General features: G+C 38.3%; 52 protein-coding genes, 1 tRNA gene and 1 riboswitch (1 of these 54 cut by a window edge). Of the genes, 38 read left to right on the forward strand and 15 right to left on the reverse strand.

Annotated elements, in window-relative coordinates:
- Positions 1–874 precede the first annotated feature (874 nt).
- From E4O04_RS04960 to E4O04_RS04990, 7 genes are all read left to right on the forward strand, one after another.
- The gene (locus tag E4O04_RS04960; RefSeq protein WP_253685057.1) at positions 875–1,249 is read left to right on the forward strand and encodes a hypothetical protein; all 375 of its coding nucleotides are present in this window, start codon (positions 875–877) and stop codon (positions 1,247–1,249) included.
- Positions 1,250–1,253: 4 nt separating this feature from the next.
- The gene (locus tag E4O04_RS04965) at positions 1,254–1,856 is read left to right on the forward strand and encodes a hypothetical protein (protein WP_253710343.1); all 603 of its coding nucleotides are present in this window, start codon (positions 1,254–1,256) and stop codon (positions 1,854–1,856) included.
- Between the two features lie 106 nt (positions 1,857–1,962).
- A complete protein-coding gene (locus E4O04_RS04970; RefSeq protein WP_253710345.1) occupies positions 1,963–2,628 on the forward strand; it encodes a hypothetical protein in 666 nt (221 codons plus the stop codon).
- A 604-nt stretch (positions 2,629–3,232) separates the two neighbouring features.
- Positions 3,233–4,270, forward strand: a complete 1,038-nt coding sequence (locus E4O04_RS04975; protein WP_253710347.1) for a BMP family ABC transporter substrate-binding protein — start codon at positions 3,233–3,235, stop codon at positions 4,268–4,270.
- Between the two features lie 24 nt (positions 4,271–4,294).
- Positions 4,295–5,833, forward strand: coding sequence for an ATP-binding cassette domain-containing protein (locus E4O04_RS04980; RefSeq protein ID WP_253685054.1), 1,539 nt, complete (start codon positions 4,295–4,297; stop codon positions 5,831–5,833).
- On the forward strand, positions 5,830–6,894 hold the full coding sequence (locus tag E4O04_RS04985) for an ABC transporter permease (RefSeq protein WP_253685053.1): 1,065 nt from the start codon (positions 5,830–5,832) through the stop codon (positions 6,892–6,894). Before E4O04_RS04980 ends, E4O04_RS04985 begins: the two co-directional genes overlap by 4 nt.
- Positions 6,891–7,727, forward strand: coding sequence for an ABC transporter permease (locus E4O04_RS04990; RefSeq protein WP_253685052.1), 837 nt, complete (start codon positions 6,891–6,893; stop codon positions 7,725–7,727). Before E4O04_RS04985 ends, E4O04_RS04990 begins: the two co-directional genes overlap by 4 nt.
- Positions 7,728–7,760: 33 nt before the next feature.
- Here the strand turns inward: E4O04_RS04990 and E4O04_RS04995 are convergent, their stop codons facing one another.
- Positions 7,761–8,444, reverse strand: coding sequence for an NYN domain-containing protein (locus tag E4O04_RS04995; RefSeq protein WP_253685051.1), 684 nt, complete (start codon positions 8,442–8,444; stop codon positions 7,761–7,763).
- 249 nt (positions 8,445–8,693) lie between these two features.
- Between E4O04_RS04995 and E4O04_RS05000 the strand changes: the two genes are divergently transcribed.
- From E4O04_RS05000 to E4O04_RS05045, 10 genes are read left to right on the forward strand one after another with little or no spacing between them, the layout of a single operon-like run.
- Positions 8,694–9,302: a LemA family protein gene (locus E4O04_RS05000; protein ID WP_253685050.1), complete on the forward strand. Its 609-nt coding sequence runs from the start codon at positions 8,694–8,696 to the stop codon at positions 9,300–9,302.
- A gap of 18 nt (positions 9,303–9,320) precedes the next feature.
- The gene (locus tag E4O04_RS05005; RefSeq protein ID WP_253685049.1) at positions 9,321–10,070 is read left to right on the forward strand and encodes a glycerophosphodiester phosphodiesterase; all 750 of its coding nucleotides are present in this window, start codon (positions 9,321–9,323) and stop codon (positions 10,068–10,070) included.
- A 36-nt stretch (positions 10,071–10,106) separates the two neighbouring features.
- Positions 10,107–11,018 (forward strand): patatin-like phospholipase family protein, encoded by a 912-nt coding sequence (locus E4O04_RS05010; RefSeq protein ID WP_253685048.1) that lies wholly within the window; start codon positions 10,107–10,109, stop codon positions 11,016–11,018.
- The gene (locus tag E4O04_RS05015) at positions 11,002–11,352 is read left to right on the forward strand and encodes a NusG domain II-containing protein (protein ID WP_253685047.1); all 351 of its coding nucleotides are present in this window, start codon (positions 11,002–11,004) and stop codon (positions 11,350–11,352) included. The genes E4O04_RS05010 and E4O04_RS05015 overlap by 17 nt, the downstream gene beginning before the upstream one ends.
- Before the next feature lie 48 nt (positions 11,353–11,400).
- A complete protein-coding gene (locus tag E4O04_RS05020; protein WP_253710349.1) occupies positions 11,401–12,633 on the forward strand; it encodes an EAL domain-containing protein in 1,233 nt (410 codons plus the stop codon).
- Between the two features lie 55 nt (positions 12,634–12,688).
- Entirely contained in the window at positions 12,689–13,828 is a 1,140-nt protein-coding gene (locus E4O04_RS05025) for an N-acetylneuraminate synthase family protein (RefSeq protein ID WP_253710351.1), read from the forward strand.
- Between the two features lie 3 nt (positions 13,829–13,831).
- Positions 13,832–14,245: a J domain-containing protein gene (locus E4O04_RS05030; protein ID WP_253710353.1), complete on the forward strand. Its 414-nt coding sequence runs from the start codon at positions 13,832–13,834 to the stop codon at positions 14,243–14,245.
- A gap of 11 nt (positions 14,246–14,256) precedes the next feature.
- Positions 14,257–16,206, forward strand: coding sequence for a hypothetical protein (locus E4O04_RS05035; protein ID WP_253710354.1), 1,950 nt, complete (start codon positions 14,257–14,259; stop codon positions 16,204–16,206).
- 1 nt (position 16,207) lies between these two features.
- Entirely contained in the window at positions 16,208–17,395 is a 1,188-nt protein-coding gene (gene dinB, locus E4O04_RS05040) for a DNA polymerase IV (RefSeq protein WP_253710356.1), read from the forward strand.
- Complete coding sequence (locus tag E4O04_RS05045) at positions 17,392–20,811, forward strand: hypothetical protein (protein ID WP_253710359.1); 3,420 nt, start codon at positions 17,392–17,394, stop codon at positions 20,809–20,811. The genes dinB and E4O04_RS05045 overlap by 4 nt, the downstream gene beginning before the upstream one ends.
- Before the next feature lie 34 nt (positions 20,812–20,845).
- Here E4O04_RS05045 and E4O04_RS05050 read toward each other — a convergent pair whose 3' ends face one another.
- A complete protein-coding gene (locus tag E4O04_RS05050) occupies positions 20,846–21,643 on the reverse strand; it encodes a TIGR00282 family metallophosphoesterase (protein WP_253685040.1) in 798 nt (265 codons plus the stop codon).
- A 32-nt stretch (positions 21,644–21,675) separates the two neighbouring features.
- The gene (locus tag E4O04_RS05055) at positions 21,676–22,524 is read right to left on the reverse strand and encodes a TatD family hydrolase (protein WP_253710361.1); all 849 of its coding nucleotides are present in this window, start codon (positions 22,522–22,524) and stop codon (positions 21,676–21,678) included.
- A 56-nt stretch (positions 22,525–22,580) separates the two neighbouring features.
- Here E4O04_RS05055 and E4O04_RS05060 point away from each other — a divergent pair, with 56 nt between their 5' ends.
- Positions 22,581–22,793: a hypothetical protein gene (locus E4O04_RS05060; RefSeq protein ID WP_253685038.1), complete on the forward strand. Its 213-nt coding sequence runs from the start codon at positions 22,581–22,583 to the stop codon at positions 22,791–22,793.
- Positions 22,794–22,856: 63 nt separating this feature from the next.
- Here the strand turns inward: E4O04_RS05060 and efp are convergent, their stop codons facing one another.
- The gene (efp, locus tag E4O04_RS05065) at positions 22,857–23,420 is read right to left on the reverse strand and encodes an elongation factor P (protein WP_253678269.1); all 564 of its coding nucleotides are present in this window, start codon (positions 23,418–23,420) and stop codon (positions 22,857–22,859) included.
- Positions 23,421–23,525: 105 nt separating this feature from the next.
- On the opposite strand from efp, the gene argS reads away from it, so the two are divergent.
- Entirely contained in the window at positions 23,526–25,298 is a 1,773-nt protein-coding gene (gene argS / locus E4O04_RS05070; RefSeq protein ID WP_253710363.1) for an arginine--tRNA ligase, read from the forward strand.
- A 110-nt stretch (positions 25,299–25,408) separates the two neighbouring features.
- Positions 25,409–26,275: a ComFC family protein gene (locus E4O04_RS05075; RefSeq protein WP_253685036.1), complete on the forward strand. Its 867-nt coding sequence runs from the start codon at positions 25,409–25,411 to the stop codon at positions 26,273–26,275.
- 3 nt (positions 26,276–26,278) lie between these two features.
- On the opposite strand, the gene radC is transcribed toward E4O04_RS05075, so the two are convergent.
- From radC to asnS, 3 genes are read right to left on the reverse strand one after another with little or no spacing between them, the layout of a single operon-like run.
- On the reverse strand, positions 26,279–26,956 hold the full coding sequence (gene radC / locus E4O04_RS05080) for a RadC family protein (protein ID WP_253685035.1): 678 nt from the start codon (positions 26,954–26,956) through the stop codon (positions 26,279–26,281).
- 50 nt (positions 26,957–27,006) lie between these two features.
- On the reverse strand, positions 27,007–28,440 hold the full coding sequence (locus tag E4O04_RS05085; protein ID WP_253710365.1) for a D-alanyl-D-alanine carboxypeptidase family protein: 1,434 nt from the start codon (positions 28,438–28,440) through the stop codon (positions 27,007–27,009).
- 27 nt (positions 28,441–28,467) lie between these two features.
- On the reverse strand, positions 28,468–29,889 hold the full coding sequence (gene asnS, locus E4O04_RS05090) for an asparagine--tRNA ligase (protein WP_253710366.1): 1,422 nt from the start codon (positions 29,887–29,889) through the stop codon (positions 28,468–28,470).
- Positions 29,890–30,025: 136 nt separating this feature from the next.
- Between asnS and E4O04_RS05095 the strand changes: the two genes are divergently transcribed.
- From E4O04_RS05095 to E4O04_RS05140, 10 genes are all read left to right on the forward strand, one after another.
- A complete protein-coding gene (locus tag E4O04_RS05095) occupies positions 30,026–30,997 on the forward strand; it encodes a hypothetical protein (RefSeq protein WP_253685032.1) in 972 nt (323 codons plus the stop codon).
- Between the two features lie 35 nt (positions 30,998–31,032).
- On the forward strand, positions 31,033–32,808 hold the full coding sequence (locus E4O04_RS05100) for a tRNA-dihydrouridine synthase (protein WP_253710368.1): 1,776 nt from the start codon (positions 31,033–31,035) through the stop codon (positions 32,806–32,808).
- A gap of 180 nt (positions 32,809–32,988) precedes the next feature.
- Complete coding sequence (locus E4O04_RS05105) at positions 32,989–34,011, forward strand: ABC transporter permease subunit (RefSeq protein ID WP_253685030.1); 1,023 nt, start codon at positions 32,989–32,991, stop codon at positions 34,009–34,011.
- 3 nt (positions 34,012–34,014) lie between these two features.
- On the forward strand, positions 34,015–35,514 hold the full coding sequence (locus E4O04_RS05110; RefSeq protein ID WP_253710370.1) for an ABC transporter permease subunit: 1,500 nt from the start codon (positions 34,015–34,017) through the stop codon (positions 35,512–35,514).
- Positions 35,515–35,577: 63 nt separating this feature from the next.
- Positions 35,578–37,515 (forward strand): extracellular solute-binding protein, encoded by a 1,938-nt coding sequence (locus E4O04_RS05115; protein ID WP_253685028.1) that lies wholly within the window; start codon positions 35,578–35,580, stop codon positions 37,513–37,515.
- A gap of 87 nt (positions 37,516–37,602) precedes the next feature.
- Positions 37,603–38,583 carry an ABC transporter ATP-binding protein gene (locus E4O04_RS05120; RefSeq protein ID WP_253710372.1) on the forward strand — a complete coding sequence of 327 codons (981 nt, stop codon included), beginning with the start codon at positions 37,603–37,605 and terminating at the stop codon, positions 38,581–38,583.
- On the forward strand, positions 38,583–39,539 hold the full coding sequence (locus tag E4O04_RS05125) for an ABC transporter ATP-binding protein (RefSeq protein WP_253710374.1): 957 nt from the start codon (positions 38,583–38,585) through the stop codon (positions 39,537–39,539). The genes E4O04_RS05120 and E4O04_RS05125 overlap by 1 nt, the downstream gene beginning before the upstream one ends.
- A gap of 81 nt (positions 39,540–39,620) precedes the next feature.
- Positions 39,621–41,564, forward strand: a complete 1,944-nt coding sequence (locus E4O04_RS05130; protein ID WP_253710375.1) for an ABC transporter substrate-binding protein — start codon at positions 39,621–39,623, stop codon at positions 41,562–41,564.
- Positions 41,565–41,645: 81 nt separating this feature from the next.
- The gene (locus E4O04_RS05135; protein ID WP_253710377.1) at positions 41,646–41,900 is read left to right on the forward strand and encodes a type II toxin-antitoxin system HicA family toxin; all 255 of its coding nucleotides are present in this window, start codon (positions 41,646–41,648) and stop codon (positions 41,898–41,900) included.
- A 2-nt stretch (positions 41,901–41,902) separates the two neighbouring features.
- Complete coding sequence (locus E4O04_RS05140; RefSeq protein WP_253710379.1) at positions 41,903–42,280, forward strand: type II toxin-antitoxin system HicB family antitoxin; 378 nt, start codon at positions 41,903–41,905, stop codon at positions 42,278–42,280.
- 76 nt (positions 42,281–42,356) lie between these two features.
- On the opposite strand, the gene rpmB is transcribed toward E4O04_RS05140, so the two are convergent.
- The 4 genes from rpmB to E4O04_RS05160 form a co-directional block, all read right to left on the reverse strand.
- The gene (rpmB, locus tag E4O04_RS05145; protein ID WP_002670427.1) at positions 42,357–42,548 is read right to left on the reverse strand and encodes a 50S ribosomal protein L28; all 192 of its coding nucleotides are present in this window, start codon (positions 42,546–42,548) and stop codon (positions 42,357–42,359) included.
- A 59-nt stretch (positions 42,549–42,607) separates the two neighbouring features.
- A tRNA-Asn gene (locus E4O04_RS05150) sits at positions 42,608–42,680 on the reverse strand.
- 80 nt (positions 42,681–42,760) lie between these two features.
- Positions 42,761–43,405 (reverse strand): 5-formyltetrahydrofolate cyclo-ligase, encoded by a 645-nt coding sequence (locus tag E4O04_RS05155; protein ID WP_253710381.1) that lies wholly within the window; start codon positions 43,403–43,405, stop codon positions 42,761–42,763.
- Positions 43,406–43,412: 7 nt separating this feature from the next.
- Complete coding sequence (locus E4O04_RS05160; RefSeq protein WP_253685024.1) at positions 43,413–44,936, reverse strand: tetratricopeptide repeat protein; 1,524 nt, start codon at positions 44,934–44,936, stop codon at positions 43,413–43,415.
- A gap of 55 nt (positions 44,937–44,991) precedes the next feature.
- Between E4O04_RS05160 and E4O04_RS05165 the strand changes: the two genes are divergently transcribed.
- A complete protein-coding gene (locus E4O04_RS05165; RefSeq protein WP_253710383.1) occupies positions 44,992–46,941 on the forward strand; it encodes a hypothetical protein in 1,950 nt (649 codons plus the stop codon).
- Between the two features lie 117 nt (positions 46,942–47,058).
- Positions 47,059–48,492: an MGH1-like glycoside hydrolase domain-containing protein gene (locus E4O04_RS05170; RefSeq protein ID WP_253685022.1), complete on the forward strand. Its 1,434-nt coding sequence runs from the start codon at positions 47,059–47,061 to the stop codon at positions 48,490–48,492.
- Here the strand turns inward: E4O04_RS05170 and E4O04_RS05175 are convergent.
- A complete protein-coding gene (locus tag E4O04_RS05175; protein ID WP_253685021.1) occupies positions 48,489–49,730 on the reverse strand; it encodes a Glu/Leu/Phe/Val family dehydrogenase in 1,242 nt (413 codons plus the stop codon). The two genes, E4O04_RS05170 and E4O04_RS05175, sit on opposite strands and share 4 nt — an antisense overlap.
- A gap of 310 nt (positions 49,731–50,040) precedes the next feature.
- Positions 50,041–50,230: riboswitch (cobalamin riboswitch) on the reverse strand.
- A 109-nt stretch (positions 50,231–50,339) separates the two neighbouring features.
- On the opposite strand from E4O04_RS05175, the gene E4O04_RS05180 reads away from it, so the two are divergent.
- Genes E4O04_RS05180 through E4O04_RS05190 form a run of 3 tightly spaced genes read left to right on the forward strand, consistent with a single transcriptional unit; the run spans position 50,340 to position 52,795 of the window.
- Complete coding sequence (locus E4O04_RS05180; RefSeq protein ID WP_253710385.1) at positions 50,340–51,176, forward strand: formate/nitrite transporter family protein; 837 nt, start codon at positions 50,340–50,342, stop codon at positions 51,174–51,176.
- 24 nt (positions 51,177–51,200) lie between these two features.
- Positions 51,201–52,079 carry an NAD(P)-dependent oxidoreductase gene (locus E4O04_RS05185; RefSeq protein ID WP_253685019.1) on the forward strand — a complete coding sequence of 293 codons (879 nt, stop codon included), beginning with the start codon at positions 51,201–51,203 and terminating at the stop codon, positions 52,077–52,079.
- A gap of 11 nt (positions 52,080–52,090) precedes the next feature.
- Positions 52,091–52,795, forward strand: coding sequence for an orotate phosphoribosyltransferase (locus E4O04_RS05190; protein ID WP_253685018.1), 705 nt, complete (start codon positions 52,091–52,093; stop codon positions 52,793–52,795).
- A gap of 57 nt (positions 52,796–52,852) precedes the next feature.
- Here the strand turns inward: E4O04_RS05190 and E4O04_RS05195 are convergent, their stop codons facing one another.
- Both E4O04_RS05195 and E4O04_RS05200 read right to left on the reverse strand, forming a co-directional pair.
- The gene (locus tag E4O04_RS05195) at positions 52,853–53,539 is read right to left on the reverse strand and encodes a TVP38/TMEM64 family protein (RefSeq protein ID WP_253685017.1); all 687 of its coding nucleotides are present in this window, start codon (positions 53,537–53,539) and stop codon (positions 52,853–52,855) included.
- A 122-nt stretch (positions 53,540–53,661) separates the two neighbouring features.
- Positions 53,662–54,522: a flagellin N-terminal helical domain-containing protein gene (locus E4O04_RS05200; RefSeq protein WP_253688130.1), complete on the reverse strand. Its 861-nt coding sequence runs from the start codon at positions 54,520–54,522 to the stop codon at positions 53,662–53,664.
- Between the two features lie 425 nt (positions 54,523–54,947).
- On the opposite strand from E4O04_RS05200, the gene flgF reads away from it, so the two are divergent.
- From flgF to E4O04_RS05215, 3 genes are read left to right on the forward strand one after another with little or no spacing between them, the layout of a single operon-like run.
- Positions 54,948–55,760 (forward strand): flagellar basal-body rod protein FlgF, encoded by an 813-nt coding sequence (flgF, locus tag E4O04_RS05205; protein WP_253685016.1) that lies wholly within the window; start codon positions 54,948–54,950, stop codon positions 55,758–55,760.
- A 14-nt stretch (positions 55,761–55,774) separates the two neighbouring features.
- Complete coding sequence (gene flgG, locus E4O04_RS05210) at positions 55,775–56,569, forward strand: flagellar basal-body rod protein FlgG (RefSeq protein WP_253685015.1); 795 nt, start codon at positions 55,775–55,777, stop codon at positions 56,567–56,569.
- A 46-nt stretch (positions 56,570–56,615) separates the two neighbouring features.
- The gene (locus E4O04_RS05215) at positions 56,616–57,209 is read left to right on the forward strand and encodes a rod-binding protein (protein WP_253685014.1); all 594 of its coding nucleotides are present in this window, start codon (positions 56,616–56,618) and stop codon (positions 57,207–57,209) included.
- Between the two features lie 18 nt (positions 57,210–57,227).
- On the opposite strand, the gene E4O04_RS05220 is transcribed toward E4O04_RS05215, so the two are convergent.
- Positions 57,228–57,671, reverse strand: the final stretch of a protein-coding gene (locus tag E4O04_RS05220) for a methyl-accepting chemotaxis protein (RefSeq protein WP_253685013.1). Its footprint extends 1,650 nt past the window's final position; the window shows 444 of its 2,094 coding nt (coding positions 1,651–2,094); the start codon falls outside the window, past its right edge; its stop codon occupies positions 57,228–57,230.

A 57,671-nucleotide genomic window follows, 5' to 3' on the forward strand; every position in this document is an offset into this window, starting at 1 on the left:
ACTATTGATGAGCCTTTCATTCAAATAAATATAACTAATACAGAAACTGATGCATATAAGTATACTTCTACCATAAGTTATACAAGTTATATGGACAATGGAAAAATTTTTGAGCAGTATTCTATAAATTATTCTTTTTTGATTAAGGATACTGAAACTGGTAATAAATTAGCAGAAGATATGAATTTTGGTGCTGATATAGGTTATGCGATAACATCTGGACTAATATTTAAAAGCATATTAGGTTGTATAGGTGGTCCAATATTAACTGGAGCTATAAAGAGTGCTTTAACTATTGCCAGTCTTTATATAGGTAGTAAAGAAATTTTACGATATGAATCAGGAATGAAAATAGAAATAAATACAGAGTTAGAAGTTGTAAGTGATAGTTCAGGTATAAAAAATTCCGGAAGTAGAACTACCAACATCTATAAACTTGAAAGAGAGGATAGTGATGGTAAGCCGATTCTTACACATACGGAAAATTTAAACTATTAGTGAGGTGTTTCTTATGCATATAGTATTAGTACTAGTAATTATATTTTCACTATCATATACCTTTATTTCTTTTGGAGTATGGCTTGGTGAGTTATTTAATAGAAAATTTTTATATATCTATGATCCTGATACGAAGTTAAAAAAATTTATATATATACTAAAACAGATTTGTGAATTTATTTTGATTCTGGTAGGAGCTATTTTAATATTTCCCAGAAGGAATAATAGTGAGTTTTTTGTATATATTTATACCATAGCCGTTAGTATTATTTATGGATTGTTTATGGAAAAAGATAGAAAATCAAAATTTTGAAGCCTTAAATAAGAGAGAAAAAATATGTCCGAAAAAAATGAAGCAAAAGAAAAGTAATAAGCAATGAAAACAAAACTTTGCATTTATCCAAAGCCTAACTATCTCATTCGGACAGCAATTTCTGCGGAAAGATACCGAAGCGAAAGCAAAGCCATGAAAAGCGCTATACCGATACTTGTTTACTTTTATGTTTTATGCAATAATAAAAGCTATAAGAAAGGTTCGGGATTCTTAATGGCAAGGAAAGGAAGAGTCTTTTATATGATTGATTCTGATATTTACTTTTCGTCCGATGTGAAGTATATTGATTTAGGTACGCTCTTATATCCAGTCGGAATTATTGCTCATGAATTAACACATGCTTATGATACTGTGGTGAAATTATTCCTATACGATCAAAAGATGCTACTAAAAGAAGAATGGAAATGTGGAGAATAATGCGATGAAAAAATATTATTCATTAATTATTATTATGTTTATACTATGTTTTGACGTATTACATGGGTTTGATCTTCCTTATTTAATTGCTAATGATGATAAAGCAAATGTCTTTTTTAAATCTTATTTTAATAGTAATGATATATGGGAATTTTATGAAATAGGTGTTCCTGCAAGAATCAGTGAAAATAATAATAAATTTTATTGGCACCTTGTTTTTGTTGCTTCAAAAAACTATGAAAAGTGTATTGTTTTTTTTAATTCAAACTCTCAACATAATTTAATAGGTAAATTGACCTCAGATGAATTTCATATTATTAGTAAACAAATCAATCTAAGGTTAATATCGAATAATAATCATAAAAAATATTCTGATATACGAGGAATGAATCAACCATTTTATTTGCGTATATGTAATAAAAAATATGCTAATATTGTGTATGGAAATACTGCTAATCCCGAGACTTATATGTGGGCTAAGCAATTATATTACTATTTTAATCAATTTGTTCCACAAAAGGATCGGCTTTTATATCAAATAGGAGAAGAAAAAACATTTGAAGAAAATATGTTTGAAATATGTGGAATTAAATTCACTAGATTATAAAAAAATATAGGATAATATTTAAATGAAAATACCTAGCATATTATTCGGATCATATAACGAAGTTATAAAAAGATTAAGGCCGTTAAAAAATCATAATATAGTTTTTATGAAGAATTTTATAAAAAAAATACAAGCTCCGGATAAAATGATGGAAGTTACGGAAGATACGCCAATCGTAATGGTTGATGGATATCCTACACGTGCAGTACCGAATGCGTTTTTTCCGTCAGTTTTAAGTGATTATATTTTATATGATGAAGTTTATACATCTGATGTTGTGTCATGGTATATGAAAAAAGCTGTGGAAAATTCATGGCTGATGCTTACAGCCTTGGTAGCAGATAGTTCTGTAAGCCTTTTATATCGACATTTTCATAATAAATTTCAAATACGGTTATTAAATGGTCTTGAAAAACATTGGGACGAACTTGTAAGTGTAGGATATTGCTATTATAATGATACATTGGGTTTTTGCAATAATAAAAAACGGTTATTTTTTGAAAAAAGTTATCCATTGTTACAAATATCAAGTATGGTTATGCATGTTCGTGATGTGGAGCACATAATAGAAAATTGGAAGAAATTTAAAAGAAATAAACCGGTCATTCCGTTTACTGAAAGTTCGCCTTTAGAAGAAGAACAAAAAAAAATAATGATTCGAATAATTAACTCAGGGGTATTAAAAAAAATGTCGAAAGAGCAGTTAGATGCTTTTAAAAAACTATACATAAATTATTTTAAAACATCGTTGTCGGATGATTTGCTTACATGAGAAAAATATTATGAAAATAAAGCCTTATTTGTATTCACAACCTAACTATCTCATTTTTCGGACAGCGATTGACCGGCCTTTAAGCAGTCGTTTTGAAGATAGGAATATTTTATAAACTGCGAGGAGTAAAATATTGTAAATATTTTGACTAATCAATTTTAATAATGGAGAAAAGGTATGAAAAAATTTGGAATATGCATTGTAATATTGACATATGATCATATGTTTGATGAAAGCTGATTTTTGTTCGTTGTTAAAATAAATGGTTTTGGTTATGAAAACAAAACTATTTATTACTAATTAATATCATGAATTTTCTTTTGGACTAATTATTATATTTTTATAGGAAGAAAAAGAGACAATTTGGAAAATTAAAAATAGGATTGGAGATATTTAGTAGTGAATTTTATACGTAGTAAAACGGCTTTTATGCTTGTTCTAATGATTTTTTATATTATCACCTCGGTTGGGAATAATAAATATTTTTTGCAACTTGTATTTGTTCCGAAGATGATACCAAGATGAAGATTCGACTTAGAATTCTAACTATAAAAATACTCTTCCTATCTTGCACTATCTTCTCTTTTTTGTTATATTGTCAACCATGAGAAAGATTTTTAATTTTATTTTATTTGCTTCTTTTCTTTTAAGCCTTTTTTCATGTGCAAAAACTGAAAATATGCAAAAAGAAAAAGAAATCGGTATTGCGGTTTTTGTTCCCGGTGTCAGGGCTGAAAGTCCGGTTTACGATATGTTGGCTGCAGGTGTAGAAGAAGCTGTTGCTTCTGCAATCGGAACCGGTAAAAAGGTAAACTTGAAGATTTTGGAAGCCGGAACCAATCAGGCAGAATGGGGAACGAAGCTTACTTCCCTAGCTGTGGACGGAAAATATGATTTGATTGTTTCTTCCAATCCTGCCATGCCGGGCATCATCGCTCCTATTTCAAAGCAATTTCCCAATCAAAAGTTTTTGCTTTTGGATGCCTATGCCGAAGGTAAACCCATGATTACTACCTTTAGATACAATCAAAGAGAACAGGCTTATATAGCAGGCTATATTTCTGCCTTGGTAAGTTTAAGCAAGATGGAGTTTGCAAATCCCGAAAAAAAAATAGGGCTTATAGCGGGGCAAGAATATCCTGCAATGATGAATATAATTTTGCCTGCCTTCCTTGAAGGTGCCAAAGCTGCCGATCCCGAATTTACCGTTGATTTTAAAATCGTAGGAAACTGGTATGATGCGGCGAAGGGTGCCGAACTTGCCCGTGCAATGTATAAAAACGGAGCTGATGTAATAATGCCTATTTCAGGTGGTGCAAATCAGGGAGTTCTTGCCGCTGCAAAAGAATTGGGCTTCTATGTTTCTTGGTTCGATAATAACGGCTATGCAAAAGCAAAGGGCTATGTAATTTCAAGTTCCGAAATGAAGCAAAAAAAGCTTGCCTATGAGCAGATTTTAAACTTCATCGACGGGAAGCTAAAAGAAGGAGTCCCTTCTACCTTGGGCATCAAAGAAGGTTATGTAAATTTTATTTCTGATGATGAAATTTATATGCAAACCGTCCCAGAAGAAATCAGAAAAAAACAAGATGAAATGCTAAAGAAAATAACTGACGGTTCTTTGGACTTGTCTATAAAATAAATTTTTAAAATTGGGTTTTGTGAAGTGAAAAAGACGACGGCCGAGTTAAGCGGTATTTATAAGATCTATGAAACGGAAAACAAACAAACCGGCGAGGTCTATAAAAATGCCGCTTTGAGTAATGTGAATATAGAATTTTACACTTCCGAAATTCACGCCCTGCTCGGAGAAAACGGGGCCGGAAAATCTACATTGGTAAATATTTTTTCGGGTCTTCTTTCTCCGACGAGTGGTTCCATCAAGATAGCGAATAAGGTTTTTAATTTTAACTCCCCTAACGATGCTTTAAATGCAGGAGTCGCAATTGTTCATCAGCATCCTCGTCTTGCCGCAAATGCAAGTGTTTTTGAAAATATAATGATTGGCACAAAACAGAAGAGCTTTTTATCCCTTATAAACCTCCGTGCCGAAAAACAAAAAATAGAAAGTTTAAAGTCAAAATGGAATGTTGACTTGGACTTAAATGCAAAGATAAAAAATCTTTCTGCAGATAAAAGATTTTACACTGCAATGTTTTCTGCCCTTTATACTAATCCTCAGTTTTTAATTTTAGATGAACCGGCTTCCGTTTTTACCGATAAGGAGCGGAAGGATTTTTTTTCGGTATTAAAAAAAACATGTATCGAAGAAAAAATAGGTACTGTGCTTATTACTCATAAGGTTGAAGAAGCTTTAAATTTTGCCGATAGAATTTCGGTTTTAAAAAACGGAAAAATGCAAGGCTCTTTTTTAACGGAAGATTTAGGGAATAATGATGAGGCTGAACTTTTTATAAAAAAGCAAATATTTTCAGGCGATAAATTTTTAAAATCTGAAGAAGAAATACAAAAACTTCATGAGAAAAATATTGAAGAAAAAAAGTGCGGTTTCGGTTTTTGTATTTCTTTTAATTCCGGTTTCGGTTACGAAATAAAAAATTTTCAAGTTAAAGCAGGATGCGGAAGTATTACCGGAATTGTAGGCTTCCCTAACAGTGGTATCGAATACTTGGAAGATATTCTTTCGGGAATGTCTGACGCCAAGAATACCGATATAAATAAAAGGCATCATACAGGCAATATTGTAATTGAAAATCCAGGAAATGAAAAAAAAGTTTTTAACTGCGAAAAAATTACTCCCTCCCTTCTTCTAAAAAATAAAATAGGTTTTATTCCATCTGATAGAAATTTACGCGGCGCTGATGCAAATCTTACAGTTGAAGAAGTTTTAAATTGTTACCGTTTTAAAAATAATTTTTTTGATAAAAAGAATTCCGATGAATTTATTTTATCCTTATTGAAAGCTGAAAATATAAGTGCCGATAAAAACCGTTTGGCCGGTTCCCTGTCGGGAGGACAGCTCCAGCGTTTGATATTGGCTCGCTGTCTTTCAGAAAATCCTGAAATTATAATAGCTGCAGAACCTGCATGGGGCTTGGATCTTTTGAGCACGGAGCTTCTTATGAATAAGTTTAGGGCTCTTGCAGAGCAAGGCCGAACCATTGTAATATTGACAAAAGAATTCGATACGGCTTCTTATAAAAATGCTTTTGATGCCGTTTATTTTTTAGGAAAAGAAAATTGAGAAGGTATAAATTTTTAAGTTCGGGAGCTGCATTTTTTTTCGGTACCTTGGTAATAATTATCTTTATTTCTCTGGGCTCGCAAAATCCTAAAGAAGCATTGTCGGAATTTTTTTTAAAACCCTTTTCTTCCGTTTGGTATTTTGGAAACATGCTGAACAAAACATCCCTTTTGTTGTTTGCGGCCTCCGGTTCCTTATTTGCTTTTAAATGCGGCTGTTTTAATTTGGGCGGCGAGGGGCAAATATATTTTGCGGGTCTTTTGACCGGAATTCTTTTACAGCATACTTTGGCAGAGCCGATCGTGCAGCTTGTTCTTACAGGCTTTATCGTTTTTTTTGCTTGCAGCTTAATCGGTCTTTTTTCGGGATTTTTAAAAATTAAATTTAATGCGGATGAGCTTTTAACTTCTTTTTTAATTTCTGCGGCTATCCTGCCTGTTGTAAATTATCTTATCGGTAATCCTTTGCGGGATACATCGGGTAATTTACTGGCCCTGCCTCCAATAAAAGAAGCCTTTCAGCTTAAAACTTTTTTGCCGCCTTCTTCATTGAATATTTCTTTTGTGTTTTCTATTATTTTGGTTTTGTTTTTTATTATTTTTTTTGCTAAAACAAAGTGGGGCTACCGTTTGCGGCTTTCAGGAACGGCGTCTGAGTTTTCCAAGTTTGCAGGTTTTTCCGTTTATGCTCCGCCTCTTGCAGGAATGGGAATTTCTGCCGGTCTTCACGGTTTAACCGGTTTTTTTGCAATTACGGGAACTTGGTATATCTGTCACTTATCTTTTTCTTCCGGAATGGGATGGTCGGCCCTTGCCGTTGCCCTCGTAGCAAAGAATAGTTTCTTTGCCCTTATCCCGGCAGCCTTTTTATACTCTTGGATACAAAGCGCTTCCGATGCTGCCGTAATGTCAGGTTCTTTGGTTTTTGATACGGCCGTATTTTTACAGGCTGTAGTTTTTCTTTTTATTTCTGCAAACTTGTTAAGCCTGCGCTTGACTTCAAGATTGAGTAAAAATATTTCACGCATTAAGATGCTTCTTTTAAAAAGGAAGGGAATATGATTGAAGCCGTCTTGGTTATCTTAAAAATCTCGGCACCTCTTTTGTTTTTAAGTTTAGGAGCCCTTCTTACCGAATATGCTGGCTCTCTTGCCGTTTTTATGGAAGGCGCCGTTATTCTCTCGGCATTTTTTTGCGCTCTTATAACCATAATAAGCGGTAATCCATTTTTAGGTTTTATAGCTTCTATTCTTTTGACCTCTCTTATTCTTTATTTGCTTGCCTTGTTTACCGTTAAAACAAGGGCCAATTCTTTTTTGACCGGGCTTTCTTTAAACCTCTTTGCAGCAGGCTTTGTTCCTTGGGCTTCCGAGCTTTTTTTAAAAAAAGGCGGAGCGCTTTCCTTTGAAGACTTTGAAATTTCTTCCCATCTTAATCCCGTAAATAATCTTAATCCGTTTTTTGCAGGTTTAATTTTAGCTGTTGTAATCTTTTTATTTTTAAAATACAGCTCCAAGGGAATAAATTTAAAATTTTCAGGAGAAGCTCCGAATGTTTTAATTGCCCGCGGAATAAATCCCGATAAATATAAAATATTTTCATGGACGCTTGCCGGTTTTTTTGCAGCTTGCGCCGGATCAACCCTTGTGTTCCGTCTTGCCGCCTACACGCCCAATATAAGTGCGGGAAGAGGTTGGACAGCCTTGGCTGCAATCTTTTTGGGAAATAAAAATCCTCTTTTATGCACTTTAGCTGTCTTACTTTTTTCTGCGGCTGAATATGCCGTGAACATAATGCAGGGTGCCGTAAAAATTCCGTCCGGTATTTTATTATCCTTTCCTTATCTTGTAGCTCTTATCTTTTTTATTGCAGCACCTTCCGTTAGAAAAAAATAAATAAATTCAGTATATGCCAAAATAAAGATATTATCAGGGCTTGGTTTGCTTTGATTTCCACTCTTTTGGAATTTCATATTTTTTTGAATCTTTATTTATACAATCATTCATAATGGAATTTTCAAATCGTTTGTAGCTTTTTTTCATCAAAACAGGTTTTTTATTCCATGCTGCAAGCAGATGTGCAATATCATTACTATAATTTGATGGAGGAAATAGCACTTTTATTTTCATAGACGGAAAATTTTCTTTGATTAATTCAAGCGGAGGGATTAAATCACTATCAGCACTTACCAAGACTAATGAATCTGTGCTTTTATTTATACAATCGTTGATCATGCGTATAGATATATTTACATCCGTTTTCTTTTCTTCAGGTTTTGATATATCACTGTTACAATAAGGGCATTGTATATGTTTTTCAAGATATTTACCTCGAACAATTTCGAATTGATCACCATTTAACATTTTATTTGCATTTAAAAATGCACTTTGCCTGCTGCTTTTTTGTGAATTCAATGGAGTCGCGGTAAAATAAATAACTTTTTCAATAACTTCGTCATTTGATATGAAGCCTTGAAATAACTTTACGATATTGATCCAATATGCATTTCCCCATTTTTTATCGGCTGTTTCAGATCTTCTTAATCCATAGTAAAAATTGAAACCATCAACATAAAAAGTCACACGTTTTTTGACACACATTTTTTCTCCCATAAAAAAAGACCGCTACATGAGCGGTCCGTTACCCTTCAAGAAAGAAAGGGTGTTGCGTTAAGCTATTATCATATTACTACAGTATTGTCATTTTGTCAAGGAAATTTATATAAAAAACTGAAATTATATAGTGCAAAAATAAAATTGTTTTTGTCTATTTACTCTAATATATCAATATTAAACTAGCTTGTCTTTTTGTCTATAATTTGTTAAATTATTATATCTTATTTTTATATTTATGGAGGTGTTATGAGTAAGGGTTTAAAAACCGGATTGATTATTTTGGCTGTTGTTTTTGTTTTAGGTTTCGGCTTATATAGGTTTTTTATAGGAACATATAATTCCATTATCCTTGCAGAAGAGAATGTAAAGTCTGCGTGGAGTCAGGTAGAAAATGTTTATCAAAGACGTTTTGATTTAATTCCCAACTTGGTGAATACCGTAAAAGGCTATGCTGCACATGAGTCTAAGGTTTTTACCGATATTGCAGAAGCAAGATCAAAGGCCGGCGGTGTTATGAATGTTTCCGATGAGGTTTTAAATAATCCCGAATCCTTTGCAAAATTTCAACAAGCTCAAAGCGAGCTTGGAGCCGCCTTACAGCGCTTGTTGGTTATTACCGAAAACTATCCTGAGCTTAAAGCAAACCAAAATTTTATGGACTTACAAACCCAGCTTGAAGGAACCGAAAACCGTATTGCAGTTGAACGCAAAAGATATAACGAAGCCGTCCAATCATACAATGTTTATATAAGACAATTCCCGCGTTCCATTATTGCAAACATGTACGGATTTAGGGAGAAGGCTTATTTTAAGGCTGATGATCAGGCATCAACTGCTCCCAAGGTTAACTTCTAAATTTGTTAGGCCGTTATTATGAGTAAGACTCTTAATTTTGCCCACAGAGGTTTTCGCAGTCAATATCCCGAAAACACGATGCTTGCTTTTTCTAAAGCAGCGGACTTAGGTGTTGACGGAATAGAGTTTGATGTTCATCTCTCTTATGACGGCGTGCCCGTTATAATCCATGATGAGACCTTGGATAGAACATGTAACGCTTCAGGCCTTGTAAAGGATTTTTCTTTTGTCGACTTAAAAAAAATAAATGCCGCAGCAAATTTTAAAAGCTCAATGTCATTGGATTCGGCTGAACTCTTGGATGAAAAGATTCCTTCACTTGAAGAGTATTTTGATTTTATAAAGAATAAAAATATTATTTCCAACATTGAATTAAAGACAGGTGTCTTTGAATATCCGGGGATAGAGGAAAAAGTATATGCTCTTTTAAAAAAATATAATCTTCAAGAAAAGTGTATTATTTCTTCCTTTAATCATGAAAGTCTTTTGAGGATGAAAAAGTTGGATCCTTCCATTGTGTGCGGTTTTTTGGTTGATTCGTGGGATCTGCATCCTGCCGCTTATTTAAAAAAATACGGCGTAGAATGTTATCATCCGCCTGCATATAGGCTTACGAAAGAATTTGTAGATGAGCTTCATAATGAAGGCCTTAGGGTAAATGCATGGTTCGGGTCAATCCAAACGGACTATGCCCAAGTTTTAAGCACAGGTTTGGATGCAATTATAACGGATTATCCTGACAAGATTTCACATTTACTTAAAAAATAGCTGGAATAAATTTAAAAATAGATATATAATTATAGTATGAAATGGGCATTGGTTTTATCGGGCGGAGGCGCAAAGGGCCTTGCCTACATAGGAATGTTTAAGGCTCTTGAAGAATTGGAATATCCGCTTCCTGGTTGTATTGTCGGTTGTTCTATGGGTGCAATTATCGGCGGGCTTTATGCCTCGGGCATGACTGTAGATGAGATGGTTTCTTTCTTTTCTAAAGATTTTGAATTAACCGACTATCTGGATGTATCTCATTTAGGTTTCGGCCTTACGAAGCTCACAAAGTTTTTGCAAATCGGAGCAGGTTTAAATAATTTAATTTCTCATCAAGGTGCCGATTCCGGCGAAAAAAGTTTAACCCTCTTTAAAAAGCTTTCATGTTATCAAACATTTGATCAGCTTAAAATTCCTTTCTATTGTAATGCAACGGATTTATCCGACGGGAATGAAACGGTTTTTGATAAGGGGTTTTTGGCCGATGCGATGAGGGCTTCATACTCCTATCCCGGTTTTTTTGCCCCTTTTAATCATAACGGAAAAATTTTTGTGGACGGCTGTGTAAAAAATAATACGCCTGTTTGGATTGCCAAGGAAAAGGGTTTTAAAAATATCTTGGCTGTTACTCTTGGAACTTTTAAGGTTATAAAGAACGATGATATAGATTCTTCTATTGCAGTTCTGACAAGATGTCTCGAGGTAGCTTCGATAAGATCCGATTATAGTGTACGCAATACTCCAACCCATATTCTTGATATTGATACGGGTATGGCTCCCCATGATTTTTCGGATCCTCTTTATCAAATTCAAATGGGATACTCCATAACCATGAATAATAAAAAAGAGCTCCTTGAATTTTTTCAAAAAGGACTTCCAGGCTTTTTGAACCGCAGACGTATGGCTAAAAAAACTGCTAAAAGGTTGAAAAGTGAAAAAGTTTTTTAATAAGATTAGAGTCTTGGATGTTGCAATACTTGCCGTAATTGCTGCATTTATAATTTCGATTGCTCTTTTTATATATTCTGCAGATAATTCTACCCTCTATCTATTGGTACGGACACCAAAAGGCGACTGGATATATCCTATGAATACGGATATATCTTTTGCTGTTGAGGGTGAAACAGGGCCTGTAAGTATCAGAATCGAAAAAAATGAAGCCTTTGTTGTCGGTTCAACGTGTTCAAATAAAACCTGTATAGCGGCTCCAAAATTAAAAAAACACGGCGACTGGAATGCCTGCCTTCCGAATAAGGTCTTTTTATCTGTCGAAAAAAAATAAACTCATATAATACTTGAATAAAAACTATATAAGTATTATCTTATAGCAATGAGTCATTTCTTTGATGTTGAAAAAATTATTTCTGAAGAAAAAATCGAAACCGTTTTTCAACCAATCATAAACATCGAAAAAGGATATGTATTTGCCGAAGAAGCTCTATCACGGGGCCTTACTATAGACGGCTGTATCATCGAGCCTGAAACTCTTTTTAAAGCAGCTGTTGAGGCAGATCTTATTTATGAGCTTGATATACTTTGCTGTAAAAAGGCTGTTGAAATTTTTGCAAAGACATGTTCTAACACAAAATCAATTCTCTTCATAAATGTAAACGCCCAAACCGCTACGGAAGATAGTTTCTATGACGCTCTTTTGAATATATTGGATAAAAATAAGGTTCAGCCTAGAGAAGTTGGAATAGAATTTCTTGAAACCAGGGTTTTATCTATGGCCCTGCTTACAGAGGCCGTAAATAAATACCGTGAACAAGGTTTTGTTATTGCAGTGGATGATTTCGGTTCTAAAGAATCAAATATAGACAGGCTGCTTAATGTTCATCCTGATATTATAAAAATCGACCGCAGTCTGATTCAAAATATTCACGATGACCTTTATAAAAAATCGATTGTAACTGCTCTTAATGTGTATGCAAATATGACCGGAGCAGTTTGTTTAGCCGAAGGAATAGAAACGGCTGAAGAGATTCAATGTTGCTGCGATATAGGCTTAGTATTATTTCAAGGATTCGGAATAAGCCGGCCTCTGAGCGACTTTAAGTTTTTTGAAGATCAAGCAAAAGATAAAACTTACGAAATTCTTTCAAAAGTCGAAAGATATAAGCTTGAGGCTTCCACAAAAAAAAGGTCTATAGGTTCAAATATGGAATTAATGTCTAATTTTCTCATAAATAGCCTTGTTTATGATGATTTAGACCGCATGAAAAATAGTTTAGAAGATTTTATTGAGCTTTATCCTGAGATTGAGTCTTTGTCTGTGGTTGATTTTGCAGGTAAACAAGTAACAAAAAAAATATTAAAAGCCCAATTTATTAATTCAAACCGCCATCCGCTCTTTTCGTTAAAAGAAGATTGCTTAAATATTATCGAAAATAGGTATATAACAAGGTTTATTGCATCGGAAAAAAACTATTTATTATCAGATGCTTATATTTCCATTGTATCAAGACTACCTGTACGTACCTTTACTGTAAATTTAAAAAATATTCCGAATCGAAAATATATATTATGTATATGCTTTTATGAATCAGGCTTAAAATCCGAATAAAAATATAAGGCTCTCTTGTTTTTTTTTAAGATTTGATGTAAGATTTTTACGTATTATGTGCACAAAACATGGAGTCTTTAAACTCGGCTCGGAAATTTTTTCAGTAAAAAATCCTCTCACGATTGCCGAAATAGGAACTAGTCATAACGGCTCTATTGAAAGGGCTTTAAAATTGATAGATGCGGCTGCTGAAGCAGGAGCAAGGGCCGTAAAATTTCAAATTGTTTATGCCGATGAAATTCTTCACCCGAATACGGGTTATGTGGACTTACCTACAGGCAGGATTCCTCTCTATGAACGTTTTAAAAGTTTGGAAGTTCCTATAAGCTTTTATAAAGAGCTTGCAGAATATAGCCGGGCAAAAAAGCTTTTGTTTTCGGCCAGCCCCTTCGGGCTTAGGTCTGCTGCAGAGCTTGCCGAATTAAAACCCGATTTTATAAAGATAGCTTCACCTGAGCTTAATTATGTACAGCTTTTAAAATACTGTGCTAAGGTTAACTTCCCTATGATTTTATCGAGCGGGGTTTCTCTTCTAAAAGATATTGAAAAAGCCTTAAATGTTTTACGCTCTGAAAATAAAAACTTGAGTCTGGCTCTCCTTCACTGTATTACATCTTATCCTGCTCCCGAAAAAGAATATAATGTTTCCGTAATCAAAAATTTAAGCCGTATTTTCGATATTGCATGCGGAGTAAGTGATCACTCTTTAGACCCTGTTTTAGTTCCGGCCCTAACTCTCGCATCGGGAGGCTTTATAATAGAAAAACATATCTGTCTTTCCCGTAAGGAAAGTGGTTTGGATGATCCTGTTGCTTTAGAACCTGAAATGTTCAAAAAAATGTGCAGCACTTTGAAGGCTTTGTCTAAAAAAACTGATGGTGGGATTATAGAACACTTAAAAAACTTAAACTATTCTTTAGAGCTTATAAATGAAGTTATCGGTTCGGGAGAAAAAAGATTGAGTCAGGCTGAAAGTAAAAACTACGGACGCACAAACAGGTCCATTCATTATATGCACGATTTAAAAAAGGGAGATGTAATAAGCGGTGAGGATATTGCTATTTTGAGAACGGAAAAAATCTTATCACCAGGGGAGACTCCTGATATGTTCGATGATTTTATCGGAGCCGTTTTACAAAGAGCTGTTAAGTCCGGAGAAGGCCTTTTGATGGAAGATTTTCTTATAAGGAAATAAGATATGAGTAAAAACTATTATAACGATATGGGAAATATTTTACGGGATGCTCTTACCTCCGATGAAGATCCATTTGAAGCTGCTGCTCAAAGATCAAGCGGACGTTATCGCACAATGGGCGGCCGTATGGAAAGACGGCCTCCGCCTAAGATAGATAAAGAATTAGACCGTGTTCCTGTTCCGCCTGAACTTGTAGAAGATTTTGCCGTCTTAAATGTTTTATCGGGAGTGCCGCTTGATGAATGTAAAAGATCATGGAAACGCCTAATAAAAAAGTATCATCCTGATTTTCAAGATTCACCTGCAAAACAGGCCGAAGCCAATAAGATAATAAGGCGTATAAATAATTCTTATCGTAAAATAGAAACTTGGTTTAAGACAGGCAATATTTTATCGGAAAAAGACTTAAACTCATAAGGAATTATAAATTGAAAAGGATTCTTTTTTTTATTTTATTATTTTTTTTCTTACAGGATGCCTATTCCGAAAACACCGTTTATGAGCTGGGCCCTAAAAGCGAAAACATTATTGTGTTTACCGCTTCAAGGAATCAAAATAATGAGTCAACTTTTTCTACAGATCTTTTAGAAAATTTTGCAAAAGAATTAAAAGATGTGCTTTTTCAGACACGCGTTATAATTGCAATCACCGATAATGATTTTCCCGAACTGCCTGAAAGTATTGATATAATAGAATCTCAAAATACAAAAAAACTTATTTCAAAAATAAATGAAAGTAAATCAAGTCTTGTATTTGTTTTATCGGATGGTCCTTCCGATAGAGCAGTATTAAGTGCCGGGGCTGTAAAAAAGACCTCGCCTTCATGGATGTTAGAAGATTTACAGGAAATTTTACAAAAACAAAATATTCCTGTTGATTTTAAATATAATAATATTATTCTGTATCGTCTTGGCATTATCGGTGATAATATGCTGACAGAGTATTTAAAGGAAGATATTCCTGCAATAAGGATATCTTATGGAGCCGATATACGCCCTGTTTTGCTCTCTTTAATAAATACTTACACACAAGGTATTTCATCGGAATGGGATAAACATTATAATGTAAAAAAAATTTGGGGTCTTAGAATTATAAGTGAAAGGACATTGGTCCTTTTAGTAATAGGAGTAACCTTATTCGCTCTTTTTTATATTTTTATATTCAGTTTCTTATTCGGCAGAAGGAGAGAAAAAAATATAAGAGACCTTCTTCTTTTGTGGCGGGTTCCTATTTTCTTTTTTATAATTAATTTATTTGCTCTATACATAGGAGAGTATCTGACAACTCTTATGTTTTCATTTAAATTCGGTTTTCAAGATTCCATTAAATTTCTGCCTGTTACGGCTATTTTATTAAAATTATTATTTGCTGCAATAATAATTTCTTTATTTGCCTATGTAAACAGATATTTAAAATTGCCTAATAATATATTTATATACGGATACTTGGCAAGTATTGTTTGTTTTTTTAATATATTTATTTTTTCGAGAGTAAATTTATCGTTAGCAATTCTAGTTTTGGAAATTTATATCTTATCTTTCTTTTCTTATCACTTTCAAAAACTATATGCTCAAATACTGTTTCTTATTTTAAATAGCTTATTATTGGTTTATTATTTTTCGGATGTACTGTTTATTAAAGACAATCTTATTGATGTTTTATTTTATGCTAATAATATATTGGCTGCAATGTTTATCCTTCCATATATGTTGATGTTTATAAGATTATTTATGCAGTTAAAAAAAGAACGGCCGATGATAAAATTTATGCACTTGAAAATTATAGGCGCGATAACATTGATTACCTGCGTTTTTGTTGTTCTTGTTTTAATCTATCCGCCGTTTTTACATCTTAAAAATAAAAAAGAATTTATTTTATATAATATTGAAAATGAAAATAAATATATATCCCTTATTTCAAATATAAAGAATAAGCCTGAAAGAATAGATGAGGATAAAGAATTTTATAAACTATCGGGAATAAGGGAGGATGACTTTATAAAAGTGCAGGCCGGTACACAAAATTATCTTGAGCGTGTTATCGGGGAGGTAAATATAAATCCGCTTATTAAAGCTGCCGTTATACAGGTTATTATAAGCCGCACTGACGGCTTTCCTATTTATGAAGCAAATATGGATTTTAAAAAATCAAATGAAGGGAAAAAAGCGGAATTTATTTCGCCTATCAATTTAACGGAACCTTTTTCTATAAAATTTTCGGGAGAAAAAAATGCCGTCTTACATGTAAAAATACTTGCATGGTTTTATGACAATCCCTTAAATCCTAACTTTGAATTTTTAAACGATAATTTAAAGAATAAAAAAATGATTTTTCATGTTATAAAAGAATTCGATTTGATACCTAAAACGGAGTCTTAGGATGACGGCAGAAAAAGTTTTTTTTCATGTTGATATAGATGCCTTTTTTGCTTCCGTTGAGCAGCTTGATAATCCTGAGTATAGAGGTAAACCCGTAATTGTCGGCGGTCAATCGGAAAGAGGTGTCGTATCAACTTGTTCCTATGAAGCGAGAAAATTCGGTGTTCATTCCGCTATGCCTATTTTGCAGGCTAAAAAACTTTGTCCGGGCGGTATATTTTTAAGAGGCCGTATGGATCGGTATCATGAAAAATCAAAAGAGGTTATGTCGATTTTTAAGGATTTTACTCCGGAAATAAAACAAATTTCAGTGGATGAAGCCTTTTTAAATATGACCGGCATGGAAAAAATATTCGGTACTCCTAAAAATTCAGCTCTCTTATTAAAAAAAACTATAAAGGAAAAAACGGGTTTAACGGTTTCGGTAGGTTGTGCTCAAAATAAATATATTGCAAAGATAGCCTCAGGACGCTCAAAGCCTGACGGACTTTTTATCGTGCCTGCCGGTGAAGAAATTGATTTTATGAAAAATCTTCCATTAAAGGATGTATGGGGTGTAGGAGGAAAAACGAGAGAAAGGCTTATTGCTGCAGGCTTGACTACCGTACCTCAAATATTTAACTCAAGCGAGCATCTTTTACAAAGTATTTTAGGGAATGCATCCGGCAGTTTTTTATATCAGGCTGTACGAGGAGAGCTTTACGATGTTTTTAGCGATGATGCCAAATCTCATTCTATAAGTACGGAGCGGACCTTTGAGCATGATTTATTTTCTCATATAGAGATAGATGATGTTATGTTTTATCTGGCATCCGAGCTTATGTATAGAATATTTGATGAGAAGGTAAAAGGAAAAACCGTTTCAGTTAAAATACGCTATAATGATTTTACTACCGTTTCCGTTCAATCTACAGGAGCTGTTGTCAATGACACTCAGGATTTGTTTGAGCGTGCTAAAGAACTTTTTTATAAAAAATTCGATAATAAAACTCCAATAAGACTTTTGGGATTGTGCATTATGAATGTTGAATCCGATGGACCTGAAGCACAAACCGAATTATTTTACAGCGAAAAGAATATAAAAAAAAGAAAGATTGAAGAAACTATGTATGCTCTTACAAAAAAAAAAGGAAAGAATATTTTAAAACCTGCGCGCCTTTTAAAAAAAGATAAGGATGGCCTTGAATGAAAAAAATAGTTAGTGTTTCAATTGTATTCTGTGTTTTTTTGTTAAGCTTTGCACATGGTTTTGAAAATGATGAAAACCCGGATGTAGATTTCGGTATTGATTTAATCAAGAAGAGGACCGGAGAAAACAAGGCCGGGCAATATTTTAAAAATTTTGATGAAGAAAATACCGTTCTTTTTTTGGACGGATTTTGGGATATGGAATTTTTAGGCCTTTCATCTTTTGAATTTTTTGACGGTTATGCAAAGGTAAATTCTTTTCAGGGGGTGTTTAAACAAAAGGCTAATTTAGCCTTATTGCTTTTACTGAATAATGAATTTTATTTTGAAACTCTTTATAAGGATGACTATAAAAAAAGTACTTTGGCTTTCGGTTATTTTGGAAAGGAAGAATCTCCTATCAAACATATACGGGCAGGGAACAGTAATATAAAATTTCCTCTTAATTATGGGTACATAGATACCGGGGGCGGTAAGTTTATAAGTCCCGGTATTATGGGAACCTTTGCAGGAGAGAATTGGAGTGCCGATACGGTGCTCAGATATGAAAGCTCCGAATACAATTCAAAAACGTATTACGGTAATACGGAAATTATAGAAAATAAAATTTCGATTAACGCTTGGCAAAAAGCGAGGCATTTTTATATACCTGTAGATAATCTATATGGAAAACCTGTCTTGGTCTTTGTAAAGGATTTTGCAGGAGGGCAATGGAGACCTTTGAGTCCCGATGAATTTGCGGTAGATCCCCGCTTAAAAACTTTATCCTTAAAAAAATCTTATCCTGAAGGGGTTGCCTTAAATTATTTTGATTTGGAGGCCAATCCCGGTGACCCGAATAATCCGGCAAATAAGCATTTGGGGAATGTTACAGATTATTTTTCAGTCTTAGGTTCCATTCCGGCGATAAACGAAATAATTGCTTCTATTCATCCTGATGTTTCATGGTATAAAGAAAATGTTTTTGGAAAAGATTTATTGGTATTAAAGAAAAATAATTTTTCTCCCTTTGAGATTGCTTCACGTTATGAGGCCCCGGAATCTTCAAACTCTTCTTTGAGTATTGTTGATACCCATACGCAAAGTGAGGTTTTAAACTTTGAAGCTTCAGTTGAATCAGCCGGCAGTTTTTTAGGAGATTTTCAAAAATTAAAATTTATTCAGGTTCTGAATCCCTCCCAAGGCTATGATTTTAGTATAATTGAGCAAATGTTTCCTTTTCGTAAAACTGACTCTAAAATATATCTTCCCGGTAACTCGGATGAATCGGACTTAAGTTTACAAATATTTTGTAAAAATTACCTCCCTTCTCCCGGCTTTATTTTACCCGATACGGCAATTCCCGGAAGTATACGTGTGTTTAAAAATAAAATACGGATATTCGATTTTGATTATAATGAGTCAAATCATAATTTAACGATACATGAGCCTGTACTTTCAAATGATATTATCGAAATCCAATGGAAGGAAGCCCTAACTTATTCCGACTCCGGGCTTGTACGCTTTGCAGGCGGAGCTCACTGGAGACCGGTTTCCGGGCTGGATATGTTTTTTGCGGGTTCGGGTGACTGGGAAATTACAAAGCAAAAATTTAATCCGATAGATACCTATAAGCTTTCGACAGGTTTGAATTATAAAAATCAAACTATAAAAACCGGATCCGTTTTCGGATTTGAGGCGGGTGTTGACCGTAAACTAAGTGCAAAAGAACAAGCTTACTCTTTTCAAAATAAATCTTATTTTAATTACAGCTTGGACGGCCCTCTTTATTCAAAAAATTCTATCCCCGTTTTTTCGAATCCGAAATTTTATTTTGAAGAGAATATAAAAATTGATAAAAGAATAGGTAATGCTCATACTAAAACAAATGCAGCTATCGATATATGGAAAATTAAATTTGCCGGTCTTTTGTCTTTAAAAAATAATTTTTTCTCGGATAATTCAAAGATGATTGAAAGTTACGGACATTCGGTTATAATGCCTATTTATTTTGTTTACTTATCCGAAGATTTTTTTGTAAATATACATGATAATATATTAAGAAGAGAAGGTAAGATTAATTTTGAAAAATATGTAAACATTAATTATCTGACATCAGTTGACTACAACAAAGATTATACTTCTCAAAAGATACTTACATCCATATCTCCTGCAATTCCGGAAGCGGATTTTGGAATTATATACAGTCAAATTAATTTTTTTATAAGTCAAAAGTATAAAACTCTTTTAAATCCGGCCTCAGCTTCTTACAATTCGGCATGGACAAAAAGCTTAATCGATATGTATTCAAAGGGTGAAAAAAATGCTGAGGATAGAACAGGAGGGATGACTTTTTTATTCAATTATTTTCCGAATGAAAAAGATAAAGACGGTATTCAATTGTCGGGAATCAACTTTGATGCATTTTCAAAAACGCTTTTTCAAAATAAGGGAAAAGTAAAGTCCCTTGATGAAACCGGCTTTGAAATTTCCGTACCCTTTAATACGGGAAAAATATTTTTTTCTCCGATTGTTAAAAGAAAAATTACAAAAGAAAAGATTGGAACCGAAGCTGAAAAGCAAGACTCTTATGCTTCGGATCTAAAATTTTTATTTACGGGATTGGGAGGTCAATATTGGCTTTTTTCTATACCTTTTTTTTATGACATGTTTGACCAAAAAATAGTCAAAGAAATTCAAACCAATAACAATGAAGTGTACTATACTTTTTTTAATTCTTACGGATTTAACCTTTCACGCTTGATAAGCGGAACCATTAAGGATTTATATACGCCGCTGGAATTCGGTACGGCCGTATCCAGATTAGTACAATCCGCCCAATTAAATTCCGGGCAAAGCAATATATACGGACTTGATTTTTCATTTAAGTACACGACTTTAAATATTTCGGGTAAATACGGTTATTTTGATTGGTTTGATTTTTATGATCAAGATGAATTAAACAGGTTCTATAAATTCGGTTTTTCGTTTGGAAAAAACTTTTTTAAATTTAACTTTAATTCAAACCATGGCCTTTATTTTTTCTTTAACTCAAATAATAAGCTTGGCTTTGAAAACGAATTTTTATATACGGCTTCAAAAATAGAAAACTCAAAACTTTCAACAGATGAATGGAAAGAAAAATTCAGCCTAATGTTTTCGTATAAGGGCGGAACATCTCTTCCTCGCGTAATAATAGAAAGCTTTTCAAAAATACCTCTGTCCGACAGCCGGGAGGAAAAACTTTCGATAGAGCTTTCACAAAATAAGAGCTTAAAAAAACTTAATTATAAGCTTTCATTTAAACACTCGCAGTCAACAAAGATAGGCTCCCATGGAGAAATCAAGATATTTGCAGAATTTGAAGGGGCTTCTACAATATCAAATTCTTTTTTGGTTAACATAAATGCAGGTATTTCAGGCAAGGTCGATTTTTAAAAGTCCCTGCAGTTGTTTAATCGTCTATAATGTTCTATGCGCTGATTTGAATTCTTTTTACTGAAACGGCTTTTTTTGTTTCGATATCTATTTCTGCAACTAAGCCGCAAAATATTGCAAGCCCGTCTTCAAGAACCTCTACACGCTGGGGTACCTGACTCTTTGTTCTTGTTATTGCCGTAAAGGGACTGCCGCCTATTACGGATTCTTTTGCGCCTATCATTCCGAGGTCGGTAATATAGGCTGTACCGTTCGGTAAAATTCTTTCATCTGCCGTTTGGGTGTGAGTATGAGTCCCTGCAAAAAGCGAGACACGCCCGTCAACATAGAATGCGAGAGCCTCTTTTTCCATTGTGGACTCTGCATGGAAGTCTATGATATTAATCGACTCGGATAAATCGTCATCGCTTTGCGATGAAAAAAGAGAATCTATAGTTTGAAAGGGGCAGTCGATAGCCCTCATGTTTTCCCTTCCTTGAAGATTTATAACGCTGTATTTTATTCCGTTTTTTTCGATAAGGGCGAGCCCAGACCCTTGAGCCAGGGGAAAATTGTGAGGCCGTAAAACCCTTTTATCCTTACCGAAGTTCATCCGGATTTCGAATCTTTCAAGCGTGTGGTTTCCGCCGGTTATAACGTCTACGCCTGCATTAAAAAAAGCCTCAGTTTGATCTTCTTTTATGCCTACACCGTGGGCCGTGTTTTCTCCGTTTACCACACAAAAATCTATTTTTTCTTTTTCTATTATAAAGGGCAAATGTTTTTGCAAGGTTTCAAGACCTAAGTTTCCGCAAACATCTCCGCCCATAAAAATTCTTATAAATTGTTTCATATGGCTTATTTTAAAATAAGATTAAAAAAAAATCAATTACCTTTAACGTTGACATTACGTTTAAAATCGATACTGTATGCTTTTTTAAAATTTTCAAAGATGGAAACCTTTAAATCTTCCGTATAATTTTTGTAATTTTGCTCATCATAGTTTAAAAAACCTGCTGACTCAGCCCGTATTTCTGCAAGCTCGGAAAATACTTTTTTTATATCTGTAGGAAGTGAAAATTTTTCTTCTTTTAATCTCATGTATGGTGCATCCGTTTCGGTTAAGATTCTATTTTCTTCTAAATTTGCTGCCGTTTCAATTTGTGTTTTTTGTCCGCGTAACAGGCCCTTACCGATACAAAAATAGGCATTTACGCCTTTTTTTAAAAGCGACCTTGCTTCGTTTACAGAACCTGCCCATCCGTGAAAGATAACCGCATTTATTTTTTTTATAGTCTTTACATCGTCGAATATGAGGTGTAAACCTTTTCGGCAGTGTACGACTATTGGGAGTCCCGATTTTAAGGCAAGCTCCAATTGTACCTTCCATACTTTTTTTTGCTCTTCCAAGGTGCTTTTATAGTGCTCATCGAATAGATCGAAACCGCATTCTCCTATTGCCGCTATTTTTTTTGAGTTTATAAGTTTTTCTAAATAGGGGATTTCGTTTTCTATCGGGCATTGAGGATGCACTCCGAAAGAAAGGATAAAATTCCCTGTATTTTCCCTGCATAGTTTTTCTTGAACCTCAAAACGGCCTGCTTCATTTGCAGAAGCACAAAAAAATATTTCCTTATCAAAGGTTTTAAAAATCGGGTTTTCTATATTTTGAGAATCTAATTCTTCGATTGTGTCTAAAATATGGACATGGGCATCGGTATACATGGAAATCATTATATCCTAAAGGTCTTATTTTGTATACCGAAAATATTACTATACGGAGGGAAAGTATGAAATTATATTCGATAAAAACTACTCAAGGCGATGCCTCATATTGTACGATTTTACAAGAAACCGATGCCGGATACATCCTGCGTATTTGTATGGATAAGGAAGGCTATCAAAAGGTAAGTGAAGATTTTATAGAAAAAGATCTTTTTGATATGTGCGTCCGCACCGGCTACATTCACGAGCTTTCAGAATCAGCTTCCGTAGTAGCTTAAGCTTCATTTAATAAGACGGTAATTAAGGGGAAGCCTCTTAACTACCGTCCTTTTCTGTAAGGGTTAGTTATTAACTCTTTCCTGATATTCGTTTGTTTCGGTATTTACGAGAATTTTTTCGCCCTGCTTAATAAAAAGCGGAACTCTTACTACAAGGCCTGTTTCAGTAACGATGGGCTTTGTTGCTCCCGAAACGGTATCTCCCTTTATATAGTTTTCGCTTTGCTCAACAATGAAGATCATCTTTGTGGGAATCCTTACATCGATAGGTTCATTTTCCCATATAAGAATATCGTACTCATCTCCCTCTCTTAGATAGTGCTCCTTGTCTCCTACTGTCTCGGCAGGTACGGAAATGGATTCAAAACTCTCCGTATCCATGAACATAAACAGATCTCCGTCCTTGTACTGATACTGACATTTGTGGGTATCTACTACTGCATCTTCAACTGTGTCTGCCGTTTTGATTGTCTGCATCAAAACAGAGCCGTCTCTTAAATTCTTCATTTTAACACGGGCAAAGGCCGCTCCCTTTCCGGGGTTTACAAATTCCCGTTCAACAACCAAATAGGGAGTACCCTTATTGAGCAAAACCGTGCCCTTAGCTATGTCTCCGCCTCTAATCATATTTCACCTCATTAAAAATTGTGGGTAATTCTAGCATTTTTGGCATTTTTATGCAAGCAGAACCCGATTGAAAACTTTCAAAAAATACGGTATAATCCGTCTATTATGGAAGATATTAAAACTACATGGCAAAAAATCATTGCCGATGCCTTAAACGGGATTGCTCCCGAAAATTGCGATAAGATTTTACCCGAAAATATAAATATAGAAACTCCTCCCAACCCTGAGATGGGGGATGCGGCCTTTCCTCTTTTTAGCTTTGCAAAGAGCTTTAAAACGGCTCCGGCTAAGATTGCTTCAGATGTCTGTGCCCGTCTTTTGGAAAACGAGACAATAAAAAAATACGGAACGCCTAAGGCTGTAGGACCATATTTAAACGTCTTTTTTGACAAGGGAGACGTGGCCTCGAATGTTTTGGACAAGGTTCTAAGTCAAAAAGAAAACTACGGGAAAACTTCTTCTCTTTCAGGCAAGAGAATTATGATTGAGTTTTCAAGCCCGAATACGAATAAGCCCCTCCACTTGGGGCACCTCCGTAACGATGCTCTGGGTGAAAGTATTTCGCGTATTTTAAAATTTTGCGGGGCAGATGTTTTTAAGGTAAACATTATAAACGATCGGGGCGTTCATATCTGTAAGTCCATGATAGCCTACCAAAAATTCGGCGAAGGAAAAACTCCTGAAAGCGAAAATATAAAGTCAGACCGCTTTGTAGGCGATATGTATGTCGCCTTCCATAAATACAGTGAGCAAAATCCTGAAAAGGCCGAGGCCGAGGCGAAGCAGATGCTTTTGGATTGGGAGGCCGGAAAGAATTCGGAACTCATCAATCTTTGGAAGATGATGAACGGCTGGGCTATAGGCGGCATTCAGGAAACCTATAAGAGAACCGGCATCTCCTTCGATAAGCTTTATTATGAAAGCGAAACTTACCTAAAAGGAAAAGATCAGATTTTAAAAGGTTTGGAGCGTGGAGTTTTTTATAAGGAAGAAGACGGCTCCGTTTGGGTTGACCTTGCTCCCATCAAGCTCGACAAAAAAGTCTTGCTGAGGAGTGACGGCACTTCTCTTTACATGACACAGGATATAGGAACTGCAATTTCCCGCCACAAGGATTGGCCCTTTAACCAAATGATCTATGTTGTAGGAAACGAGCAGGAGTATCATTTTCAAGTTCTTTTCTATGTTTTAAAACAACTCGGTTTTGAATGGGCTAATGCTCTCTACCATCTTTCTTACGGAATGGTAAACCTGCCTGAGGGAAAAATGAAAAGCCGAGAGGGTACAGTAGTGGATGCCGATGACCTTATCAATTCTCTTCAAGATGAGGCTCTAAAAAAAATCGAAGAAAACGGAAGAGAAAAGGAAGTGGGAGATGCTTCAGCGGCTGCCGAAAAGATTGCAGTAGGCGCTCTGCATTATTTTCTATTACAGGTAAGTCCCAAAAAAGATATGCTCTTTAATCCTAAGGAATCTCTTTCCTTTACCGGAAACACAGGCCCCTATCTTCAATACATGGGAGCCCGAATTTCTTCCATATTAAGAAAGGCAGAAACTGACGAGGGCAAAGAAAAATTAAAGAACGGAAAACCGGATGCTTCCCTTTTGACCCACGAATCCGAATGGGCTCTTTTAAAAACCTTGGAGGACTTCCCCGAACAGGTTGAACGGGCTGCCTTAAAAAAGGATCCGACGGCTCTTACTTCCTATCTTTACGAACTTTCAAAAGCCTTCAGCCGCTTCTACCGCGATTGCCCGATTCTTTCAGGAGAAACGGCAGATCTTTCTTATACAAGAATGGAATTGGCAAGGGCAACAAAGATAGTGCTTCAAAACGCAATGAACCTCGTGCTCATTCCCTTTATGGAAGTAATGTAGACGTTCCGTAAAAAGTAAATACTCCGTTTAATTTTTTTTTAAGAATTTTTAAAATATACTAAAAGACTCATAAAATTAAGATAATACTTATAGGAAGGAGAAGTATTATCATGATAAAAAGATTTAAATTAGAGGCGTTGACTTTTCTGAGGAATATTTATGCCCGGATAATTTGTCCTCAGGTTTGTTTCTTTTGCGGGGAAGAAACGGGAACCGGTATTCCGCTTTGCGGTAAGTGTTTGCAAAAAGAAATTACCGAGCCTGTTTTGTTCCGGCTTAAATACCCGGAAAAGTTTTGCTCTTCTTGCGGAAAGATTTTAATTTCCGAAAAGGAGCTTTGCACAAATTGCAGGGCTAAATTACGGGAAAAAAATGAAGAAGGGGCAGGAGAAAAAACGAATGAGCAAGAAACTGAAAAAAAAGAGGGTAGTGCAAAGCTGCTTTCTCTTCAATCCGATTTTGTAAAAAGGGTTTACACCCTCTATCCTTACAAGGGCAGGGGCGGCGAGCTTTTACGCTTGTGGAAAAATCAAAACATGAGAGGCTTTGCAGAAATTTATGCTTCTGCCCTTGCTGCCTTTATTGAAGGGAGTCTTGAGCTTCAAAACATTCCTATGGTGCCGGTTCCGCCCCGTCCTAAAAAGATTAAAAACAAGGGCTGGGATCAAATAGAAGATCTCTCCGTCTATTTGGAACATTTGTATAATCTTCCTATTCTCCGCTGCTTAAAGCGGAAGGACGGGGCTTCCCAAAAAAGCCTTTCCCGCGAAAAACGGGCAAGCAACCTAAAAGGAAAGATTTTTTTAAAACAAAAAAAGCGGCTTTTACAATCCAAGGATTTAAAACCCGCCTTGCCCGAAAAGCTCATCATCTTGGACGATGTTATGACCACGGGAGCAACCCTTAACTTTTGTGCTGCGGCCTTAAAAGAAGGAGGCTGCAAAGAAGTAATCGGGCTCTGCCTCTTTTTCGATTAGAGCTTACATATCCAATCTCATGCCGCTTTGCACAAAACTGAAAAAATTTCCGTTGGGCACCAAGATTATGTGATCCAAAAGCTTGATGCCTAAAATTTTTCCTGCCTCGTAGATGCGGTGTGTCAGCTCCATATCTTCACTTGAAGGTTCCAAATTTCCCGAAGGATGATTATGGGCTGCAATTATTGCAGCCGCCCTGTCCTTTAGCGGATCGGAATAAACCTCACGCGGATGCACAATCGTTCTGTTTATTGTACCGACACTTACAACACGGGTTGCAATAATTTCGTTTGCTCCGTTTAAGGAAACGCAGATAAAATGCTCCCTGTCCCTCCCTGCATAGTGCTGCAAGAGCGGAACAACATCGGTCGGGTGCGAAATCGTTCGGTTCTTATTGTCGTAATACCTCCTTCCCAATTCCATGGCAGCAAGAACCGTTGAAATCTTTGAATCTCCCATCCCGCGGATAGAGCGCAGATAGCCCTCAATTTTTTCAGGCCTTGCCCTGTCGATGTGGAGAATAATGTCCTCGGCCAATTCTTTTACGGGTTTATCCTTAATGCCTGTGCGTAAAAGAATGGCCACCAAATCAGAGTCGCTTAAATTCTGAGGCCCGTACTCTAAAAGCCTTTCCCTCATATCGGGTTTGTCCGTAACGGATAAATTTTTATAGCCTATCATCAATTATGTTGTATGTATTATTTGAAATATTTACTATTCTTTTACAAAAATTATCTAAAAAAACCGTCTATAAATTTTCTAAAAGATGAGCCATCTTTTATATCGATAGGGCAGAGCAGGGGTATGGTTTTTAGGATCAGGCCCGAATCTTTGATACGGTATTCCATAGAACCGATTTGCCGGCCTGCAGAAATAGGAGCCTTTATTGTTTCGGGTAGATTGATGACTCTTTCTATATGCCTCTCATCGTTTTTAAACACGGTAAGATAATCTTGCGAAAAATCCAAATTTGCAGGGACGGGAATAATTGCGGAATTTTTTGCGTTTAGGTTTGAGCCAAGTACCTTTACGGTTTTTTCGATTTTGTTGTACTCCTTTATATCGAAGCTTGCAAAATTATCGAATGCAAAGTTCATAAGCTTAATCGAATTTTGCTCTCTTATGGAGATTCCTTCTTTTAAGTTTTTCCAATGGCCGCCCAAGATAACCGCAATAAAACGCTCACCGTTTTTTTGAGCTGTAAGCGAAATATTAAAACCCGACTCGTAAATAAAGCCTGTTTTTAAGCCGTCACAGCCTTCCAGTTTTTTTAAAAGAGTATTGGTAGCAGGCTTTGTAATTTGAAACTGTTTTAAGCCTGAGGAATTTTTTTTGATAAGAATATTGTGCTTTTGGGGATAGCTTATCTCATTTAGCGAATGAAATTTTTTTAGGTTTTCGGGATAGCGTTTTAAATAATGAAGAGAAAATAGGGCAAAGTCCTTGGCAGTGGTTTGGTTCTTTTCGCTTAAGCCCGAAGAGTCCTCAAAGCAGGTGGATTTTAAACCCATCTTTTTGACGGCCTCGTTCATTTTAAGCGTAAACTTTTTAAGGCTTCCTTCAGTAAGGATGGCTGCGGCAAGGGCTGCATCATTCCCGGAACAAACGGTCATTCCTCTTATCAATTCTTCTACGGTCAAAGTTTGATTTTCTCCCAAGCCCATCCATGCAGCCCCGCGAGGTAAAAAAACGGCCCAGGCCTCCTTAGGCGGACTGACCCTCTTTTTCAAATTTTGAAATTCGGGATTTTGCAGCATGGTATAAATCGTTACCAGCTTTGTAAGGGAGGCCGGAGGAATTTGTTTTTCTGCATTGTGTTCCGCCAAAATTGTTCCTGTTTTTGCATGAATAAGAATATAGGCTTCCGCATCGATTTGAGGCAATTCGAGATTTACTGATTCCGCCTGAGCCGCAGAAGGCGGTTTTTGAACGGGTAAAAGATTTTCGATGGAATTAAGGGGCGGAAACTCGGCATTGAATTTATGCTCTTTGTAAAAAATATCAAGAGCTCTTTCAACCTGTTCGTAAGAAATTTGAAGAGGCTCGGCCTTTTTTAATTCGGAAACATGAAAAAAAACGAAACCTGCAAAGCTTAAAACACAAAAAAGCACAGCCGCAAAGAGGATAAAAATACATTTTAAAATTCTTTTTGAGCTGTGCTTCATTTTAAAGCTTAATTTGTATTAAAATAATTAGAACTCTGCCAATTTAGGTGCTCGGGGGAAGGGGATAACGTCCCTTATGTTTCCCATACCCGTAACATAGAGGAGGAGCCTTTCAAAGCCGAGGCCGAATCCCGAATGAGGAACGGTTCCGTATCGGCGGAGATCAAGGTACCACCAATAGTCTTCTTCTCTCAATCCCAGTTCCTTAATTCTGCCTTGCAAAATATCTAGGTTTTCTTCCCTTTCGGAACCCCCGATGATTTCGCCCAAGCCCGGAACAAGCACATCCATGGCCCGCACCGTTTTTCCGTCTTCGTTTAACTTCATATAAAAGGACTTAATCTCCTTGGGATAGTCGGTAACGATTACGGGGCCCTTATAAACTTCTTCTGTCAAAAACCTCTCGTGCTCGCTCTGCAAATCGCAGCCCCAGTAGGGCTTAAACTCGAAGCGGTCAAGGTGCTTTTCAAGTTCGGCTATGGCCTCGGTGTAGGTAAGGCGGGTAAAGGGGGTGCTTACAACATTTTTAAGCATTTCTATAAGTCCCTTTTTAATCCTCGAATCGAAGAATTCCAAATCCTCTTTGCAGTTTTCCAGGGCCCATTTTAAAAGATAGACGATAAAGTCTTCTGCAAGCTCCATGTTCTCCTTTATCGTAAAGAAGGACATTTCGGGCTCTACCATCCAGAACTCTGCAAGGTGGCGGCTCGTGTTCGAGTTTTCCGCCCTAAAGGTCGGGCCGAAGGTGTAAATGCGCGAAAGGGCCGTCGCATAGGTTTCTCCTTCCAGCTGTCCCGAAACGGTGAGGTTAGCCTGCTTGCCGAAAAAGTCTTGAGAATAATCTATCTTAAATGACTCGGGATCTTTTTTATCTTTTAGAGCTTTTTTTACAGTTTCTTCTATGTCGAAGGTGGTAACATGGAACATCTCGCCGGCACCCTCGCAATCCGAACCCGTAATAATAGGCGTATGCACATATTGAAAACCTCTTTCCTGAAAAAAGGTGTGAATTGCATAGGCCATCTGGCTTCTCATTCGGGCGACTGCCCCGAAGGTATTTGTGCGGGCTCTTAAATGAGCTTTCTCCCGTAAAAATTCCATGGTATGATGTTTCTTTTGTAAAGGATATTTTTCCTGATCGGCATCACCGAAAATATGGATATTATTAGCCTGAAGCTCAACACTCTGTCCCGCAGCCGGTGAGGGAACAAGATTACCTGAAACCTTTACCGAAACTCCGGTGCCGGCTTTCTTTAAGAGAGCTTCCGTATTATTATCGAGTCCCTTATCCCTGTCAAATGCTGCCTGAATGGAGGCAAAACAAGAGCCGTCATTGATCTCGATAAAAACCAAATTCTTGGTTTCCCGCTTTGTGCGAACCCAGCCGTAAACATCGATAGCTTGGCCTTTTGGTTCTGAGGTTAAAATATCTTTAATTAAATGTATCATAATAGATATATTATATGGTAAATTTTTATTCTGTCAAGCATTAAAGCACTTTAAGCCTATCTTGACCCCTATTATGCAATGTGATAGAATTAAGCGGTATAAACTTAACTTGAGCAATAACTGAGGAGCTTAATTGATGAAGAATTTTTTATTGTGCCTTCTTTCTTTTCTTTTGTTTTTATTGCCGATTAATGCACAAGATTCAAGTATTGGTAATGAAGATATACCTCAACAAAAAAATCAAGGCAGTGAGTATATAACTAACATAAACTTTATAGCAACATGGCCTCCACAAGCCTTGCTTGGTGTAAATCAGAATTTTAAAATTCCTTTAATGAGGTTTGATAATCCATTGATGAAAGATAATCATATCAACTTTAAAATAGGAGCGGAAATTAGTCCTGTAAGCTTAGGAGCCGTTACGGGAATTACCTGGGTTCCTGTTGCTTTTATGGAGTTATATACCGAGGCAACTGTAGGCTCGGGCTGGAATATTCCTGTCAAGCCCAAGGACATTATCGGCATAGGCATTAATGAAAACGATTCAGGAAAAACTCATAAAAAAAACCTTGTTTTGACAAATGCCGTTTACTCTTTCTCATTAGGCGGAGCCTTACAGTTTGATCTGGGTGCTGTAATCCCTCATGATTGGAGTCATGTGGTTTTCCGTATGGATCAATATGCCCTTTACCATGCCATGACCGGTGTATCACCTGAAACTTCTTGGATTTATAAAGATGACAGCGGACAAAATCGTAACGGCTGGAAATATCAGGCTTCCTATTTAATAGGGTATAAGATGCCTATCTTTCTTGACCTTGCGGCTTTAAAGATCGATACCGAAAAAAAATTATATGCGTCTCCTAAAGACTTAGATAGAAAGACTTGGGGTGAAGACCTTATTTATACCACCTTCGGCCCCATAATCAACTTTAACATAAAAAAAGATTATAACATCCTTCTTTTGGCTCAGTGGCACACAAAGCCGCTTTATAAAGGCGGCAGCAATGATGATTTTTACCAAACAAGGATTCTCGATACCGATAAAAAAACTTATGTAAAGTTTTACCAAGTTGGTATTATCTTTCATATGAATATTAAGAGATAAAAAACTGATGGGGAAAAATTAACGGAGAGTGTTCAATGAAAAACAAGGCAGAAATAATACAAAAAATTAAAAATGCAGGTACGGCAGCGAGAGAAGGAAGGGCAGAACCCGTTCTTGCAACGGTTTCGGGTGTACTTTCGACAAAGCCCCATCTGATAAGGTACTGTGCCGATGAGCTGGGCTTCGGTCTTGTTACTACAAAGAGCTTTCAGGTGCTGCCCAATCCGGGAAACCGCGAGCCCATCCTTTGTGAGCCCGAATTGGGGTGCTTCGGGAATTCCGTAGGTCTTCGTAACTGCGGAATGGAACAGGCCGTAAAAGAGCTTAAAGAGCTCCGCTCCTCTTGGAAGACTAACGCAATTTTAAATGTTTCTCTTTCGGCCTCAAATCCCGAAGATTTTATCAGTCTTGTGAAGGGCTTTGAAGAATTAGCCGACATCTTTGAACTTAATTTTTCTTGTCCTCACGCTGCAAAAGGCTTCGGCGCCTCTATAGGCTGCGACCCTGCGGTTGCTTCGGAATACGTAAGGGCCTTAAAAAAAGCTCTGCCGGATTGTACTGTTCCTATCTTTGTAAAATTAACCCCAAATGTTGAAGATATAGGAGCCATAGCTGCTGCCGTAATTGAAGCCGGAGCAGACGGAATAACGGCCATCAACACCGTAGGCCCCAAGGTTTATATTGAACCCCATTCAGGCAAGCCCATCTTGCAAAACAAGCTTGGAGGAAAGGGCGGCATGAGCGGTTCATGGGTCTACCCAAGGGCTCTCGAATGTATTAGCGATATACGGCAGGCTGTCGGGGAGAAAATCCCTATAATCGGAATGGGCGGCGTTATGTCCGGAGCTCAGGCTGCCGGGCTTGTCAGGGCCGGTGCCGATGTAGTCGGAATCGGGTCTGCCTGCGGTATGCTTGAACAAGACGATTTAAAGCCTTTTTTTAAGGCCTTGGCCTCGGATGCTCTAAACTGCATACGCGGCAAAGAAACCGATAAAACCTCCTCATTTTTACGCAAAAAAAAGGCCTTGGACTATGAAGCTAAAACCATCGTAAAAATCGAAAAAGAAAGTGAAGATATCGTCATAATTACCCTAAACGGAAAGTGTAAATTCGAAGCGGGACAGTTTGTCTTTTTGTGGATTCCGGGAGTTGGAGAAAAGCCCTTTTCGCTTGCTGAACCCGATCCTATCAGCCTTATCATAAAAAAACGCGGCCCCTTTACCGAGGCTCTTTTTGAGCTCAAAGAAGGAGATACAATCTATATGCGCGGGCTTTACGGCAAGGGAATAAGGCCTCCCAAGACCGAAAATGCCCTTTTAATTGCAGGAGGAACCGGTATTGCAGTCCTTCCGGCCCTAGCAAAACGCTTAAAAAAACAGGGAACAACGGTTTCGTCTTATGTAGGAACTTCAGGAGAAATTAAAAATGGAGAGCCCAACGGTATCGAAAAAATTCTTATTGAATGCGGTGCCTATAAAAAAGTAGCCGATAAGGGCGTAGTAGGCAGGGTGCTGAACCAATTTCAAAAAGACAATATTGAAGAGAATACCGGCCTTCCGATTCAGGGAAAAGCCGAAAGCATGGGTAAACTTGAGTTTTTTTCTGCCTATCTGGTCGGGCCTATGATTTTTATGAGGAGGGCTTCCGAAATCCTTTTAAAAATGGGAGTGCGTAAATCTCAGATTTTTATGTCCCTAGAAATGAACACAATGTGCGGAGTAGGCATTTGCGGCGAATGTTCTTGCGGAAATATCTTGACGTGTAAAAAGGGGACCTTTGTCAGCCTTGACCAAATTGATGATTTTTATTAATAAAAAATTATGGCTTATAGGGTAAAAAATTGTTTGAACTATAGACTTTTTTTTTACATTATGATAATATTCCGAACGTCTAAGTATGCGCATTCCTTCCCTCATATTATAATAATCAAACCGGTATAATTTGGTTAGGATTTGTCGTATATTAGTATCTTGGTTTTATGGAGCTTTATAATGAATAACTATTTCGTTAGGCGTGCGTTATTGATTATTCCTACCTTCATAGGAATTACTCTGGTTGTTTTTGCAATTACACGTGCCGTACCCGGTGGGCCTGTCGAGCAGACCTTAAATCAACTTATTTTTGGCCTGGAAGGTAAGAATACTAACAAGGATGTAAAAAATGCCAGTGCTCTCAAAGCGGAAATTGAAAAAGAGCTTAGAGCCTATTACGGTTTTGATAAACCCTGGTATATTTCTTATGTTCAATGGATGGGTAAGGTGCTTAGAGGTGACTTAGGCCGTTCGACTAAATACGGAGATAGAGTCATAGATATGGTCGGTTCCCGTATTCCTATTTCATTGCGTTTCGGCCTTATCTCGCTGATATTAACCTATTCGGTTTGTATACCTTTGGGAATGTCCAAGGCCCTTAAGCATAAAACCGTATCTGATAACATTTCATCATTTATAATAATAATCACTTATGCTTTACCCAGCTATGTTGTTGCCATTATTATCCTCACCGTATTTTCTTTTAGGCTTAATATCTTCCCTTCAGGAGGTTTGTACTCCAGAAACTATGCCGAACTTTCGTTTTTCGGTAAATTGGGTGATAATTTTATGCACATGTTCTTGCCTATGGTTGCTTATACCTTGGGCAGTTTTGCAACCCTTACAATAGCCACCAAAAATTATCTGATGGAAAATATGGCATCCGACTATGTTAAGACGGCTGTCGCAAAGGGTAGAACCTTTAAGGATGCCCTATGGAAACATGCTTTTAGAAACAGTATGATTCCTGTAGCTGCCGGATTGGGCGGTATTTTAGGTGTTTTCTTTGCCGGTGCCTTCCTTATCGAAAAGATATTTAATATAAACGGAATGGGCTTTTTAGGTTTTAAGGCCTTGGAAGAAAGAGATTATGCCATTGTTTTAGGAACCCTTGTTATAACCTCCCTTGTTTCAATGGTGTCAAACATATTAAGCGACTTTATCGTATCACTTGTTGATCCGCGAATTAAACTTGGAAGGTAAATTATGACTAAGGCAGATACAAACAAAGATTTTTTTAGTAAATTAAAAGCTTCATGGCAATTGTTTAGAGAAAGAACGGCTTTAAGCCCTCTTACAAAAATGCGTTTGCACAGATTTAAGCAGATTAAGCGTGCAAGAATTTCTCTTATGTTCATTTTGGTAACTTACATCATTTCTCTTTTTTCGGAACTCCTTATAAATAACCGTCCCATATTGATGAAAATTGACGGAAAGTTGTATTTCCCGACATATTCAAAGGTTCTTTATGCAACGGATTTCGGTTTACAGCTGCACAATGAGCTGGAACTTGATTATAGGGCTATTAAGCCTATCTTAAAAGAAACGGGACGCGGCTGGCTTATAATGCCTCCCGTTCCTTATAACCCCTATGAAACGGACTCAACTCCGGCTCCACTTTCTTTAAGCAATATCGGCTGCCCTGTAATGGGCTTGAGCTTAAACAAGCCCGGCGAAATGCCTTCTGATGATGCATCCGATTATAAATGGATTGATGTATCGGAAGTTGACGGCATAAGGGTTTCTCAAGATGAAGACGGCACCAAAAGATATGTCTGGATTAAATTTACGGAAAATCCCGACAAGGCCCGCCTTTCGGACTTTGCTTCCATCAAAAGAAAGTATCTGGGTATAGCTTGGAATAAAAAATCTTCGATTGAGTCTGAAGATCCTAAGGATTATACATGGTACAAAATAGGTACCGAAAAGGGAATTGCCCAGCCCGACGGCAAGTATACATGGGTTAGATTTGCTAAGGGCCGAAGCGGTGAAATGTATCCTCCTCTTGCTCCTTCTTTTAAGACAAAACACTTTTTGGGTACTGACAGTATCGGAAGGGATATTTTGGCCCGTCTTATCTACGCCTACCGCATATGTATGTCCTTCTCTCTATTGTTTGTATTTATTACCTATTTAATAGGTATTACAATCGGTATTTTGATGGGATATATCGGAGGAATGTTTGACACTCTCTTTCAAAGGTTTATCGAAATATGGGAACAAATACCTTTCTTGTATATAGTTATGATTTTAGGCTCAATTTTCCACCTTTCATTCGGCTGGCTCTTGCTTGTCTATCTGGTATTCGGCTGGTCCGGTAAGACTTGGGCAGCCCGAGCTATGACCTACCGTGAACGGGAAAGAGATTATGTTTTAGCTGCTAAGTCAATGGGTGCAAGTACTATGCGTATAGTTATGCTCCATATTTTGCCGAATATCATAGTTATAGTTATTACAGCCTTGCCCTTTGCAATCTCAGGCGGTATTTCGTCTTTAACAGGTTTGGATTATCTTGGATACGGCTTACGTCCGCCTACGCCTAGTTGGGGAGAATTATTGAGTATGGGAACTTCCATGTATAAGGATGCTCCTTGGATCTTAAGCTCGACTGTAACAGCCTTTGTTTTTGTTCTTATATTGATTACGTTTATCGGAGAAGGTTTACGAGAAGCCTTTGATCCTAAGCGTTATACTGTTTATAAATAGCTCTAAGAGAGGGCCCTTAGGTCCTTTCTGAGGCTAATTATATAAAAATTTAGGAGGAATCTTATGAAAAGATTTGTAAAGATTGGAACTATTTTAGTTGCACTTGCTATCGTTCTTACAAGCTGCTCTAAAGAAGGCGACTTAGCAAAATTGGGTCCTTCTGCCCGATACGAACACTTGCTGGCTGAAGAAGCTAAAAAAGTTCCCGATTTTAGTGTTAAGGTTATTGAAGACAAAAACCTTAAAGTTGAAGGCCTGCCCGAAGATGTCGTTTGGCTTACTGCAAACATGCCCGACTTCGGCTCCCCTCAGACAAAGAAGGGCGGTACTCTGCACCTTTCCGAATCCCAATATGCCGAAAACTACCGCTTTATCGGACCTCAGGGTAACCATTCTCAGAGAGACTATATGTATTCTTCTTCCGGCCTAATGTGGGCTTCCGATGAAACAAAGGATTGGTATCCCGTTGAATGTTCTCACTGGGCCTTCGGTGCCGACAATCAGACAGTTTACTACAAATTACGCGAAGAAATCAAATGGTCTGACGGAACTCCCTGTACAGCCGATGACTATGTATGGGCTTGGCAGATGTGGAATGATCCTCTCTTGGATGCTCCTTTCTACAATAAGTACGGTGCAAAATTTGAAGTTAAGAAGATCAACGATTATTGTATTGCAGTAAAGTGGCTTGAATCGGATAAGCTTACAAAATATGAGCTTATTGATAATACCAACTTTGTAGCTTACAATAAAAAATTCTTCAATAACGGACAGCTTTATAAGAACTGGCACGTTGACTTTAACTGGAAGTATTCTCCCACAATCCGACCCTATGTTTTGGATGAAGAAAAAACAATAAAGGGTGAAGTTCTTGTTTTAAAGAGGGTAAAGGACTGGTGGGGTGATTCTCTTCCCTATTTTAAAAACATGGCTAACTTTGATTATATCGAAATCAAGGTTATCACAGGCGGTGCAGATGTAGAAAAAGAGTACTTTTACAAGGGCGAGCTTGACATTTTCGGTTTAACCAGGGCTAAAGAATGGAACGAAGCTGCAACACAGCCCAACGTAACAAACGGCTATATCGACCGCTGGATCGGAAACTTTACTCCGACACAGGGTACTCAAGGCTGGTTTATGAACGTTACAAGCCCCTTCTTTAAAGATAAGAAGGTTAGAACAGCCATGTACTATGCCTTTGACATTCAGGGTATGATCGACAATATCTTGCAGGGCGAATTTAAACGATATCACAATATCGGTATCGGACAAGAATGGGCAGGATACAACTTTAACGACAATACTATCCGCAAGCCCGACTTTGATCCTGTCAAAGCAGGCGAGCTCCTTGCAGAAGCAGGCTATGATAAGCTTGGAAGCGACGGTATCCGTGTAAACAAAGAAGGCAAAAGAGCCAGCTTTGAACTCTTATATGGCGGTGCTTCAACTAATGAGCAGTTTGCTTACCTAAAAGAGCAGGCTAAAAAAGCCGGTGTCGAAATTGTCCTCAACCTTATGGAACAAGGATGGATACCCAAGGTCTTTGCAAAAGACTATGACATGGTTTCTTTAAGATGGACTTATAGGCTCCAGCCCACCTATTGGCAATTCTGGTCAAAAGAAAATGCCGAAAAAGAAGATACCAACAATATTTGGGGATATTGGAGTCCCGAAATGGAAGCCCTCCTTGCTGTTGAAAGCGATGACTCTGTTCCTATTTCTGAAAAGGCCGAAAACAACAAGAAGATTGAACGCCTTGTTCACGAAGAAGCTCTTGTAATCCCGAACTATTACACCGACTTTTACAGAACAGCTGCATGGAAGTGGATTAAGTTCCCTTCATGGGGTAACATGAAGTTCGTTAAGGGTGTACTTGGCGATACCATCTACAACTATGCTTGGTTTGATCCTGCTGTAAAAGAAGAGGTTGAAAAGGCCCGTGCCGAAGGCAAGGCTTTTGAACCTAAGATCTGGAAAAACAGTACAAGGTATGTTGAATAGTCCGGTAAACCGGATATAAAAAATATGGCAGTCCTGGCCTTCTTAACCGGAAGGCTAAGGCCTGTCATTAAACTTTGGAGAAATTATATGAGTGATGAGCTTCTTAGAGTTGAAGACCTTTCTGCCGGTTTTGTTACAGATGCCGGATATGTTGAGGTTTTGGATAGGATAAATTTTAGTATAAAAGCAGGGCAGACTATTTCCTTGGTTGGAGAGTCCGGCTGCGGTAAGAGTGTTACTGCATCTTCTATAATGAGAATTTTGCCGCATCCTTACGGTGAAATAAGGAAGGGTAAGATATTATTTGAAGGGCGTAATTTGCTTGATTTGCCTATCGAAGAAATGTATCAGATTCGGGGTTCTTCAATTGCTATGATATTCCAAGAACCTATGACGGCTTTAAATCCCGTTCACATGGTAAAAAAGCAGGTCGGCGAAGTTTTGGAACTTCATAGACCGGATATTAAAAAAGAAGAAATGCCGGCTCATATTCTTAAATATTTAAAGGATGTTGAAATTCCTTCTGCCGAACAGCGCCTTAATAACTATCCTTTCCAGCTGTCGGGAGGAATGAGACAGAGGGTTATGATCGCCATGGCTCTGGCAGGTCATCCTAAACTTCTTATAGCAGATGAGCCGACAACCGCCTTGGACGTAACAGTTCAAGCTCAAATTTTGGCCCTAATAAAGGAGTTACAACGAAAAACCAATATGGGTGTTATTTATATTACCCACGACATGGGTGTTGTTGCCGAAGTTAGCGACCATGTTGCCGTTATGTATGCAGGCCAAATTGTTGAAACAGGGCCTGTAGAGACCATATTTAAAAATCCGAGGCATCCTTATACAAGGGGCTTAATTGCTTCAATGCCTAAGCTGGATTCAAAGCCTAAGACCCGTCTTCCCTACATTGAAGGAAGCGTTCCGGCTCCTCGTGCATATCCCGCTACCTGCCGTTTTGCAGAGCGCTGCAGTTATGCTACCGATTATTGCCGAGCCAATAATCCGGAGCTTGAAGAATTTGAAACGGATCATGTAATCCGATGTTTTAGAGCGAGGGAAATATAATGAGCAAAGAACCTATTTTTGAAGTTGAAAATTTAGTACAAGAGTTTTCGCAAGGCAGGTACAGCAAGGCTGTAGTTCATGCCTTAAACGGTGTAAGCCTTTCGGTTTATGAAGGCGAAACTCTCGGTTTGGTAGGGGAAACAGGCTGCGGTAAAAGCACCCTTTGCCGCGCTATGATGCGTCTTTATAAGCCTACCTCCGGTGTAATAAAATATAAAGGCAGGGATATCACCTACCTTAAAGAAAAAAAATTAAAAGACGTCCGCAGCGATGTTCAGATGATATTCCAAGACCCTGCCGAGTCTATGAATTCGCGTATGAACGTAGGCTACGTAATCGAAGAGCCTTTAATTATACAGACAAAGATGACTGCAGATGAGCGCAAAGCAAAAGTTTTGCAGCTTTTAAAGGACGTAGGTCTTCCTGAAGATGCATACTATAGATATCCGCACGAATTTTCAGGCGGACAAAGGCAGAGAATAGCTATTGCCCGCGCCTTGGCTGTAGACCCCAAAATTGTAGTTTGCGATGAACCTGTAAGCGCCTTGGACGTTTCCGTTCAGTCTCAGGTTTTAAACCTGCTTCTCGATATGCAGGAAACAAGAAAGCTGACGGTTATCTTTATTTCTCACGGCTTAAACGTTGTTAGGCACATGTCCGACAGAATTGCAGTTATGTATTTGGGTTCTATTATGGAACTTGCTACCTCTTCTGCAATATACTCGGAACCTGTTCATCCTTATACTCAGGCCCTTATAGCGGCCATACCGGATACGGATCCGTCAAAGAGACAAAGGCGAATTCCCTTTACAGGTGAAATCCCTTCACCGATTAACCTGCCTCCGGGCTGTCCCTTCCATCTAAACTGTACAAAGAAGATTGATAAGTGCTCTGTGGAAAAGCCTGTTCTTAAGGATATCGGCGGCGGACACATGTGTGCTTGCCATCTCGTTTAATAATTTTTTTTGCTTGAGTGCTTTGTTCGCTTAAAACAGGTGCCGGTGTACCGACACCTGTATTTTTTTAGGTAGATAAAAATGGCTTATAATAAATATTTTAAATCACTGCTAAAAACAGCTTTTTTTTTGACGGTTTTTTTGTTTTTTTCATGTAACGAAATCCTTCCTCCTTCAGGATATTTGGAGCAGCCTGCCTGCGATGCCTATGAGGCAATTATAGCCGAGGAAAGTAAAAATCTTCCCGATTTTTCTTGTCCTCCGGTTCTTGTGGAAAATTTTACTGTCCAAGGTCTCGATAAAACCCTTAAATGGTATACCTCCTTTCCTAAAGATTATTCTTCCAAGGCCTTAAAAAAAGGCGGCCGATTTTACGGCTACTTAAACGATATTCCTAATACCTTTAGATACCTAGGACCTAGTGCCGATGAGAATTCGGTTAAGATGTTTAATACACAGATGCCTCTTTTATGGGTTTCTTTAGAAAATTTCGATTTTATGCCCTGCTCGGCAACCCATTGGGCCGTCGATATGGAAAATAAGACCGTCTACTACAAGCTTAATGAAAAAATGTACTGGTCTGACGGTGAACCCTGTACGGCAGATGACTGGGTCTTTGCCTTAAAATTTTTACAGTCGAAAAAAATATTCGATCCTATTAAAAATTATTATTACAACAATCTTTTTGTAAAAAAAATAAACGATTTTTGTATTGCTGTTCAATATTTAGGAGACCAATCCTACACCGAATATGAACTAATTGACCGCAGCAATTTTAAACCCATTGCCAAGCATTTTTATAAGGGTGAGGTGCCCGATGATTGGATCGCCGAGTATAACCGCATCGTTGAACCTACCACAGGCCCCTATATTTTGACGGAATATGATTACAGTCACGGCCTTAAATTTTCTAAGGTAGAAAATTGGTGGGCTCATGCCTATCCGCATTTTAAGGGCATAGCCAACTTCGACGAAATTTATTACCGCATAATAGTGGGGCGCAAGTCTCCTGCCTTTAATAAATTTTTCCTCGGCCTCTTCGATATTATTCATTTGGATAATCCTGCAGAATGGGGCAGGGCTCAAGACAGCAGTAATGTACAGGAAGGTTTTGTAAATTTGTGGAAGGGCTATTATGTTCCCGTAAACGGCCCGGCAGGTCTTTTTTTTAATACTGCCTCCAAACCTCTTGATGATGTAAGGATTAGAAGGGGACTGTATTATGCTCTGGATATGGAAGGGCTTATTTATACTGCCTTTGAAGGGCAAAGAACCCGCCTTCATACCCTAGGAACTGGTCAGACCTGGGGGGATGCCGTTTTTAATAATACCGAAATAAAAAAGCCTTCCTTTGATCCTAAAAAGGCCATGGAACTCTTTGCAGAGGCCGGATATACATCCTTAAATTCTTCGGGCATTTTGGTAAATAATGAGGGACAGGAGCTGAGTTTTGTTATTCTTTATAAGGATGAAGCTGAGAGGTGGGTCTTCGGCTTTTTATATAGTCAGGCCTTAAAAGCCGGTATAAGGCTGGATTTTAAATACTATTCGGGCGGTATGACGGAAAAGATAGCTTCTCGCGATTTTCAAGCCTGGTGGGGGGCTCTTTCATCGGTTCAGGTACCGAATAATTATACTCTTTTTCATTCTTCATATGCGGATAAAAAGGTTTTTGAAAATTTTTTCTCTTATTCCAACCCCGAAATGGATGCTCTTTTAGAAAAATATAATGACGATTCCCTTACTTATTTTGAAAAAGCGGCCGTAAACCGCCAAATCGAAAAGATTGCCGATGAGGCAGCCTTGATGGTTCCTTCTTATTACAAAAACACAATCCGTGTTATGGCCTGGAAGTGGATCTGCTTTCCTGCTTGGCTCAATATGAAATATCAGGACAACCTATACGACCCCATGTTCGGCTACCTTTGGTTTGATGCCGATATTGAAGCCGAATGTAAGAGGGCTAGGGAAGAAAATAAGATGCTCGCCGATAACAGTTATTCTTTGAGTGACAGGTATAAGTAGGAGATACTATTATTGTAGTATGTTTTATAATAAAATAAATTACATCTTGACGCCATTTATAACACCATTTATACTATAAGTATGGCTCAATGGGAGAAATTGCTTGAGAAGATAAAATCTCTTGATAAGAATATGCGTTTTTCGGAACTTGCAAAAGTCTTGAAAGCTTATGGATATGTAATGACCGCTCCCCGTTCAGGCAGCAGTCATTATACTTTTAGAAAGAAGGGCTGTAATCCGATTACAATTCCAAACCATGAACCCATAAAATCTGATTATGTACGGATGGTAAAAGAAGTTGTAGAAGAGGAAGAAAGTAACCAAAAGGAGAAATAAAAATGAAAACATTAGAAGAATACATAAAATTGCCATATAGATTGGAAATTATTCCTGATACAGAAGAAAATGGTTTTATTGCTTCTTATCCTGAGCTTCCCGGTTGCATTACATGCGGCTCCTCGCTTGCTTCTGTTGCGGCAAACGCTGAGGATGCTAAAAAAGAATGGTTATTTGCAGCTATTGAAGATGGACTTCCAATAAATGAACCCAATGATGTAGACTCTTACTCAGGGCAATTTAAGCTGAGGTTGCCGAAAACACTTCATAAAACCCTTGCAGAAGATTCTAAAAAAGAAGGGGTAAGCATGAATCAGTATTGTGTTTACTTGCTTGCTAAGAATTCTGCAGAGAATAAGATTCTGTTGAATTCAAAATAATATCTAAGTAAAAAAAATCGAGTTCACTTTTCAGCGAACTCGAAATGTAAATAAAAAGGAGTAAATTAAGAAAAAACTAAACTTTTTTTGTAACGTAATCGCTTTTTAAGCATCGAGAACACATTTTAATGGTTAGAGTTCTGCCGCCGATTTCTGTTTTTACATTCACTAGATTGGGCTTCCAAACTCTTTTTGTGTGAATTTTGGACTTACTTACCGAGTTACCTGATAAAGAGCCTTTTCCGCAAATTTCACATACTCTTGACATATCGCACCTACCTTTAAAAAATCAGCTGACCTTCAAAAGGTCAGCCGTCATTCAAATAGCTCCCCCGCGCGGGTTCGAACCACGGACCCAGTGGTTAACAGCCACTTGCTCTGCCTACTGAGCTACAGGGGAATGCTTCCAATTAGGAAGTCTTTGGATAATACACTATTTCTTATAAAATGTCAATAGAAAATAGCAATTTTTTTATGTTTTTATTTTATAAAAACTTCGGATTCGGTTAAAACAAGGTCTACAGGGTAGTCAAAGTCTCCCATCGGGATCTTATCTAAAATCTGTCCCGAAAAACAAAGACCCGCAAGGCAAACATCTTCTTTTTTTACGCTGTTAAAGATCTTTTCAAAAAATCTGTCATAAAAACCTCCGCCTCTGCCCATCCGCTCTCCCTTTTTTGAAAAAGCCCTTCCGGGAACCAAGATTAAAAGAGGCAGCTCCAAAGGATAGTTTTTTTCCTCTTGGCTTTGAGGAAAAATGGTTAAGGCTTCTTTGGAGGGCTCCATAATGCCGAAGGCTCCGATTTCAACCGGTTCTATCTTACCGTTCCCAAATTCCATTTTTTTAAATATCAAGTCCTTATCAAAAACGAGGGGCAGGGCAATAGTCTTTTTGTCCTCTGCTGCCTGCCTTAAAAGCTCCAATGTAGGGAATTCCCCGCTTATGGGATGATAGGCAAAAACGGTTTTAGCTGTGACGTATTGAGGTATTTTATTTAAAAAGGCCTTACAATAGTCCTTGCTGTTTTGCTGCGCTTCTGTTTTTTGTATGAGAGCCTTTCCTTCCGGGCTTTTAAAATACTCCTTTATGAGTTTTCTCACTTGAGCCTTGTCTTCTTTAAGCATTTTTGGCCTATTTCCCTGTGCTTGAGTTAAATCCATCCATAGCTTTTTTTGCAAAGCGGTATTCAAAAAAGGCCGGATTTTCTATCGAAGTTACCTGAACATAGCACTTTTCTGCCAGGGTATATTTTTTTGTCAGATTGTAAAATTCTCCAAGGTAAAAAAACATTCTTCCTTTTTTGACAAGGTCTTCTTCAGCCGTAGCCCTATTTAGTAACTCACTGTCGCCTGCAAAATCTATAAAAAGACGGCACAAAAAATACTCGTTTTCTTTTTCGGTACGGTTAATGGTTTTTAGATAGTTTTGCATAAATTTTTTGGCATCCAATTTTTTGTTTTGTTTATAAAGGCTTATTGCATATAAAAGAGCATATTGATAGGAGGCCGGAGACTTGTTTAAGGCTTTTACAAAAGCCGTACCTGCATTTAGCCAATCTCCTTTTTCCCAAAATAAGATACCGGCTCCTTCCAATGCAAAGTAATAGGGCGGGTAAAGATTGCATACCTTTATGTAATCAGCCAGAGCCTCGTCCTTATATCCGAGCTCATCGTTTATACCGGCACGGTAGATATAGGCTACATAGGAATCGGGGGTCAGTTCTATCACCTTGCTATAAGCTTTTTTTGCTTCTTCTTTTCGGCCTATTGTAAGATTGTAGGAACCTATATCATTCCAATGACTCGGGTTATTTGGTTCAAGCTCTGCTGCCTTATTTATATCCTGCAGGGCCTGATACATTCTATTTGTTTCGGATTTTATGCGGGCAAGTTCTGCAAGAGCTATACTATTATTCGGTTCCTGCTCCAAGGCTGCCGTTAAATTTGATTCTGCCTGTTCAAGTTTTCCGTCAAGATAGTTTATGCGGCCTAGACCTATGAGGGCTTCAGTACATTTAGGATCTGCCTTATAAGCTTCTATAAATTTTCTTCTCGCATCATTGTATCTTTTAGCTGAGTAAAAATCCAATCCCTGCTCGGTTAGGGCTCTTGAATCTTTAGGATTTATGGTCAATATTTTTTTCAAATATTGATCTTTTTTTTGCAGATTGTTTTCAGCTTGAGCCATCATAACTTGGGCATAAAGGATGTCGGTATTATTGGGATAGGCCTTGGAAAGTTCATTTGCAAAAGTTTCCGCTTCCTTTGTTTTTCTCATCGAAATGAGGATTGATAGTTTTAGATATTGTATCTTAAAATCCTTGGTCAGTTCAGGATCCGATTCGTCTATTAATTTTAAGATACCGTCAAGATCATTATCCTTTAAAAGTGCTGTAAGCTTATCGGTAAATTCGTCTCTAGGATTTGAGCTGCTTTTTTTTGCCGTTTTTTTAGGCTGAACTTTTTTGGGTTCTGCTGTTGCAGGTTTTATTACTATGGGCTTGATTTCTTTGATTTCGGCCTTTTCCGGTTCGGTTTTTTTTGCTTCTTCAATTACAGGCTCTTTCACAGCTTCTTCGGTAGTCTTACACGAAAAAACGAGGAAGAAAGCGATCAAAAAACTAAAATAGACAAAAATTTGCTTGGTTATTTTCATAATAACTCCTTATAAGTATTGCAATTATTCCTTACTTTATATAAACTATAACATTATGAAACACAAATCAAGTAGGATGATTGCCTTAACCATATTGTATATACTAATTATTTTCGGCATTTTTGTTATTCAGTTTACCATTGGGAAGACTTTTTATTATACAATAGGTGCCATGACCGTTTCCGGCCGGGATGAGGTTGATGAAAGCGGAAACAGAACTCCTCTTTTACCTCTCCATATAGTCTCGAACGGGTTGGATTTTTACATTACAGATCAAACCCCCATTACTGCAAAAACGAGCAATAACGAAGATATTAGCCTAAAGGTTTTAAAGTACAAAAAAACCGAAGACTCCTTTAGTGTTATTTGTTCTAACGATATTTCGATAGATTTTACCTCATACCTCTCGGAAACGGTTGAGACGGTAAAAATTTCCGTTTCAATGCCGTCCGGAATAGAGACCGTTTATTTTCCTTGGAAATTGACTCAATCAGCCCGTCTTGAACGTCAGGATGATCAAATCTTTTTAAGATATGGAAAAGACAGGTTTATTTTTAGAGGCGGCTACGGCTTTGGAAATTCCGATGATACATCGGAACTCCCCCATCTTATTCTTTCAAGTTCAAAAAAAACAGCCTTTTATGAAACCTATATTCAATCTGAAACTTTGGACTTTGATTCTATCAGGCGTATCCCTATTGCAAGTGACGAAGAATACCAAAAAAACAAGCAATTGTTTAGAGAAAAGGCCTTGGATTATTTTGTAAGTGTGATTTCGGCAAAAAATTATAACGAAGAACTTTTGACGGCATATGTAGCCGAAAAAGCCTTTAAGGGCGAATATGCAAGAGCTCTTGTATCTGCTCCGTCTTCTCTTTTGCCTAAAGAAAAGCGAACCTATATATCAAGTACCTTTTATGATAACCTTGTGCAAAACGATAAAAGCCTTGCAGTTTACCATAAAAAGCTGTTAACCGGCATTGAATCAAGTATAGCAATGGCTGAAATTTCAGTATTTGACAGGGACTCTATTATTCCTTTTTTGATAAACAACTCAAGGGTAAATCTAATTCCTGCCTTGGAAAAGATAGCTTCTAACGCAAAGCAGGAGGACTTAAACTCTTTTTTTGCCGCAGGCTTGTTGGAAGCTGCAATGGATTATGCTCTTTATTTTCCTAATAAACAAAATCTTTTTATTGAAGATTCCGAAAAATATGAAGCGGTATTAAAAGATTCTTTAATTTCTATTGACGAGGGTATATTTATATCCTCAGATAAAAAGACCATAGATACCGAAAAAACTTTGAAAACAGCATCCGTTTTAATCCGTTATGGAAGTTCGTATCCCGATAAGGGAGCATGGAAGGCTGTGGGGCAGGCCCTGTATTCTTCTATCTTTTCCCTTGGAGGAAATTCTTCAAGTTTACCGGCCTCCTTTGATATTCAAGGCGATAAGGCAAAGAAGTTGGGGCTTATGGCTAATGATGCCTTAATCCTCCATGCTGAAAAGCTATATCCGGCCGCCATTAAGGATAATCCCTGCTATCCACATGAAGAGTCTTTGGCTTTAAAGGCTGAACCCGGTATTTGGGCTTGGACATCGGCCCTTGGGATAAACGTGCTTAAAAACGATTCAAAAATATTCAGCTTTAGAATTTCGGCTAAGGCAGGAGATACCCATTACCTGATTATAAGGGGGATCCGCCCCTTTTACAGGATACAGATCCATGGAATCGATTTTAGAACCGACCCTAGATTTGAGATTTATAATTCCTCCGGCTATGTTTATGATGAAAGAACCCGTACTCTTTTGTTAAAAATGAAGCACAAAAAAGATGATGAAGATATAGTTCTCTTTTTAGGCCGCCCTCCTGAACCCGCACCCGTTCAACCTTCTGTCCAAGAGGGTACCGAAGACGGAGCTAAGACTGAAGCCGGTGCCTCAAGTGAAAATTCCGGCTCTGCCGAGGAAAAAGAAGAAACCTCTGATGCCGATAATGAATAAAAGCGGAGTCTTTTTTCCGGCTTAAAACTTTTTTTATAAATATTGCTAAAAAACTATCCTTTTTTGTAAAAATATGGTATACTATATAGTGTCTTGCAAAAAAAATAAGGAGTTAAGGTGAATAAAAGAGATTTTCCGCGCGTTCATTTTTACGATCAAGATTTCGTGGACATTTACGATAGAACATGGGCTTTGGTTCATGATTTTTGGCATTCAGCAGGCGATGGTAAACAAGGTACCGAGGGTTTTTTTATTTATCCCGAAGCGGACGGTAATTTTTTAAATCAATATGAAACTATATTTTCCTCTTTTTTCTTTGTTTATTCAAATAAGAATTATACACCGAATTCTGCTCTTGACTTTTTTTATGACAGGCAGGAAGAAAACGGAGCTATACGCAATAGATATGATTTTGATACAAAGGAACCCGTTTTAAAGAGGGATAATCCTGAAGGGCTGGGTATGCCCTTATTTGCATGGGCTGAGTACAATATTTATCATAAGACGGGAAACAAGAAGCGTGTAAAGGATATTATGCCTGTTTTGATCAAGTACATGGACTGGATCGAAAAAATGTTTAAGTCGGATAACGGCCTTTATAAAAGTCCTCTTGAGACAGTCAATATGCCTAATACGCCGCGAAAAGATTCCGTTTTTTTAACCGATTTTAATTCGGCCCTAGCCGTAAATGCCCTTTATATGTCTGCCTTGGGCGATATACTAAACGATAAGGAAATTGATTTTCAATACAAGAGGATGTATTTTACCATAAAAACCAGAATCAACTCCATGATGTGGAATGAAGAGGACGGTTTTTATTATGATCTTGATGCTGAGGGTAATCAGATAAAGAAAAAGACCCTTGCAGGTTTTTGGCCCATGCTTGCCGAGATTCCCAACGAGGATAAGGCTGCTCTTTTGGTGGAGCACCTATCCAATCCTAAAACCTTCGGGGTTGATCATCCCTTTCCAAGCCTTGCAGCCGATGAGCCTGAATATGACGAAAACGGAAACGGTGCCTGCGGCAGCGTCTTCCCTATTTTGAATTTTGTTGTTGTAAAGGGCTTGGAAAAGTATAACCGCTGGGAGATAGCAAGAGAGTGCGTTATAAGGCACCTTTACTATGTGCTTGAAACCCTATCTCCCGCAGGAAATTCAAAAAAACAAGGCTTTTTATGGGAGGCCTATTCTCCCGTCAAGGAAGGCCCTGCCCAGTGGAAGGGAAAACCGGCCTTTCCGCGTAAGCAGTATCTGGTAAGCGTAGGTCTTTCTACAATCAGTTTAATGATAGAAAACGTTATCGGCCTTTCCATAAGCCTTCCGCGTAAGACGGTAAACTGGACGGTTCCTAACCTTGAGGTAATGGGCATAGAAAATTTAAGCCTTAAACGGAACCTGATCACCATTCTTTCGTCCAAGAGTCAGAGGGGCTGGGAAATCCACATGGAAAGCGAAAAGCTTTATTATTTTACCATAAACATCTTAAACGAAAAGAAAAAGACCCTACCGATTCCGTCAGGCAAGTGTTCAATGCTGATAGACAAGCTTTAAATTATATTCAAGGCCTTTTGGGTTTCTACAAGCTCTTTTAAGGCCTTAATATAGGCAGCCTTTCTCATACTTACCTTATAGGTCTCTTTTACGTCCCATACCAGTCTAAAGGCTTCAATCATCTTATCTTCGAGGCGCCTGTTGACCTCTTCTTCTGTCCAATAAAAACCTTGCAGGTTTTGTACCCATTCAAAATATGAGACTATGACGCCTCCGGAATTGGCAAGAACATCGGGCACACTTATAATATTCTTTTTTTCGAGAATCCTATCGGCTTCGGGAGTTACGGGGCCGTTTGCGGCTTCGATTATTATGGAAGCCTTAATATTTGATGCATTTTTTTCGGTAATTTGATTTTCGAGGGCAGCCGGAATCAAGATATCGGTTTTAAGCTCCAATAGTTCTTCATTGCTTATTCTTTTAAAATCGCCTTCAAAAGATTTAAGAAGCTGTCCTTTTTTTACATGTTCCATTATAAGCCGGATGTTTAAGCCCTTTTCGTTATATACGGCTCCGCTTACATCGCTTACTGCGATTACCTTCGCTCCGTCTTTATAAAAAAGATCTGCCGTAACGCCGCCTACATTTCCAAGACCTTGAATGACTACACTTTGGCTTTTTAAGTTTTTATTTAGTTTTTTTAAAATTTCCCTTGCCGCAAAGAGAACTCCCCGGCCTGTGGCTTCTACTCTTCCCTTAGAACCTCCGAGAGGAAGAGGTTTTCCTGTAACGACTGCGGGTGTGAAATCCCCTGCATAGCTGCTGTAGGTATCGACTATCCAGGCCATTACTCTTGCATTTGTTCCGACATCCGGAGCAGGTATATCCGTCTTAGGCCCTATAAAAGAAGCAATCCTCCTTGTGTAGCCCCTTGTCAGCTTTTCAAGTTCCGTTTCGGAAAGATGAGAAGGATCTACACAGATGCCTCCTTTTCCGCCGCCATAGGGAATGTCGGCAACGGCACATTTAAAGGTCATCCATGCTGCAAGGGAGCGTACCTCATCGATATTTACATCTTGATGAAATCTTATTCCCCCCTTTGCAGGGCCTCTTAATGTAGAATGTTGAACCCTGTATCCGTTAAAAACCCTGATTTTTCCGTTATCCATTTTTACCGGTATCGAAACATGCATTTCTCTTTCGGGGTTTAAAAGGGTTATATAATCGTCCTCTGCCAAACCCACCGTATTTGCGGCTTCGGTTATTGTACTTAAAAGTTTTTCGTATGTACTCGCCATAAATTTCCTCTTAAAAAGTTTATTAGGAATTATACATTAAAAGCCTTGTTTGTGAAAGTTATTTAGGGGGAAAAATTGGAATTTCAGCTTAAAAAAGAAAAACGATTTCGGTCCGCAAAGGGATTTAGGGTTCCTCAAAATGTACACCCAAGGGTATCAATCAGGTGTACTCAAGGCCAAAACGAAGAAAACTTGACAAAATCTTCACTAACAGCCCAAGGAGCAATAGAGGAAATAAATATGATTAACACGATAAATTTTGCTGCGACTCATGAGTCCAAGCAGAGTACAGCACGGGCAAAACTTGTATTTTACCCTCATAGTCATTGGCAGGTCTTACGGCTCGGAGGTCATAATTGATTTTCGCCTTCCCGGGATAATCCCAGTGGCATGCTTGAAAAACAACTCTCTCACTTACGTCAGCCGGACTGCTCAGAACTTTCACCTGATTCCCTTTTCACCCCTTAGCTAAAAGGGGCACCAAGACCGAAACCGTTATTTAAACCGATTGTATACTTTTATAAAGAAGATGTCAAGGTATCAAAATTTGTATTTATAATTGAAAAATACCCTATTCTATGATATAATCGGCTTATTGGAGGTGAGTGTATGTCTGAAAAAATGTATTGTGATCCGGCCGAGATCTTGGAAGTTACGGTGCAAAAAGGGATTGCAAAGGCTTCGACCCCTATGTGGAAGCTGATTTGCTTAGGTTTTTTGGCAGGTGTTTTTATTGCCTTTGCTTCGGAAGGCTCTAATATGGCGGCCTTCGGGCTCTTTGCCAAGCCTGAAACTTACGGCCTTGGCAAATTTGTTGCAGGCCTTATCTTTCCTGTAGGGCTTATGCTTGTCCTCCTTGCAGGGGCCGAGCTCTTTACGGGAAACAACCTGATAATTGCCGGCGTTTTAGAAAAAAAGGTGAAAGTTTCGGCAATGCTGAAAAACTGGCTTGCAGTTTATGTTGGGAATTTTATCGGCTCTGTTTTTCTTGCCTTTTTAATTGTAAAAAGCGGACAGCTTTCAAGCGGCGGAAGCCTTTTGGGCGGGATTACGGTAAAAATCGCTTACGGGAAGGTTTCTCTTTCGTTTGTACAGGCTGTTTTTTTAGGCATTATGTGTAACTGGTTAGTCTGCCTTGCCGTCTGGCTTTGTTACGGGGCTAAGGATATGACGGGAAAGCTCCTTGCCGCTTTTTTTCCGATTTGGCTTTTTATAACTTCGGGTTTTGAACACAGTGTTGCAAACATGTACTATATCCCTGCAGGTATTTTAGCGAAAAGCGTTCCGGCCTATGCGGCTGCCTCAGGTCTTTCCGCCGAAGCTCTTGCAAATATAAATTGGGCTGCCTTTTTTGTAAACAATTTAATTCCCGTTACTCTCGGAAACATAATAGGCGGAGCCTTTTTTGTCGGAACTTTTTATTGGATTTGTTATAAGAAAAAATAGATTTTATAAATTAAGGAATTTATTATGAAAGTAGAAAATTGTGATGTAGGCTTTATAGGCCTCGGTGTTATGGGAAAAAGCATGGCCGAAAGATTAAGGTCGGCCGGAGCTAAGATGCACGTTTTTACGCGTACAAAAAAATCCGCCGAAGAGATTCTTTCAAAAGGTGCTCTTTGGTATGATGACCCTGCAAGTCTTGCTCCCAACTGTAAAATCATCTTTACCATTGTCGGCTATCCGCAAGATGTTGAACAAACATATTTCGGAGAAAAGGGCTTATTAAAGACTGCAAAGCCCGGAACAATCTTTGTAGATATGACGACTTCAAGCCCGATCTTGGCAAAAAAGATTTATGATGAGGCAAAGAAAAAAGAATGTTTTTCGGTAGATGCTCCCGTTTCGGGCGGAGACATAGGGGCTAAAAACGGAACCCTTTCGATTATGGCCGGAGGAGATGAAGCTGCCTTTAAAGAGCTTGATCCCTTTTTTGCCTGCATGGGAAAAACTTGGGCATTGCAGGGCGGTGCAGGCGCAGGGCAGCACACCAAGATGGCAAACCAAATAGCCGTTGCCGCAAACCTTTTCGGTGCGGTCGAAGCCGTCTGCTATGCGGAAGCCGCAGGCCTTGATCCCCAAAAAATGCTTTCGGCCATCGGAGGCGGAGCTGCCGGAAGCTGGCAGATTTTAAACAACGGGCCTAAGATGCTTCAAAAGGATTTTGCTCCCGGCTTTTACATTAAGCACTTTTTAAAGGATTTAAATATAACCTTAAATGTTGCAAAAGAGCTAAAACTTCACATTCCTGTTTTAGAGCTTGCACAAAATTTCTTTAACAAGATGAATGAAGAAGGCTATGCCGAAAAAGGAACGCAGGCCATCTACGAATACTATAAAACCATTTAAAGGAAAATTTAATGCACAAAGATGAACAAAAAATCAAAGAGGTTCAAACAAAATACGGGCCCCTTCTTGCCAAAACCGCTTTTGAGCTTGGCGCCTTAAAGCTCTCTCCTAATGCCCCCTTTACTTGGGCATCAGGTTATAGGATGCCCATTTATAACGACAACCGCCGCTTTTTGGCCAAGCCTGAAATGCGCCGCGCTATAGCCGAAGCCTTTGCAGAACTCTTAAAAGCTGTCGGCTTCGATCCCGAATGGCTTGCAGGAACAGCTACTGCAGGTATCCCTCATTCCGTAAGCTTAGGCGACCTCTTACAAAAAAGCGTTTCCTATGTGCGCTCAGGCGGAAAAGATCACGGTTTAAAAAATCAAATTGAGGGCTTGGGAGCCGATCCCGATTATAAGGGTGCCGGTGTCCTTGTGGTTGAAGATTTAATTTCGACAGGTGGAAGCTCCATAAAGGCCGTTGAGGCTGTGCGCAATGCAAACGGAAAGGTTCCCTTTTGTTTTGCCATTTTTTCTTACGGATTTGCAGAAGCCGAAAAAGCCTTTGCAGAACTTAATCCTCCGTGTATTCCGGCTACTATTTTAAACTACGATATTATGCTGGATGAGGCCGTAAAGCAAAACTATATAAGCGAAGAAAATAAAAAGAGCTTGGCTGAATGGAGACTTGATCCCTTCGGCTGGGGCGAAAAGCACGGCTTTCCCAAGGTCTGATATTTTTTAAAGATTTTTTAATCGCTTAAAATAAAACTTAAATAGCCGTGAAAGAGCTCAGCCTTTTTTACGGCTATTGAGTTTGTTGAAAATTAAAACCCCTGCAAAGGATGCTATACTTCCTATAAGAAATACGGTGATTGCAAGTCCCGTATTTTTTTGTGCTAAACTTTTTCCTGCTATGGTTGATGCTAATATAGCAGGAAAACGGGCGAGGGTACTTAGGATTAGCCATTCGCTTAAGCGTATGGGTGTAAGGCCTGCCATGTAGGTTAATAAGTCCTTAGGTGTTCCCGGAATTAAAAAAACGATAAAGACAATCAGGTGGAGCCTTTTTTTGTTTTTAAATATTTTTATTGATTCTATTTTTTCGGGAGAAAAGAAAATTTCTATTGCCGCTCTGCCGAATTTTTTTACAAATAAAAAAATTAAGATACTTGCGGCTGCTATTCCTGCCAATGATACTAAGGCTCCCTCTACAGCTCCAAAAGCATAGCCCGCTCCTATTTCGAAAGGGCCTCCCGGAATCACCGCAAATACCACTTGCAAAAAAACGGCAGCCGTAAAAAATATGCGGCTTGAAAAAGGATGAGAGTCAACATAGGCATGAACCTTTTCTGCATCCATAAGAAAATTTATAAGAGGCCTGCCCCAAAAAAAATATAGGAAGATACTCAAACAAAAAAGAAAAATTATTGAGCCTATAGTAATTATTTTTCGCCATTTATCGGTTAGTTTTTTCATTTTAAAATTTTTATAAAGTCAGTTTGAAGTTGATTTATTATTATACTAAAAATAAAAAGAATAAACAACAAATAAAAAAGCGGTTCTTTTTAGAACCGCTTTTCCGTCAAACTGTTTACAGCTTACCTTAACAAGGTCATGACACTCTGAGTTGCCTGATTTGCCTGTGCAAGCATTGCTGTACCGGACTGTGTGAGAATCTGGTTTTTGGTATAGTCTACCATCTCCTTAGCCATATCTACGTCACGGATTCGTGATTCGGAGGCTTGGAGGTTTTCTGCTGCGATATTGATACCTACAACAGTGAGTTCGAGTCTGTTCTGGTATGCACCAAGGTCGGCTCTCTGCTTGTTGATCTTCTTGATGGCTTCATCAAGGGTACCGATAGCGCGGTTAGCTTTTTCGGGTGTCTCGATAGTCATAATCGATTCATCTCCGACATTGCGAACGCCGAGAGCCTTAGCTGTCATTGTTCCAATGTAAGCTCTTGTTCTCTGATCCATGTTGGCACCGATGTGGAACCACATAGAAGCAGTAACAGTATTTTCTCCGGTTTCTTGAGCAAATCTTCCGGTAAGCATATTCATACCGTTAAACTGTGCGTGGCTTGCGATTCGGTCTACTTCAGCGATGAGCTGAGATACTTCAACCTGAATGTACAAGCGGTCTTCTGCCGAGTAAATACCGTTGGAAGACTGAACGCTGAGCTCGCGGATTCTCTGAATAACATCTGTAGTTTCCTGAAGGAAGGCTTCCGCAACTTGAATAAAAGAAATGCCGTTTTGTGCGTTGGCACTTGCTTGGTTCAAACCGCGAATCTGGCTTCTCATTTTTTCTGATACGGCCAAACCGGATGCATCATCGCCCGCTCGGTTAATACGTAAACCTGAAGAAAGTTTTTCTATGTTTTTTTGGTTCATTAAATGGGTATGTCCCAATGTCCTCTGTGAAAACATAGCGCTCATGTTGTGATTAATGATCATATTCCTACTCCTTTGGTGATTTTCGGCAATTATTAATTCCCGCGGCATCCCTGCCGATATGTCATTTCCGGATCCTCTGTCGTTCCGCAGAAGACGGAAGCACATTAAAATTTAAGCTGTGCTTAGTTCTTTTATCGGAGAACTAAAAAAAGACTTAAGAAAAAAGTTGTGATTTTTTTTTAGATAAATATTTTCCTAAAAGAAAATTTTAGTATGCCGAAAATCATATAGTAAAAGGTAAAATCGTATAGTAAGAGGTATGATGAACAGTTCGGCAGAAATTCAGCCTCTCTGTTCATCTACGAGTTTTGTGCAAAGCACAAAACATCGTGATATTGTATGTAGTTTTGCTATGCAAAACTACTTGAAAAAACTTTTTTCAGGATTTTATAATCCTTGCAAAAAGTTTTTATAGAGGTGGTTATATGGTAAGAGGTTGGTATACTGCGGCGAGCGGAATGCTGGCTCAGCAGCGTCAGCTGGATGTTATTTCAAACAATTTGGCTAACTTGGATACGACTAGTTTTAAAAGGGATGTTTCTGTTCAAAAGTCTTTTCCCGAATTGCTTTTAAGAAGGCTGAACGATGACGGAGTTATAAAAAATCCCTTCGGCTCATCAGACATAGCTCCAATTATAGGAAAGTTAGGTCTCGGTGTTGAAACTAACGAGATTTTTACCGAGTTTGAGCAAGGCTCCTTAAAGCAGACAAGCTCTCCGGCCGATTTGGCCTTGGAAGGGCAGGGCTTTTTTGCCGTTGAAACACCTTACGGCGAAAAATATACCCGCAATGGAAACTTCATGGTCGGAGTTGAAGGCTATCTTATGACCAAGGAAGGCTATCCGGTTATGGGAGAAAACGGCCGCATCTTTTTACAGGATATGGAATATAAGATTAACCAAGACGGACAAATCTATATACGCCCCATTACCCAACCGGAAAGCGATTCCGTTTATTTGGACCGCTTAAAAATAGTTGAATTTGAAAACGAAAGATATTTGAGCAAAAACGGATCAAGCTTTTACCTGGACACGCCTCTTTCCGGTAAGGCCATTGCTGCCGAAGGCCCGTCGCGTCCCGTTGTGGTGCAGGGCTTTATCGAGGCATCCAATGTAAATGTAGTCAACGAAATGGTTAGGATGATAGAAGTAAACAGGGCCTATGAGGCCAATCAAAAATCCATTCAGGCCGAAGATACGATGATGGCCAAACTATGGAACGAAGCAGTTAAAAGATAGATAGGAGGTAAATTATGGTTAGAAGTTTATGGACAGCCGCAACAGGCATGAACACTCAGCAGGCAAATATCGACACGGTTGCAAACAACTTGGCAAACGTAAACACAAGCGGCTTTAAAAAGCAGAGGGCTGAATTTGAAGACCTCATCTATCAGACGGTAAGGACGGCAGGAACCCCTGCTACCGAAGACACAATTACACCGGTAGGAGTTCAGATGGGACATGGTGCAAGGCTTGCCGCCACCCAAAGAATATTTGAACAGGGTTCCTTACAGAACACCGGAGTAACAAGCGATATTGCAATTCAGGGAGAAGGTTTTTTTAGAGTTCTTCAATATGACGGAACCTATGCTTACACAAGGGACGGTTCTTTTAAGATTGATAGAGACCGCCAGCTTGTGACTTCAAACGGTTTGCGCGTTTTGCCCGAAATCATCTTCCCCGAAGGTTATAGGGAGAACACGATTACCGTCAGCAGAGACGGCCGTGTTACCGTTAAGGTCGGCGACATAGACGATCCGATCGAAGTAGGTCAGATAGAGCTTTACCGCTTTCAAAATAATGCAGGTCTTTCGGCCGAGGGTACAAACCTTTTTAGGCAGACCCCGGCCTCAGGTGCAGCTATTCCGGGGCGCCCCGGCTTTAGCGGGTTCGGAAGAACCGAGCACAAGTTTTTGGAAATGTCAAACGTTTCAACCGTAAGCGAGATGGTAAACATGATTGTTGCCCAAAGAGCTTATGAGTTCAATTCAAAGGCTATCCAGACAAGCGACAATATGCTCGGCACTGCAGTAAGTTTAAAACGATAAGTTTGACTTAAAAATAATTTTTAGTTAAGGCTTGGGAGGGCAGAAGATGGAAGTAAACAAAATACAAATAAATCAAACGGGAAGGGAAGACGTAAAAAATTCTTTGATAAATAAAAAAGAAATTCCGTCTTCCGTAAAATCTCAACAAAATTTTACTCAAATGCTTGAATCTTTGAGAGGTTCCGAAAGAGCTTCTTCCGTTATTTCTAATATTCAGGGAGAAAGCTCCGCTTCCGTCTCAGGCCTAAAAACAGGACAGCTCTTTGATACCCGCCTTCCGGGAGATATTTTAAAATCCATGAAGATAGAAAATCCGGTTCCGGCCGATACGCACAGGGAGGTTCAAGGTGTGGCTTCCTCCTTCGGAAAGTCGGGTGAAACGGTTCATTCAAAATACTCGATTGACAGAACGAGTAAGCTTTACGAGCAGGCCCTTGAATTTGAATCCTACTTTGTAAAAATAATGCTTGATTCGATGCGCAGCACCTTGTCGGGTAAAACCCTTGCAGGGGATGAATCCTTTGCCGGAAAGATGTACCAAGACATGATGTATGATGAGCTCGGCCGCAGCATGACTAAAAACGCCGGCTTCGGCCTCGCCGATCAAATCTATTTGGAACTTTCCGGAGCAAGGGGATGACGGTCCCTTGCGGTTAACTTAAACCTTAAACTTTCCTACCTCCGTCGATAGGCTGTCGATGTTCCGCTTATTCTTTTGGGTAATTTCACTTACATCCTGTACGGCATTGCTTATCTGAATTGCGCCGGCGGCCATTTCATTCATGCTGTCCGTTATAATGCGGGTAAGTGAATCTAGTTTTTGCATTTCGATTGCAACATTTTCACCGCCCCTAAGCATTTCAGCAGATCCGTCATTTACCTGATTGGTTACCATATTGATATCACGGATTGCGCTGAGTACTTCCTTGCTGCCGTTTTCTTGTTCCCGCATAGCATCCATCAAATTTTGACTCATTGTTTTTACTTGGTCGGATAGGTTGAAAATAGTATTGAACTTATCCTCTGCCGTCTTTGCAGCAGCCGAAAGCATTTCAATTTCTCCCGACAGTACTTTTAGGGTTGAGGTGATAGTTTTTCCTTG

This window comes from Treponema sp. OMZ 799, from assembly GCF_024181365.1.
Lineage (GTDB): Bacteria > Spirochaetota > Spirochaetia > Treponematales > Treponemataceae > Treponema_B.

Excerpts from the sequence above, each read along its gene's own strand:
- E4O04_RS04960 (WP_253685057.1), top strand. The coding sequence starts at position 875 with ATGAAAACAAAACTTTGCATTTATCCAAAGCCTAACTATCTCATTCGG.
- E4O04_RS04965 (WP_253710343.1), top strand. The coding sequence starts at position 1,254 with ATGAAAAAATATTATTCATTAATTATTATTATGTTTATACTATGTTTT.
- E4O04_RS04970 (WP_253710345.1), top strand. The coding sequence starts at position 1,963 with ATGAAGAATTTTATAAAAAAAATACAAGCTCCGGATAAAATGATGGAA.
- E4O04_RS04975 (WP_253710347.1), top strand. The coding sequence starts at position 3,233 with ATGAGAAAGATTTTTAATTTTATTTTATTTGCTTCTTTTCTTTTAAGC.
- E4O04_RS04990 (WP_253685052.1), top strand. The coding sequence starts at position 6,891 with ATGATTGAAGCCGTCTTGGTTATCTTAAAAATCTCGGCACCTCTTTTG.
- E4O04_RS04995 (WP_253685051.1), bottom strand. The coding sequence starts at position 8,444 with ATGGGAGAAAAAATGTGTGTCAAAAAACGTGTGACTTTTTATGTTGAT.
- E4O04_RS05000 (WP_253685050.1), top strand. The coding sequence starts at position 8,694 with ATGAGTAAGGGTTTAAAAACCGGATTGATTATTTTGGCTGTTGTTTTT.
- E4O04_RS05005 (WP_253685049.1), top strand. The coding sequence starts at position 9,321 with ATGAGTAAGACTCTTAATTTTGCCCACAGAGGTTTTCGCAGTCAATAT.
- E4O04_RS05010 (WP_253685048.1), top strand. The coding sequence starts at position 10,107 with ATGAAATGGGCATTGGTTTTATCGGGCGGAGGCGCAAAGGGCCTTGCC.
- E4O04_RS05020 (WP_253710349.1), top strand. The coding sequence starts at position 11,401 with ATGAGTCATTTCTTTGATGTTGAAAAAATTATTTCTGAAGAAAAAATC.
- E4O04_RS05025 (WP_253710351.1), top strand. The coding sequence starts at position 12,689 with ATGTGCACAAAACATGGAGTCTTTAAACTCGGCTCGGAAATTTTTTCA.
- E4O04_RS05030 (WP_253710353.1), top strand. The coding sequence starts at position 13,832 with ATGAGTAAAAACTATTATAACGATATGGGAAATATTTTACGGGATGCT.
- dinB (WP_253710356.1), top strand. The coding sequence starts at position 16,208 with ATGACGGCAGAAAAAGTTTTTTTTCATGTTGATATAGATGCCTTTTTT.
- E4O04_RS05045 (WP_253710359.1), top strand. The coding sequence starts at position 17,392 with ATGAAAAAAATAGTTAGTGTTTCAATTGTATTCTGTGTTTTTTTGTTA.
- E4O04_RS05050 (WP_253685040.1), bottom strand. The coding sequence starts at position 21,643 with ATGAAACAATTTATAAGAATTTTTATGGGCGGAGATGTTTGCGGAAAC.
- E4O04_RS05055 (WP_253710361.1), bottom strand. The coding sequence starts at position 22,524 with ATGATTTCCATGTATACCGATGCCCATGTCCATATTTTAGACACAATC.
- E4O04_RS05060 (WP_253685038.1), top strand. The coding sequence starts at position 22,581 with ATGAAATTATATTCGATAAAAACTACTCAAGGCGATGCCTCATATTGT.
- efp (WP_253678269.1), bottom strand. The coding sequence starts at position 23,420 with ATGATTAGAGGCGGAGACATAGCTAAGGGCACGGTTTTGCTCAATAAG.
- argS (WP_253710363.1), top strand. The coding sequence starts at position 23,526 with ATGGAAGATATTAAAACTACATGGCAAAAAATCATTGCCGATGCCTTA.
- E4O04_RS05075 (WP_253685036.1), top strand. The coding sequence starts at position 25,409 with ATGATAAAAAGATTTAAATTAGAGGCGTTGACTTTTCTGAGGAATATT.
- radC (WP_253685035.1), bottom strand. The coding sequence starts at position 26,956 with ATGATAGGCTATAAAAATTTATCCGTTACGGACAAACCCGATATGAGG.
- E4O04_RS05085 (WP_253710365.1), bottom strand. The coding sequence starts at position 28,440 with ATGAAGCACAGCTCAAAAAGAATTTTAAAATGTATTTTTATCCTCTTT.
- asnS (WP_253710366.1), bottom strand. The coding sequence starts at position 29,889 with ATGATACATTTAATTAAAGATATTTTAACCTCAGAACCAAAAGGCCAA.
- E4O04_RS05095 (WP_253685032.1), top strand. The coding sequence starts at position 30,026 with ATGAAGAATTTTTTATTGTGCCTTCTTTCTTTTCTTTTGTTTTTATTG.
- E4O04_RS05100 (WP_253710368.1), top strand. The coding sequence starts at position 31,033 with ATGAAAAACAAGGCAGAAATAATACAAAAAATTAAAAATGCAGGTACG.
- E4O04_RS05105 (WP_253685030.1), top strand. The coding sequence starts at position 32,989 with ATGAATAACTATTTCGTTAGGCGTGCGTTATTGATTATTCCTACCTTC.
- E4O04_RS05110 (WP_253710370.1), top strand. The coding sequence starts at position 34,015 with ATGACTAAGGCAGATACAAACAAAGATTTTTTTAGTAAATTAAAAGCT.
- E4O04_RS05115 (WP_253685028.1), top strand. The coding sequence starts at position 35,578 with ATGAAAAGATTTGTAAAGATTGGAACTATTTTAGTTGCACTTGCTATC.
- E4O04_RS05120 (WP_253710372.1), top strand. The coding sequence starts at position 37,603 with ATGAGTGATGAGCTTCTTAGAGTTGAAGACCTTTCTGCCGGTTTTGTT.
- E4O04_RS05125 (WP_253710374.1), top strand. The coding sequence starts at position 38,583 with ATGAGCAAAGAACCTATTTTTGAAGTTGAAAATTTAGTACAAGAGTTT.
- E4O04_RS05130 (WP_253710375.1), top strand. The coding sequence starts at position 39,621 with ATGGCTTATAATAAATATTTTAAATCACTGCTAAAAACAGCTTTTTTT.
- E4O04_RS05135 (WP_253710377.1), top strand. The coding sequence starts at position 41,646 with ATGGCTCAATGGGAGAAATTGCTTGAGAAGATAAAATCTCTTGATAAG.
- E4O04_RS05140 (WP_253710379.1), top strand. The coding sequence starts at position 41,903 with ATGAAAACATTAGAAGAATACATAAAATTGCCATATAGATTGGAAATT.
- rpmB (WP_002670427.1), bottom strand. The coding sequence starts at position 42,548 with ATGTCAAGAGTATGTGAAATTTGCGGAAAAGGCTCTTTATCAGGTAAC.
- E4O04_RS05155 (WP_253710381.1), bottom strand. The coding sequence starts at position 43,405 with ATGCTTAAAGAAGACAAGGCTCAAGTGAGAAAACTCATAAAGGAGTAT.
- E4O04_RS05160 (WP_253685024.1), bottom strand. The coding sequence starts at position 44,936 with ATGAAAATAACCAAGCAAATTTTTGTCTATTTTAGTTTTTTGATCGCT.
- E4O04_RS05165 (WP_253710383.1), top strand. The coding sequence starts at position 44,992 with ATGAAACACAAATCAAGTAGGATGATTGCCTTAACCATATTGTATATA.
- E4O04_RS05175 (WP_253685021.1), bottom strand. The coding sequence starts at position 49,730 with ATGGCGAGTACATACGAAAAACTTTTAAGTACAATAACCGAAGCCGCA.
- E4O04_RS05180 (WP_253710385.1), top strand. The coding sequence starts at position 50,340 with ATGTCTGAAAAAATGTATTGTGATCCGGCCGAGATCTTGGAAGTTACG.
- E4O04_RS05185 (WP_253685019.1), top strand. The coding sequence starts at position 51,201 with ATGAAAGTAGAAAATTGTGATGTAGGCTTTATAGGCCTCGGTGTTATG.
- E4O04_RS05190 (WP_253685018.1), top strand. The coding sequence starts at position 52,091 with ATGCACAAAGATGAACAAAAAATCAAAGAGGTTCAAACAAAATACGGG.
- E4O04_RS05195 (WP_253685017.1), bottom strand. The coding sequence starts at position 53,539 with ATGAAAAAACTAACCGATAAATGGCGAAAAATAATTACTATAGGCTCA.
- E4O04_RS05200 (WP_253688130.1), bottom strand. The coding sequence starts at position 54,522 with ATGATCATTAATCACAACATGAGCGCTATGTTTTCACAGAGGACATTG.
- flgF (WP_253685016.1), top strand. The coding sequence starts at position 54,948 with ATGGTAAGAGGTTGGTATACTGCGGCGAGCGGAATGCTGGCTCAGCAG.
- flgG (WP_253685015.1), top strand. The coding sequence starts at position 55,775 with ATGGTTAGAAGTTTATGGACAGCCGCAACAGGCATGAACACTCAGCAG.
- E4O04_RS05215 (WP_253685014.1), top strand. The coding sequence starts at position 56,616 with ATGGAAGTAAACAAAATACAAATAAATCAAACGGGAAGGGAAGACGTA.